Raw genomic sequence first — 56,589 nt, 5'->3', positions numbered from 1 at the left:
TTAATGAGAGAAAAGCGGGGCATGGACGAATTTGGGAGATCAAAGCTCAAATGAATAGTTATTGTCTTTTCGTCCTCCTGTATATCGATCTCAAGAGGACAAATCAGTCGCTTATACCGAGCAAATCGGTGAAATCCCTCCAATGCATTTTTTGCACACAGAGCAACAAAAATGGGTGGCATAAAGGTTTGGATATTTTTCACTTCACTGAAGGCCAAGATTTGCTCATCTGTAATTTCACTATCCAGTTCAAACAAAAATTTACTATAATCTGTTGGAGAGAGTTCAACTTCCTCTTTCCATAGAAGATTAGGAATTTCGGCTCTCTGCAAAATATCATCCAAGGAAAGGCCGATACCTTTAACAAATTCTTGAAATTGCTTTGTAAGCGTAATCTTCATTTTATCAACCCTTCTTTAGTCTATAACGATGGATACTTCACGCCAGCCATCTTTTCACTCTGTTCCCAAAGCGAACGGGCTGTCTTTTCATCATAAGCCAATTTATGTGCTTTAGCGATCTTTCGCTTGTAGTAATATTCTCCTGGCTGCCAATCTTTTCCCGGTGTAGTAGTTGCAAGCCATACCGCTGTATCCGCTCCTTGTTCCGGTGGAATCATTGCCAATATTTTTTGTGCAAACTTATGTCGCTGTGCAAAACGATACATTCCACGCATCAAACCATTGGCTTCCTTCGCAAAACTTGTAAGAACGTTGCCCGGATAAAAGGCAACCATAGACATTCCCGTTTTACCATAACGCCTGTTAAATTCTTTGGTAAAGAGTATATTTTCTAGCTTCGCATTTCCGTAAGCACTGGAATTGCTGTACCTTTTCTCCATATTAAGGTCCTCAATGTCAAGTCGGCTGAGACCGCTATTGCCAACACTTGAGGTATTCACGATAGTTGCTTTGCTTGCAGCAAGCGTATCAAAAAGTATGTTCGTTAATAGAAAGTGTGCCAGATGATTGATTTGAAAAGTTTTTTCATATCCGTCCACCGTTACAACCCGGTCACCATAAACGCCACCAGCGTTGTTAAATAACACATCAATTTGTGGAAAATCAGTACGTAGCTTCTTGCCCAGTTCCCGCACCTCATCAAGTTTTGTAAAATCTGCGACATAATACGGTGCTTTTAGTTCTGTACCGACCGCTTTTGTTTTTTCAGGAGAGCGTCCAATGATGACAACATTGGCGCCTTTTTCTTTTAACTGGCGAGCCAATGCCTTACCGATTCCATCACTTGCCCCCGTAATAATGACTGTTTTATTTTTCATCATACAGTTTCCTCTCTTTCAATTACTATTTAAAGTTTACCAAACAACAGATACAATATGAATGATAATACGCGTCGTTATTTTAGCATTTCGTGCCATTTTGCAAATTTATTTGTGTGTCACCTTCAACTTCAGCTGCTCCTTTATTCCCATCTCAACTCTACTCAGCTTATCACTAGCTGTCCTATCATCAGGTTCAAGAAGATCTTCCCGAATGAAACAAATTTATTAAAAAAAAGAAAACTTTGTAAACTTTTTCAATTGTTACTTGAAGAAAGAGACGTTTGATTGTAAACTTTGAATAGCAATGATAAAAAAGGGTGGATCGTATGAACGAAAAAAAATCAACCAGCACGTTTTCCAAAGTTACAAAAGTCGTTATCTGGACTATGTTGATTCTAACAGTAGGTTCCGTATTTTTAACAGCCATTTTCAGCATTATGTAAAAAAATAGACAAAGAGAGTAGAACAAATTTTTTGTTCTACTCTCTTTCTTTTTATGGATTAACCAGCTGCTCTAGCCATCTCCAATAATTCTTTGGCATGTTGAATCGTTAATTCAGTGATTTCAGCACCTGCCAACATCCGCGCAATTTCATCCACACGTTCCTGCTCATTTAACTGTTTGACTTGCGTGATTGTACGTCCCTTTTGGATTTTTTTTACAATGTAGTATTGATAATCCGCACTTGCAGCGACCTGCGGTAAATGAGTGATACACAAAACCTGTGAATTGCGAGCAATTTTAGAGATTTTTTGTGCGATTGCTTGCGCTACTCGCCCACTTACCCCTGTATCTACTTCGTCAAAAATAATACTGGTAATTCCTTGTGATTTTGAAAAAATCGTTTTCAATGCCAACAAAATCCGTGAGAGTTCTCCTCCTGAAGCAACTTTTACCAAGGGTTTTAGCGGTTCTCCAGGATTTGTCGTCAAGAAAAATTCTACGTCATCAAAGCCGTCCTCTTTCAGCACTTTCTTTCCAGAATTAAAAACAACCTCAAATTGGCTGTTTTCCATGTAAAGATCTCTCAACTCTTGTAGAATTTCTTTCTCCAAGCGATGGGCAATCATTTTTCGCTGTGTATGGACTTTTTCAGCCAACTGCCAGACAAACGCTTCTTTTTGTTGCAATTCTTGCGCCATTTTATCCAAGGCTTCTTCAGAAAAATCCGCTTCTGTTAATTCTTCCGTAATTTTCTCTGCGTAAGCCAATATTGCGGGAATCGTCTCCCCATATTTTCTTTTTAACTGACGAATCAAATCCAATCGCTGTTCGACACTTTCCAAACGTTCTTCATCAAGCTCTAGACTATCCACCTGCCGTGAGATTTCGCCAGCGGCATCCTGCAAAAGATAATAGGCTGTTTGAATATTTTCACTAATTGCTTCATAGTCCGAGTCCAAATGAGCGATGCCTTGCATCTCACTCAGAGCAACACCGACACCATCTAAACTAGGTGCGCCTTCCGCTGCCAAGGCTTCATAGCCATGAGCCAATGCATCCACGATTTTTTGGTAATTGCTTAATTTGTCCCGTTCATCCGTCAACTGCTCTTCTTCCTCCGGTTGCAGTTGTGCCTGCTGAATCTCTTCTTGCTGAAACCGCAGCATATCCATCCGCTGCACAAACGATTGTTCATTCATTTGTATTTTGCGAATTTGCTGTTCCAACTTGCGATAGCTCAAGTAGTTTTCCCGATAGTCAGCCAACAATTCTTTGTACTTTCCATCTCCAAATTCATCGATCAAAGAAAGATGTTGTTCCGGCTGTAATAATTCTTGGTGTTCATTTTGCCCTTGGATATCCACAAGATAGGCACCGACCCGGCGTAAATTTGCCAGAGTAATCGTTCGACCATTGACTCGACAAATATTTTTCCCCGTGATTGCCATGTCTCGTTGAATTATCAATAGGTTTTCTTCCGTTTCGATTCCTAATTCCTCCATTAATGCAGAAAAATCGGGACGAATGGGCATTTCAAACAAGCCCTCCAACAGACATTTGTCGCTGCCCTGCCGAATATAATCACTAGACCCGCGGCCACCTGCCAATAATCCCAACGCATCAATAATGATTGATTTACCAGCACCAGTTTCCCCAGTCAAGGCAGTCATTCCTTTATAGAAACTCAGTTGCAATTCCGAAATAATTGCAAAATTCTTGATCGTTAGCTCCAGTAACATCTGCTGCCTCCTAGATTATAAATAATGCAAAAAATCACGGCGAATCATTGCAGCGTCTTCTTCTGTGCGGGTGATCATCAACACATTATCATCATCATTCAACGTAGCGAACAACTGCTCTTTAAACCGGCGATCAATCAAATTTGCCGCTGCCGATGCATTGCCGGGCAAGGTTCTCAGAATAACGAATTTTTCCATCTGATCCACGGCAACAAAAGCATCTTTTAAAATTTTGGCCAGTTTGGCACCCACGTCTTCCACCGTTTCTGCCGGCAAACTGTAACGGTAGCCACCATCTGGAGAAGGCACTTTAATCAGTTTCAATTCCTTGATATCCCGGGAAATCGTTGCTTGAGTGACGATGACATCCCGCTCTTTAAGCAGTTCAACAAATTCTTCTTGCTTTTGAATATTTTTTTCACTTAATAAGCGGGTAAGCAAACGGTGTCGGTCTTTTTTTCTCATCCTTATGTACTCCTCTCATTTTTTTCGACTATTTATCTAACTGCTGATGGGCTTCTTTTACTAGCTGGGAAATATCGATAGATTCCGCGATAGTTCCCAATTCATCGCTTTTTCTTAAGTGGATGATAAACTCGATGTTTCCTTCTCCACCCGTAATCGGCGAAAAGCTGAGACCTTTGACATCATAGTTTTCATTTCTTGCAAAAGCCACAATCTCTTCGACTACTTGTTGATGGGTTTTTGGATCACGAACAATCCCGTGTTTTCCAACGGCTCCTTTTCCGGCCTCAAATTGTGGTTTGATCAAGGCCATAACATCCCCATTTTCAGCTAAAATTTCATGCAACGGCGGCAGCATTAATCGTAAAGAAATAAAGGAAACATCGATTGTTGCGGCTTCCGGTCTGCCTTCACTGAAATCTTCCGGTTTTGCATACCGAAAATTGGTTCGTTCCATCACGACTACCCGTTCATCCTGCCGGATCTTCCAAGCTAGTTGATTGTAGCCGACATCTAGCGCATAGCTCATTTTAGCCCCGTTTTGCAAAGCAACATCGGTAAATCCACCCGTTGATGCTCCAATATCCAAGACAATTTTATCTCGCAATGTAAAATCAAAAATCTTCAACGCCTTCTCCAACTTCAATCCACCACGGGAGACATACGGCAACTTCCGGCCTTTAACTTGCAGCTGTGTACTCTCTGCAATTTTTTCTCCTGGTTTATCCAGACGTTCATTTTTTTCAGTATACACTTGACCAGCCATGATGCCTCGTTTTGCCTGTTCACGTGTTTCAAACAGACCTTGCTGATGTGCCAAAACATCTACCCGTTCTTTTTTCATTTGGTTCCTCTTTCTTATAGTCGAAATTGCTCAATCAGTTCCGCAAATAGTTGCGGCTGAAAATCGGCTGAATTTTGTAATTCTTTTATTTCTTCTTGCCCATACATTAACGTTTCTGATAATGCTTGCCGGGCCCCGTCGATTCCTAATAAAGAAGGATAGGTGCTTTTTTCTAAAATCGTGTCACGATTAGGATTTTTCCCAAGAACTTCGGCTGTTGCAGTCGCATCCAACAAATCATCTCGAATCTGAAAAGCTAACCCCAAATGTTTAGCAAAGCGTTGAATAGACAGAATCATGGATTCCGGTTGCTCAGCTAAGATTCCGCCGCTAATCATTGCAAAAGTCATTAAATCACCGGTTTTATGTTGATGAATCTTTGCAATCTCAGCCAACGGCAGATGCTGACCCTCTGCTTGAACATCCGCTGCTTGTCCGGCGACCATTCCTTGCGTTCCAGCCGCTTTTGCCAATTGCTGAATCAGCAAAAGCTTCGGACTTGCTTTGATATTTGCCAGACTCAGCAAATGAAAAGCCTCTGTCAGCAAACCGTCACCCGCCAACACAGCCGTTGCTTCATCAAATTTCACATGATTTGTAGGCATGCCTCGGCGTAAATCATCATTATCCATTGCCGGCAAATCGTCATGAATCAGCGAATATGTGTGCAGCATTTCCAATGCGGCCGCAGCTTGATACGCACCTTGTTCGATTTCTTTCCCAAAAGAAGCAATCGTAGCCAGAAGTATCAGCGGGCGCAAACGCTTGCCCCCAGCCTGAACGGAATACATCATGCTTGCTTTCAAGCGGTCATTGATGACATGTTCATCGATAAATCGTAGAATCTCGGCTTCGACCGCCGGCAAATGCTCACGGCGAATGGCTTCTAGATTTTTCATTCTGCCGCCTCTTCAAATGGTTTTTCTTCGTTGTTTTCTGACATCATTTTTGTTAATGTTTTTTCAGCCTTCGTCAAAGTATCCTGGCACTGCTTACTTAATACCATTCCTTTTTGAAATGCTTGTAACGCTTCTTCAAGGGGAACATCTCCTTGCTCCAAGCGGGTAACGATTTGTTCTAATTCTTGTAATGACTCTTCAAATGTTGGATTCGCCATGATTCTCCTCCTCGTTCCATCTACTGAAAATTTCTACGCGTGTTCATTTTTTGCTGTCTTTTAATTCGATTACTTGAACTTTTGCCTGTCCATCTTGATAATGGATCAGCAATTCATCTTTTGGCCGCAATCCGGCAACCGACTTTACAACTGTTTCGTCTTTCGTGGTGTAGCTGTAACCTCGACCCATGATTTTTAATGGACTCAATAAATCCAAAGACTGGATGGCTTGTTGCATTTGTTGTTGTTTTTCTTCTATTAATTGTCGACTTTGCTTAATCAGCCGTTCATTCAAATAGTTCGTTTGCTGTTGCGCAGCTTGAACTCTCGCTAAAGGAATTAGTTGCTGCAGGCGGTGAATCGACTGGGTGGCTTGTCGCTCTTTTTCAAATAGCAGCTGCTGCATTTGCTGTCTCATCCGTTGATTCAGTTGGTCCAAACGAATCGATTGTGCTTCATACAACCGCTCTGGCTGACGAAAGACATAAGAATTCAGGGCTCGTTGATAGCGTTCATTTTTTTTCTGCAATTGGAAAATAAATGCCTGTTCCAAACGTGCTTTTCGTTCTCGAATTTTTACCACTTCTTCATTTAAGACCGGTACGGCCAATTCTGCCGCCGCAGTTGGGGTCGCAGCACGAACATCAGCAACCAAATCAGCAATGGTTGTATCTGTTTCATGCCCAACAGAAGAAATAATCGGTGTTTTTGCGGCAAAAATTGCCCGTGCTACCCGTTCTTCATTGAAGGGCCACAAATCTTCGATGGAACCTCCGCCTCGCCCAATGATCATTGTATCAAAATCACCGGCTGCTTCCACCCGCTGAATATTTTTTACAACATCATCCGCAGCTTTATCCCCTTGAACAACGGTCGGAAATAAAACAATTTGGGCAATTGGATACCGACGGCGAACCGTTGTAATGATGTCTCGAATAACTGCACCGCTTGGACTGGTCAACACGGCGATTCGCTTAGGAAATCGCACCAGATTTTTTTTCGGTGCTGCAAACAATCCTTCATTCCCCAGTTTTTCTTTTAATTGTTCGTAGGCTTGATATAACGCACCGATTCCGTCCGGTTCCATGTGTTCGACATACATTTGATAATTTCCACTGGCCTCATAAAGAGAAATTCGGCCAACCACCAGAACCTTCATTCCTTCTTCTGGTTTAAATTTCACTTTATCAAAGGCACCCTTGAACATCACTGCAGAGATTTTTGCACCGTCGTCTTTTAAACTGAAATATTGATGATTGGGGCGTAAACGAAAATTGGAGATTTCTCCCGTCAGATATACCCGTTCCAAATAGGGATCTGCATCAAATTTTCGTTTCAAATATTTGGTCAGTGCTGTAACGGTTAAATAGTCTTGTGCCATTTACTCACCTGATTTCTGTCCTTTTGCTGCTTTAATCGTTTGGTACATCAGCATGGTGATTGTCATTGGACCAACACCTCTTGGCACGGGCGTGATATAAGAAGCGATTGGTTCCACTTCATCAAATTTCACATCTCCGATTAGTTTGCCTTCCTCATTACGATTCATTCCGACATCAATAACAACAGCGCCTTCTTTGACAAATTCTTTGGTGACAAAATGCCCTCTGCCGATTGCAACGACTAAAATATCGGCTTGTTTGGCTAATTCAGCCAAGTGTTTCGTTTGAGAGTGGGCAATCGTAACTGTGGCATTTTCCGCCAACAAAAGATGTGCCATTGGTTTGCCTACGATATTGCTGCGCCCGATGACTAACGCTTGTTTGCCTTTTAACGAAATATTGTACGCCTCAAACATTTTCATGATACCAAAAGGAGTGCAGGGAATCATTTCCGGTTTGCCGGCAAATAATTTTCCTAAATTCATTGGATGAAACCCATCGACATCCTTCTTGGGGTCGATTGCCAGCAATACCTTTTCTTCACTGATTTGTTTTGGTAAAGGTAATTGAACCAAAATACCGTGATATGCGGGATCCTGATTGTATCTTTCAATTTCTGCCAATAGTGCGGCTTCAGAAATATCACTGGGATAACGTTCAACTTTTGAACGAATGCCGATACGTTGTGCAGCTAATTCTTTATTTTTAACATACGTCTGGCTGGCGGGATTCTCCCCCACCAAAAGAACGACCAAACCAGGACGAATGTGTGCTTCTTCAAGTTCTTTTACTTCTTCGGCAAGGCGTTGCTGCATGGTTTCTGCCAACTCTTTGCCTCTGATCAATTCTGCCATGGAATCCGCTCCTTTTTAACCCATTTGCCTTTATTCTAGCATAGCACTTATTTTTTGCGAAAGCTTTCTTCACGAAAAAAGGAAACTTTTTCTTTCCTATAAGAAAAGCCAGAACGGGGGACCCCATTCTGACTTCGTTGATCAAACGATGGTCTATTGAACTGTTTCATCGTTGATGGTGGAAAGTACACCATTGACGAATTTTCGTGACTGATCATCGCTAAATGTTTTGGCTAATTCGATGGCTTCGTTCAACGCCACTTTGTTGGGTACTTCGGGAACATGCAGCATTTCATAGATTGCGATTCGTAAAATCGTGACATCCATTTTTGGAAGCCGCTTAATGCTCCACCCTTTTTTTAAATGGCTTTGAATAATTTCATCCAATTCTGCCTTTCGTTCACAAACACCGCCAACAAGCTGGTCTAAATAGCCTGGTACAAAGTTCTCTTGTTCTTCATCAATGATTTCATGATGCTCCAATTCAATCGCATGCATGATAGCATCCTGCTTTGATAAATCCTGATTGAAATCAAGAGGAAACAAGGCTTGGAGTGCCATTTTACGAATCTCGTGACGGGATACTTCTTTACTCATGTTCTTCCTCTTCGCTTTCAAATAATTCATCTAAATCAGGTAATTCTAGTTTTTCCGGCACAACAGCTACAACATGTACATTGACTTCAGCCAACGCAACATCTGTCATGAACAAGACTTGTTGTTTGACCCGTTCTTGAATTGCCATTGCTGCTTTAGGAACAGACACACCGTATTTGATGTAGCAATAAAGATCCACTTTGATTCCTGATTCGTCGATAGTCAGATAAACTCCTTTGCCGTGAGCAGAGCGCCCCAGCAATTCTGTTACATTATTTGCAAATGTGCCTCGCATGCCATAAACACCATCGACTTTCGATGCAGCGATACCGATAATCACTTCAATCACTTCTGGTGCAATGACGATTTCACCTAATTCTTGGTTTGCGTTCAGCACAAAATTCTTTTCATCAGCCATGTTGCGTTCCTCCATTCTTATGCCCGTGATACGTAAGTACCGTCACTGGTATTGACGATTAATTTATCGCCTTGATTGACAAAAAACGGTACATTGACCATTACGCCAGTCTCCATCTTCGCCGGTTTAGAACCCCCAGAAGAGGTATCTCCTTTGATATTTGGATCGGTCTCCGCTACTTCTAGCGTCACCGTATTCGGCAGATCAACACCTAATACTTCCGAGCCATACATGATGATATTGACTTCCATATTTTCCAACATGTATTTCAATTCATCAACAATTTGTTCTTGCGGGATTTCGATTTGTTCATAATTCCCCAAATCCATAAACACATGATTTCCGCCACTTTCGTAGAGATACTGCATCTTACGATTATCGATTTGTGCTTTAGCAACTTTTTCCCCTGCACGAAATGTTTTTTCCTGAACGGCACCTGTCCGCAAGTTCTTTAATTTTGAACGAACAAAGGCTGCCCCTTTTCCAGGTTTCACGTGTTGGAAATCCACTACGCGCCAAATGTCACCATCCACTTCAATCGTCAGACCAGTTTTAAAGTCGTTTACTGAAATCATTCGAATCCTCCTTGTCCTTAGTCTATTCCGGATAAAATTTTCACAAAGTTTTTATCGCCGTTCTAGCTTGTCTCCAGGCAACTTTTGCAGCAGAAGAGACATCCTTCACTTTTAAGAGTTCTAGTCGTTAATAGTTTATCATTAATTTGAAGGATACGCTATATAAAACGTTACGGGACAAGGGAACATTTCGTTGGAATTCAGCGATTTTTTTGCTGGCTCTTTTCCACGTGGGCTTCAAAGACTTCCATCAAATGCAGGTAATCATCCATTTTTAATTCTTGCGTAATCAACAGCGTTTCCAATCCAGATTCCAACGGCCACAAAAGATAGCTGGTAGTCAAACACAAGTCACAGTCTTCTTCTGCTGGCTGTCGGAAAAAGATCAGCTGATAATTTCGCTTAAAAAAATGACGAAGATCACGAATCAGCACATCTTCTTCAAATAAAGGCAGATCCGTCAATAATAAAATACGCAGTTGCGGCAGATCCGGCATAAATTCCGACAACTCTTTTAAGACGGTCAGATAGCGACGAAAAAGCATCTTATTCATAGAAAAAATGGGGTCATTTGTTTCTTTTTTTACCAATTCAAATTTATTTTTTACCCATTGGATCAATTCTGGATGCTTATGAACGGAAGCCGTCCAAAACGCCGTTGCATTGATTCCCAATTCCAATGTCGGAAATAATTCTGCAAATAAATGGCCACTTAAAAGATAGCCTTGTGCCTGCTGCAATAATTTTTTCCCTTGAACTGGATCTTCTCCTAAATCAGCCAGAATCAAATCCGTCAACCGCTGATGATGGAGATGGACACGGGTTTCACGACGTTGATGATCCTTTATCAATTCCGCTAAAATTGCCGGCTGTTGATAATACTCCTCTCGTGTCAAAAGAGCGAGGTAAAGATAACCCACTGCTTTTTTGGAGCGATGATACAAAGGCAAATGTGTTGTAATTTTAGCAGAAAACTCAGCAAAGAATTGATTGTCTTTCAGATAATGGGTCAGTACCTCATCGTTGGGCAGATGGTGTTGCTGGGCTTCCCGCATCAAACTTGCCGCAATCAAATATTCCAACCGTCTTTTTTTCATGTCATGAAAAGCAACGCCAAAAAATGCCATAACGGCTTTAGCTGCTTCGGCTACTTTTTTTCTGTCAATTTGTGGAAAAGGCCAGATTTTTCCGCGAAAAAGTCGCCAATAATAAATCGACAGATACATCCGTACCGCTTTTTCATCACCAATCAATTGGTAACTGCCCCGTTGAAGAGCCAGACCATACCTTGCCAGATTTTTTTTCAATTCAGTCACTTTTCGATGAGCAGTCGTTTCACTGATGTAGAAATTCTCGCTAAAATCCTGCAACGAATGTAGTTTTTCTGCTAAAATTTCCTCCAACAATTGAAAAGATAATGTTTTGCGGATCATAAAAATCAAAAACTGTTCCTGCTCCAATTCATTATCCGCAAAAAGCAGACGATAGCCCAGACGCTTGTCACGGGCAAACAAAGCCAAATCCGATCCAGTGAAAAGATGGTATTCTTTGGTCAACTCATGGATTAACCGCCCCACACTACGGGTATCTATCGATAAAATCCGGGATAAACCAGTAACAGTCAACCATTGTCCATCTGCCAGTATCTCTAGGATTGACACTTTTCGAAAAAGTTCGTGATCGACTTCCTGCAACTCTTCTGCTGTTAAATACATAAAAAAATCCCTCCGCCAAACTCTGCATTATTGTAGCAAAAGATGGGCGAAAAGGGAAATTCAATTTAGTAGAGTATTGCTTCAACAAAACGATAGAAGACCGGCAGCAATAATACCGTGACAATACCATTCACACAAATACAAAGTCCTGACAAAATTCCTTCTACCTCACCCAACTCAATGGCACGTCCTGTACCGATAGCATGGGAGGTACTGCCTAAAGCGATTCCTCGTGCAACAGGGCTGTTTATTTTAAAAATTTTAAATACTTGACTGCCGATCAACGCCCCTAAAATCCCCGTGGAAACGACGATAGCTAACGTGACCGCCGATAAACCGCCCATTTGTTTTGAAATATCCAAAGAAATAGCTGTCGTAACTGATTTCGGCAACAAAGAAAGAATCATCGAATCCTTCAAAGAAAAAAGATGACCAATCAAAATACTCAAGGTACAATTCGTCACAATTCCAACAACTGTCGCTGCTAAAACGGGCAGGATATTTTCCTTAAGCTTATCCAAATTACGATACAAGGGCAGTGCCAGAGCAACGGTTGCCGGAGTGATCATCATAGTCAAAAAGTTTGCACCAATATTGTAATCGTCATAGCTGACACCCGTAAGTTTCAAAAAAAGGATAATCAACACAATCGTTACGATCAACGGATTAACAAATGGAATACGAACATTTCGCAACAATCGTTCCATCAAACAAAATGTTGCTACGGTCAATGCCAATCCAAACAATGGGCTTTGCACCAGCTCAGAGGTCATTGACTTCTCCCCCTTTGACCTGCAATTTTTCTTCCAACTTGACGATTTCTTCTACTACCGCACCCCGACGCCGTGCCAGCATTTTTTCAACAAATTCAGTGGTTTTTCCTACGGTTACCAAGGTAGCCATCACACATAGTGCCACGATTCCTAATAAAATTGGCCAAGTAAATTTAATGGCATCATAATATTTCATCAAGCCCACACCTGCGGGAACGAATAAAATCGTTAAATTATTTAACAAAAACTCACAAGTTGGTTCAATTTTTTTTGCATCGACCACTTTAAACTCAAAGGCCAAAAATAATAACACGATTCCAATGATACTTCCTGGAACCGGTAGATCCAAAACCACACGAAGCCCTTCACCTAAAATAGAAAATAATAACACAATCGCAAACTGACTGAATAATTTCATTGCTTTCCCTCTTATCTTTTTAGCATGGTTTTATTATAAGCTTTTTTTATTTCTGAAAATTTCATATCATCCTTTCTTCTGCCTGCATTATTTGAAATAATAAGAGAAATTTTCAGAAAAAAACAGCAGCTCTCCAAAGGAAAGCCGCTGTTTTCTAATCTAAAATTACAGGATAATTAATTCTTTTGGTGCGTGAGTTAGCACTTGATTGCCCTCTGGGGTAATCAATAAGTCATCTTCGATTCGGACACCGCCAATTCCTGGCAAATAAATTCCGGGTTCATCTGTGATGACATTTCCCACGACAAATTGTTTGTCCGCACGGAAGGAGACATTTGGTCCTTCATGAATTTCCAAACCAATGCCATGTCCAGTAGAGTGACCAAAGGCTTCGCCATACCCTGCTGCAGCAATGTGATCGCGAGCTACGGCATCCAATTGAATACCAGTTAAGCCTGGTTTTGCAGCTTCAATAACTTTCAATTGAGCTTCTAAAACGACTTGATAGATTTCTTTTAATTTTTCTCCGGGATCACCGACAGCAAAGGTCCGTGTCATATCTGAAACGTAGCCTTGATAATAGCATCCAAAATCTAATGTAATCAAATCCCCTTGTTCAATGACTTTATCACTGGCAACGCCATGCGGCATCGCAGAACGCAGGCCGCTAGCAACGATAGTATCGAAAGAAACACTGGTTGCACCAAGAGAACGCATGAAGAAGTCCAATTGATTGGCAACTTCAATCTCAGTCATTCCCGGACGAATCATTTTTAAAATATGATCAAATCCTTGATCGGCAATATGACAAGCTTGTTGAATGATTGCCACTTCTTCGTCATCTTTGATTTCCCGCAGATTTTCAATCATGCCTGCCACAGGAATCAAATCGGTTTCGGCAATAATTTCTTCTAGTACCGAATATTCTGCAAAGCTGATTTGTGTTTCTTCAAATGCCAAGGCTTGGATTTCTTCTGAGTCACAGATTTTTGCTACTTCATCAAAAATCGGTCCAACATTTTTGACGATTTCAAAGCCTTGCGCTTGTGCCGCAGCTTGTTCCGTATACCGAAAATCAGTGACAAAAAAAGCTTTATTTAACGTAATAACCGCTAAACCTGTCGTCCCCGTGAAATTCGTCAAGTAACGAAGATTGTACGGACTCGTTACCAAAAAGCCGTCAATTTGTTCTTTTTTCATTGCTTCTCGCAATTTTTCTACGCGTAACATCATAGGATGATTCCCTCTTTCTTTTTTGCTTCCTGTTCATTATAACAAAATTTTCAGAAAAGCGAAAAAATTGTCCGCTTTTACAAAAAAAAGAAGTTTCCGCAGAAACTCCTTGTATTCTATCGATAACGATTCATTTTATTTTTTTGAATGACCGAAAAAGAAAGAAATTACCGCCACAAAAATCACTGCCCCGAGAATTGATGGAATGATCGCCATTCCGGCAACTTGCGGTCCCCATTCACTGAATAATGATTGCCCAATCATTGAACCTACCAGTCCGGCAATGATATCAAAAAGACAACCTCGTTTTTCTCCGGTAATTGCACCAGCAATCGTGCCGATTACTGCACCTACGATTAACGTCCACAAAAAATGCATAGGTTTCCCTCCTAAAAATGTTTCCTACTTCAATTCAAGCTTACCACAATTTAGAAAATTTGAAAAAAAGCAGCTGCTCAAAAACTGAGTCAACTGCTTACTTTTTTTGTTTTGATTGAATCGCTCGTTTTAAAACATCCAGTACACCCAATGATTGAACCATATGATCTGGGTCAACGTATTCTCGGATCGCCCGTAATACTTTTTTTGGTTCTTTAGAAGCAAAGGTGAAGGTCCCACCTTTTTTGGTTTTGATGGCATAGCGAGGAATCCATTTGCCCTTGAACATGACCGAAGCAATGACAAATTCGACCTCTTCCCACGGAACTTGGATGTATTTACGGGTATCTCTTGAATTATAAAATTCAAAAGCTTGATCACCAATCATAATTTGACCGTATTCATTGATTCCCATAAAAGAAGTGGCATTGATTGTTAAATCGACTTTTTTATTCAGTGATTGAACCATACATTCGACTCCCTTTCTTGTCGCTTTATTTATTATACGTTTTCCTGGCTGGATATGCTAGGCTTGTCCTGATTATGTAAGACTATTCTTTAAGAAACAAGCTGGAACACCGTTCACGAATGAACAATATTCCAGCCTATTTTGCATTTAATTTATCAGATTATAACAATCCGATTAAATGTCCAACTACACCAACCACGAATAATCCGAGGATGATAACAATTGGAGAAACTTTTTTCTTAAGCAACCACATACACAACAATGTTAACAATAAAGCAGCCAAACCTGGAATCAATTGATCCAAGTTATCTTGTAAAGACGTTACTTTTACATCAGACAAAGCTTTACCAGAAGCAACTTCTTGGAATGCTTGTTGTAACCCTTTGCCGCCTTCTGGAATTTTATCCCATTCAACATAAGCGCCTTTATCAAGTTGTACTTCAGAAACCGTTGGGGCAAACTTAATGGATACCCATCGTTGTACTAGCGATCCAAGCACGAACATCCCTAGAATGGATGCTCCTTTTGTTACGTCTTGCAAAAGTCCACCTGAAAGGTCATCCGTGATTTTAGAACCGGCTTTGTAACCAAATTCTTGTGTGTACCACATGAAAGCCCAACGAATAATATTCCAAGCTACGAAGAAAATAATTGGTCCCATGATATTGCCGGATAATGCTAGTGATGCACCTAATGCACCAAGCATTGGACGAACAGTAAACCAGAAAACTGGATCGCCGACCCCTGCCAACGGTCCCATCATACCAACTTTAACCCCTTGGATTGCTACGTCATCAACAGGTGCACCATTGGCACGTTCTTCTTCCAATGCCAAAGTAACGCCTAAAATTGGTGATGCGATATATGGGTGCGTGTTAAAGAATTCCAAATGACGTTTTAACGCTGCGGAACGATCTTCTTTTGTTTTATATAATTTTTTGATTGCTGGGATTAATGAAAATGCCCAACCACCATTTTGCATCCGTTCATAGTTCCATGATCCTTGAATGAAGGTAGAACGCCATGCAACGGCTAAACGATCTTTTTTAGATAATGTGATTTTTTCTGCCATTTCTTTCTCCTCCTTCAAGTTTAATAATCATTCAAAATGTCGCCTAATGGGTCGCCGGTGTTTCCGCCGCCGCCATTAGATGATCCGCCCATTTTAGTAATGTTCAGGTAGATCAAAGCGATTGCGACTGCCAATGCACCCAATGCGATCAATGTCAATTGTGAGATTGCTGCTACAACAAAACCGATAACAAAGAATGGCCATACTTCTTTGGTTGCCATCATGTTGATAACCATTGCATAACCAACAGCAACAACCATACCACCACCGATTGCCATACCATCTGTCAACCAAGCTGGCATTGATTCCAATGCAGAACGAACGGTTTCTGCTGGGATGAATAATAGAGCTGCAGCAGGAACTGCGATACGAACACCTTGTAAAGCAACAGCGATCATATGCCATAATTCTACTTTACGATAATTTCCTTCTTCTGCAGCACCATCCATAATATGAACGATTGGCACAGCAATTGTACGAACGATCATAGTCAAGAACAATCCAGCAACTGCCAATGGGATTGCAAGAGCAATAGCAGATGTTACGCCTTCTTTACCTTGTCCACCTAAAACTAAAATAATTGCTGATGCAACAGATGCCAATGCAGCATCTGGTGCTACGGCTGCTCCAATATTTGCCCAACCTAGAGCGATCATTTGTAGTGATCCTCCAAGAATGATACCTGCTTCTAAGTTACCGGTCACTAACCCGATTAGTGTACATGCCACAAGTGGTTGGTGGAATTGGAATTCATCTAAAATCCCTTCCATACCAGCCATAAATGCCACGATAACGACTAATATCACCTGAATGAAATTCAAATCCATGATTATTAATCCTCCGTTTTCTTCTAATTTTTTTATGCATTTATTTCGCTTTTGCTAATTCATCTTTTGCTTTTTTAAGAATTTCGTTCATATTGTCGCGAGAGTCATTTGGTACTTTACGTACATCAAATGAAATGCCTTTGTCTTTCATTGTTTCAAAAGCTTTAACATCTTCGTCACCCATTGACAATACTTTACTTACAACTACTTTTCCGACTGAGTGAGCCATAGAGCCGACGTTTACTTCTTTGATATCAACGCCACCTTCAATTGCTCGCAACATGTCTTCTGGATTTTCAAATAATAACAATGCCTTAGTGTTACCAAAACGAGGATCTTTTGCGATTTCAATCATTTTATTAATTGGAATGACATTCGCTTTAACACCTGGAGGAGCAGCTTGCTCAATCAGTTTTTTGCGAAGATCATCTTTTGCTACGGCATCAGATACAACGATAATACGACTTGGTAAAACAGATTTTGTCCATGCTGTGGCTACTTGACCATGTAATAGACGAGAATCAATCCGTGCTAAAACAATTTTTAATTTACCATCACCTAAGACTGTTCCCACAGGAATCGCGCCTTTAGGTTGTGTAGCATCCGCTGTTGCTGCAGGTGCAGCTGTTTTTGGTTCAAGTTCTTCGGGTTTGATTCGTACCCCTTCTTTTGCTGTTTCAAGGATATGTGCGGCAATTTCTTGCGCAGATTCCATTGAGAAGCGGGATGCGTACGCTTCAATAACCATTGGCAAATTCATGCCGGCAACAATTGCCCAAGTGTCTTTGTGTTGTTCGAACAAATTGTTTGCTTGGTTAAATGGTGTTCCGCCCCATAGGTCGACTAAGATTAATACTTCGTCTTGATTATCGAAAGAGGCGACTGCTTCTTCCATTTTGGCCTTCAAATCATCTGGTCCTTCGCTTGGCATCAGCGTAACAGCTTTTACGTTTTCTTGTTCTCCAAAGATCATTGCTCCGGATTGCAAGATGCCTTCAGCGAATTGTCCATGACTTGCTAGGATAATTCCTACCATCTTTATACCTCCTATTTGACTTTTTTGGTTTCAATAGCTTGTGCGTGAATAACATCGAATAAATGCGGTTTGCGACAATTGCTATTTTCCAACTACAACAACTTTTCCTTTTCTAACAGTTCCATCAAGTAGACTTTGCGGTCAGCAGGTACTTTGCGAATCTCTAGTTCGATAGCGAGTGCTGCGAGATACTTGAATGACTGAATGTCCTGATCATTCATCGAAACAAAATTGGTAATCATGCGTTTGCCAGAAGAAAAGCTCATTCCACCAATGTTTACCGAAGAAAGAACGATACCGCCTTTTATTAAGCGGACAACATCTTGTGGGTTTGTAAACAACAGCATCACCTTTTGTCCATTAAACAAATCATTCGTGTAAATCTCAATCATTTTATCGACTGTAATGACATTTGATTTGATCCCCGGCGGCGCCGCTTCACTTAATAAAAACCTCCGTAATTGATCCTTAGCTACTTCATCACTGATAACTAAAATTCGATCGACTTTCGTTTGTTTCGACCAAGCTGTTGCCACTTGTCCGTGAATCAAGCGATCATCAATACGCGCCAAACGTATATCGATGCCCATCACCATACCTCCTACTTACCAACACTGTCTCTAAATGACAAATTCATGCCACTTATTCTTGTCTTCACCTCCTGTATCCTCTTATATATATGCAAGATATGTGCCAACTTTCTAAGCGATACACTATTTAATAAATCCTTAACTTATAAGAAATTTAAAAAATACACTAGAAAGGTACACTGTTCTAAAGTGTATCATTCTAGTGTATTTATTTACTCTTGTTCCAATAAAAGCTGTTTTTCTTGATGGGTATGAATAATCTCCATCAAAAAGTATTCTTCCGCTTCCGGTACCTCCAAGCGCAGAAAACGTTCCAAGGATTGTACATGCAGATGCAACCGTTGATAAAAAGAATCTTGGAGTAGCTTTTCAATCGTTGCTTGATCGACAGTCAACGGCTGACGGACTAGAATCCGCTCGATCATTCCCGCGGTATGCAGCGCAAGATTGATTTCCAAACCGTATTCTTGTTGGGAAAAGCCAGCGTCCTTGACCGTTTCAACAACAAAATTCCAAATGGGTTGAAACAATTTTTGTGGATTGATGTAGGTGAAACTTTCTTCCATAAAGCGAATAGCAGTTTCTGTTGCTTTTTCCTCGTTCAACTGGAAGTCGCCTTCAATAAACGTCGGTTCCTTATCCACTAAAATCCGATCCAATAAAGCACCGACATCCTGATCGATAAAACGATCCAAAGGGATAAAAGGAGCACTAATTTTCGGATCAACGATGCCAGTTGCCGCAATCAAATGATACGTCTCCTGAATTTTCGGCAATTCACTTTTTAAATTCACCACAGATAGAGGTACAACAGTCAATTCCTGCTCTTGTTTTTTCGAAAGCGATCGCTGAATGATTTCTTTGATTCGTTGGGCAGTACCTTCACCAGAAGCACAAATTGCTAGAATTGCTTGTTTCGCTCGATGGTTGTCTCGTTCAACGAGTACTCGTCCATACCCCTGAAATTTTTCCAATGATTCATATAAGCTCTCAAGGTCAGTGCCTAAAACAGAAGCTTTACGTACGGTTTCCAATACAACAGCCGTGGTTACCATATCAACCGTACGGACTTCGATGCCAGTTTCTCGGATAATTTCTTCATTAAACGTTGCTAATGAACCCATATCTACCAATAGCATGACACCACTTTTATCATTTACTTGCACCACTGCGTTTTTGATCTTTTCTAACGCCACTTTCGGCGACATATCTAGTGGCATATCCACCGCAGCAACTTGATCGACTTCCAACAGTTGCTGAACAACCTGCACCATGCTGCTGGCGGTGCTGTGTCCATGAGCAGCGACCACTACGCCGATTTTACCTTCTGTTTGATGTGCCCGCAGTGAAATCAAAAGAACTGCTAAATAATAATCTTCACTTTCAGGAATAATGACTTGAAACGTTTTGCCGATAAAGCGACGGATCTTTTTCGCCATAGCAAATTCTTCTGGGAATCCGGCGACCATTTGTCGAATGTTGTCATTCGTATGCCGTTCTTCTCCATCGTTGATTTTTTTCAAAAAAGAGCTAATGTGCAAACTCATGGCATAAACGAAATTTTGTTGAAACTCATACCCCAACTCTCGGCGAACATCTTCATAGATTCGGTTTGTTGCATCAATAATTTTTTGATCCACAAATTCCGACAACTTATTTTCTGCGTTAAAGGAAAAGCCATGATCTTTATAAAAAGATTTCAAATGAATATTGATATCCGTTGAAATAAAATGATTGATTGCTTCCTGATCCAGCCCATCCGCCTTCAGCAAAGCTGCCTTATCCCCAATAATATCGTAGAGATTGTAAGGTAGCTCGTAGGAATCCGTGCGAATTTCCACTAAACTTTCATTAGGCGAAATAACAATTTTAGGCTCTAAAATTTTAGATAATTCAGCTAAATTCTCCCTCCGATTGGCTAAAGAGGATAACCCTGAGCGAATTCCTTCCGGCAAATCAGTCATTGTAATCGTAATTTCTTCGTGCTGCATATGATTTAAGAATCCACGGGCACAAACCAGTTGGATATTTGATTTTAATTGTCCGATATTTCCGTAGCTGACGCTGCCAATCAATACTTTGATTACGTCCTCGGTCAAGGAGATTTTCCGCTGAATTCGGTTAGCTTCTTGCGCTACCATAATTTTAACCAAATCAACTTTTTCCGAAGCAGGCCGCTGTTCAAAGGAAGGCAGCTGGATATTGATCGGTATCCGACGGACAAAAGTATCCAGCAAGGAAGAATTTGGATCTTCTGTCGTAGCTCCTACGATCCGAACATCTGCCTGATGATTTTTCCCTGTTTCCCCCAATCGGCTATAGGTTCCATGATCCATGAAATAAAAAATCATTTCCTGTCCCTCAGGTGGTAATCGATGAATCTCATCAAGAAAGAGCATCCCGCCGTTTGCTTGATCAATAATACCGATTTTTTCTTGTTCCGCTCCCGTAAAAGCACCCTTTACGTAACCGAATAAGTGGCTCATCAATAATTCTGGGTTGTTGGCGTAGTCCGCACAGTTAAAAACAATCAATTCTTTTTCTTCATCAATCACATGATTGCTTTTCGCAAATTGGAACATGACGTGAGCAAAATAGGTTTTCCCAGACCCAGTAGGTCCGGTGATTAGACAATTTAATCCTTTTGGCGGATATAAAATCGCCGCCTTTGCTTGCTCTACGGCATTTTTCATGCTGTTATTTGCCCCAACAATCCGTGTAAAAATATCTTGGACGGCTATTGGAGCGCTGACAAATTGTGGTTGAGCCAATTCTCGCGGTATCTGCTCTTCTTTGTAGCTAACGACATGCTTTTTTGCAGGAGGTTGAATAGCTGGGTATGCGGCGTACCGAACTGGACGACCATCGATTTTTTTCAACCGATTTTGTCTAACGAGTTCATTTAAATCTTTGCTGGCATTGGTACGTTGAATCGCCAAAACTTCCGCCACTTCCTGCGTTGTTATACCGAAGTTTCCTTCCTCCGATCCGGAAAAACGGGCCATCTGCTGCAAAACATACTGATAAATGCGATCAATTCTCTTTGACATAGGGGACTCCTTTCTCCAACTATTTTCAGGCAATTTGACTATTATGTAGTGTATCGTTTTTTTATTATAGCTTTTTTTCATCAAAACAAAAGATATTTGCCTTTTTTGACGTATCTTTTATTTATGTATACTTAAATAAAGAGTATCATACCTGTTAAGTATACCATTTATCCCAATTCTCTAATACTATTCGCTTCGAGACAAAAAATCAGGTCTCAGCCAGCGACCTGATTTTTCTCAATATTTTGATAAAACTTTTTATTTTTCTTCAACAAATCGCAGATGACGTATTCCTTGGATTGCTTTGACAAACACGGGGGTCAGAATGACCGCTGCAATAATTTCCGACACACCATTAGTTACTGCGATTGTTCCTAGAACAATCACCAAGTGAGAGGTAGTCGTTTGGTACATCGCTGCCGCAAATTCTGTATACAATGTTCCCATGAAAAATAAAACTAGAAGGGTATTAGTTAAAGTGCCTAGTACGGCAGCAACCATCGAAGAAAAAACCAGTCGCCGCCCCCTTTGGTAAAGCCAGGAAAAACTCCATCCTGCAACCAACCCCACTAACACCCGAGGTAAAACCGCAATGATCGGATTTGTAAACACCGTCGTATCAAATAGAGTCGTTGGAAAAGTCCAAACACGAATCATTGTGAAAAGTCCCCACATCAATCCGACAAACATCCCATCTTTCGTTCCCAAAACAATCGCTGCTACAATAACTGTAATGTGGATAATTGTCAGATTCGTTAACCCAAGGGGAATATATCCCAAAAAGGGGATCATCGTCTGTAGAATGATTAAGGCTGTCAGTATTGCTCGAATCGCGATACGATACGCTTTGCTTTTTTTCATTATCTTCTCCCTTTTTCATTTATCCTTCTTATTTTTCAATAATAACATAACGTTTAATATTTTGTGTCAATTTATCGGAAAATTCCGCATAATTCTGGTCTTTTGGTTTCATCTCTAAAATGTGTTATAATTAGAGAACACGAGAAATATTTTTAAGCGACAAATTTAATTCATTTTTATGAAATTTATTCAAACTGGCGTAACTACAGGGTTACAAGGATGTACTAGTGGTTAGGGAGTACATCGTTTAAATGAGAAATAGTTAATTTTTAGTAATAGTCACCACCAACTTTAAACTAATAAATATTGATTCGTCAGATAGCCTTCTCTTAATCGAGAGGGCTATCGTTCATTTTAGGCAAAATTTAATTTTTAAAAAGAAAATCTCTGCCCCATTCTCTGCCCCACAGCCGATTTTTCGTAAAAAAAAAGAGACCTGATAATCACCAACAAACGTTGATGTACCAGCTCTCTTTCACTTATAGCCTGTGCCGGATTCGAACCGGCGCCTCCGCACTGAGAATGCGGCGTCTTAAACCCCTTGACTAACAGGTCAAAATGAGTACGTGTTTATTCTAGCACTTTTCAAAAAAATGTAAACCGCCAACTTTTTTCATAACTTTTCGAAAATAGCTTTCACATACTCTGTCTTAGACACATACTGTTTTCAATAAAAATAAATGACAAATTTTTTCTATTCTCTGTTATTCCTCAAATTTTGAAAAGGGAACAAACGACACTTGTTGTTTTTGAGGTGCATTCAATGTTTTCTGCAGCCAAACAATATCGTACCATTGATCAAACTTGTAACCAACCTTTGGAAAAGTAGCCACCAGCTGATACCCGCGTTTTTCATGAAAAGCAATGCTCTGCTCATTACCCCCGGTCACACACGCAGTTGCCTGTACCACTCCTTGCCGCTCCAATTGTGTTTCTAGAGCTTGGTATAAGGCAGAACCAATTCCCTTGGCACGGATAGTTTGGCAAACATAGACGGTCACTTCAACTGTCCAATCATAAGCCGCCCGCGATTTATAGGTTCCTGCATAAGCATAACCGACAATTTTACCCATTTCATCTTCTGCAACCAAATACGGATAACGAATCAGCGTATCTGCAATCCGTTGTTGAAATTCTGCAAGTGTTGGCAGTGTATATTCAAAAGTTATGGCTGTTTCAGTTACATAGGGAGCGTAAATGGCCAGCAGCTCTGCGGCATCGGCTGGTTTTGCTACTCGAATCTTTTCCATCGTGATTCCTTCTTTTTTCATTTTTTCTTATTTTACGAAAAGAATCGACAAAAGACTAGCTTTTTTATCTTCTATCAACAATAGACTTCCAACTGTTTAGGCAAAACCTTTAAATGAATCGGCAAAGAACAGCCTTCATCCCCATCAACATTTGTTTTGATTGACAACTTATTTTCTAATGCAATTCTTCCTTCACGAAACGTTCGATACGCGACATTGTCATTGGTCGCATCAATTCCCTTTAACAAATCAGGAACAGATCTGACTGTTTCCAGCCAATTTTTATCCTTCAAATAAATCAGATGCAGCAAGCCATCATCCACTTTCGCCTCCGGAAACAACTGCTCAAATCCCCCAACAGAATTTGTCAGGCTGACAATCACCGTGCTGCTTTCAATTTGTTCCTTTTCATCATCAAGACATAGCTGAAAAGGATAGCTCTGATTCCCCGAGAGTTGCTTTAACCCTGAAATAAAATACGCCAATTTTCCAAATCTCGTTTTTTCTTCTGCACTCACGTGATTGATTGCTTCTGGAATCAAACCGATTGCAACAACGTTCATAAAATACTGGTCGTTGATTTTCCCAAGATCAATTTTTTTCGTCTGAGAAAGATTCAATTCGTCGATTGCTTTCTTCGGATCGAGGGAAATGTGTAAAGCACGAGCAAGATCGTTCACCGTTCCTAAAGGAAAGAAACCAAACTTCGGCGGTGATTTCTGCTCTGCCAACCCATTAATCACCTCATTGACCGTTCCATCTCCTCCAATTGCAAATACACTATCGTAGTTTTCAATTGCTGCCTGCCGGGCAAAATTTGTGGCATCACCAGCTTTTTCGGTAGCTAAAATCACGACATCTGTAAAAAGCTGGGATAACTTTTCAACAACCAATTTTTCAAACTCTTTTGCTTTTTCCCCACCCGAACTTGGATTTACAATCAGCATGGCGTTTTTCACGGCGTTTCCTCCTAGCATTCCTTAGTCTCTTTAGTATAGCAAGGAAGACGGAAAAAACGGAAATAAATGGGTTTCGCGTATAAAAAAAGCCCAAACCCTTGATAAGGGGTTGGACTATGATTTCTTATGCTTCTTGCGCTACAGGATAAACAGATACTTGTTTTTTGTCGCGGCCTTTACGTTCGAAACGAACAACGCCATCAACTTTAGCAAACAATGTATCGTCACCGCCGATACCTACATTTACACCTGGGTAAATTTTTGTACCACGTTGGCGGTAAAGGATTGATCCACCAGTAACAGTTTGACCGTCAGCACGTTTAGCACCTAAACGTTTTGATTCTGAGTCACGTCCGTTAGAAGTAGAACCCCCACCTTTTTTATGAGCGAAGAATTGCAAATTCATTTTCATCAACATGAGATGCACCTCCTATTTTTCTATAATCGTAGAGATTTGGATATATTCGCTTTGTTCTTTTTCAATTGATTGAAGACCCAACAGCAAATTTTCTAATAAGATTTGCTCAATGTTGGTTTGTTCCTGAGTCAAACCGGAAACCAATGACATACGAAGGTAACCACCCTCGTCTTCATTTGCTTCAACACTTGGCTCTGTCCCTGCTAAAGCATTGATTCCATTGATTGTGCTGATTGCTAATGCAGAAACTCCTGCACAGACAATATCACTGCCATATGGTCCTGCTTCGGCATGTCCAGTCAATGTAAAAGAAACAATTTGACCAGAGTCATTTCTTTTGAATGTCCCTTTGATCATAAGTTGCAACCTTCTTTTTCGCAAAAATTATGCGTTGATTGCATCGATAACCACTTTAGTATAAGGTTGACGATGACCTTGTTTACGGTGAGAATGTTTTTTAGGTTTGTATTTGAACGTTACGACTTTCTTTTGTTTGCCGTGTTTTTCTACAGTTCCTACAACAGTTGCACCGGCAACAGTTGGGGCTCCAACCTTCGTTGATTCTCCACCAACAAGAACGACTTCGTCAAAAGTCACTTTTTCGCCTGCTTCAACGTCTAATTTTTCAACGTAGATTGCTTGGCCAACTTCGACTTTCAATTGTTTTCCACCAGTTTTGATAATTGCGTACATGCTTAACAGCACCTCCTTATAATATACTTAGACTCGCCATCCCAAGTGACTCTCGTACTTACAAACTTGTTCTGAGCGGTTGTAGCTGTGGAGTCCACAATTACAACAAGAACACTTTATCAGAAAAAAACAGCAGCGTCAATTGATTTCTGCCGTTTTCCATATTATTTTCATTTTTTCAGCAAACAATTTATACTGATGATCAGAAAGTGAGGCATCCATAATGAACTATCCTGATTCTTTAGTAGCGGACGTTTTCCAACGCTCGGTTGGCTTTAAACTAGAAGGATTCGTTCCTGGTCAAGGACCACTCCAGCCAAAATTGATGATTGTCGGTGAAGCACCGGGAAGAAAAGAAATCACCAATTTTATTCCCTTCAGTGGCCAAGCAGGAGTTGAATTAATGAAATGCTTTGACAGTGTTGGATTGACGCGAGAGGAAGTATATATTACTAGTGCAGTTCGCAGTCGTCCGTTTTCTGTTAAAGAGCGAAAAAATAAACGCACTGGTGAAGAAGAAATCGTTACACCAAATCGGACGCCAAACAAAAAGGAAGTACTTGCCCATGCACCTATTTTAGATTATGAAATAAAAAAAGTTGCCCCCCGATTGATTGCCACTGTCGGAAACATCGGCTTACAACGATTATTGGGACCAAAATATGTGATTACATCCGCCCACGGGAAAATTATTCAGCATCCGATTTTACAGTTGGATGCCGGACAGGAGAAATATAGTTGGACAAAAAACAGTTACACGATTGTTCCATTATTTCATCCCGCTGCCGTTTTCTATAATCGAAAGCTTCAACCCTTGATTGAGGAAGATTGGCGGGTAATCGGAACGCTATTGCAATAAATTGAAAGAAACATCTTTTAAAAATCTGGCTGAGAAAAAAGATTGCGGCGCTTCCCTACTCTCAGCTATAATGAACAACGAGGTGGAGCTTGTGCAAAATGAAATGATGCATCGTCCAATTGTAAAAGAAGACTTAGTGGACTTCATGCGAACAAAACAGAAACCATTAACAGACGAACTCGGAAAAATCGAAGCAGAGGCAAATCAGCAAGGCGTACCGATCATTCCCCATGAAACAGTCGTCTTTCTTCAATTTTTACTTGGTCAAATAAAACCAAAAAACATTCTGGAAATCGGTGCAGCCATCGGGTTTTCTTCCAGTTTAATGGCACAAACGATCGGCAAAGACGGTCACGTGACAACTATTGATCGCTTTGATGTGATGATTGAAAAAGCAAAAAAGACGTATCAAAGATTACATCTCGAACAAAGTGTCACGTTGTTGGAAGGACAAGCCGCAACAATTTTACCCACATTGTCTGGTCCTTATGATTTTATTTTTATGGATAGTGCCAAAGCAAAATATATTGAATTTTTACCAGAATGCTTACGACTTCTAAAAAAAGGCGGCGTTTTAATGGTAGATGATATTTTTCAAGGAGGAACGATTTTATTGCCTGATGAAGAAATTCCTCGCAAAAATCGATCCATCCATCGGAAACTGAATCAATTTCTCAACGTAGTCATGACACATCCTGATTTGACCTCTAGCCTTGTACCATTAGGTGATGGCATCATTTTGATCACCAAAGAACAAGAGCAGGTGACAATTGATTGATTGCAAACGGACTTTCCTAAAAAATAGAACGTCTAAGGAGATTTTCGAAAAGACCTTTCTTAGGAAAATGCACAGGAATTAGCGAAAATGGATTGACTTTACCGGTTCGGTTTTCTATAATTAGCTTTGTTGCTGAAATGTCATAGTAGCTCAGCCGGATAGAGCATCCGCCTTCTAAGCGGACGGTCGGGGGTTCGAATCCCTCCTGTGACGTTAATAAACCGTTAAGAATGGTGATTCTTAGCGGTTTTTTTGTCTTAACACAAGTTTATGCCAATAATTTTTTATCTTTATAAAACCCAAACAAAAACACGCCCTTGTAAGCGTGTTTTTGACTTTATTCAGGTGTGCCAATAATTTTGATGTACTCGTCAATATTTTTGATAGACATCGTTTTGATTACTAACTGCTCGCGTTTGTTCCATTTTCCGCTTACTTCAAGAATATATTTATTCAAAGGAAGCCGTAGCACGTATTTAGCAAGGTAACGATCTTTAATGATACAATTAACGATTTTTCCCTCTACCTTCAACTGTACTCCCGTCAGCATCATCGGTTTTTCTTGAAAAACATGGGTGTTGACTAGCAGACCACAATATGTCTCCATTCTGCTAACATCCTTTCCATCTTAGAAAGATTTCTTTTACGAAGGGTAAAACCTCACCGCAATAAATGACGCGGCTTATTTACCGTCCTTCTTTTATTGTATACGTACAAAAAAGATAGTCAAATAAGAATGTGTTTTTTCAAAAAATATTTTTAAAAACGACTATTGGATTGTTTCCTTTTAGGTTTCGCAGCTAATTGTTCCACCATCAATCCCAGCGTTGTAACCGTCAAAAATCCTGCAATCATCCAGAAAATAATTATGGCTATTTGGATCACCCGTCGAGAAACAAAGTGCCCCACATATGGCAGGTGCCAAACCGGCTGTCCAATCAAATTGCGGCTACTGACTAGCCCCACCTCCATCTGATCGGCGCCATCGCCTTTTGTATAAAAGGCAAATTCTTCTTCCTTTGCCACCACCCGCCGTGTTTTGATGTTTTCCCCTTGATTGACATAGTAAGTGATGATTTCTCCTACCAAAATATTTTCCGGTTTTTCTTTCTTAACAAAAATTAAACTGCCTTCTGGATATGTCGGTGCCATTTTATGGTCCTTAGCAATGGTAAAAGACATTCCTAATAAGTGAGGGAGTAAAACAACCAGCAGTGAAATTGCCATTAAAAAAATCAGACCGATAGATGTGACGACCCCGATTCGCCCTCTTCGTTTCACTTGACCACCTCACTAATCATTTTCTTTCCTATTTCTAATAATATAGTTTTAGTTATGTTTTTTCAATCATTTTAACTGTTATTTTATAACTTTAACCGCTTTAGCTCACATCTTATATATTTAGGTTGACTAACAGATGTTCTTCTAATAATCTGATATTAGAAAACGAAAGGATATTATTTTATGAATTCGTTAAATAATGAGAGTATTAAAAAAAATTATTGGCATTGGTTGCCTTATCTTCTGATTCTTCTTACCTTCTTTCTGATCATTGGTTTTTATATCAAATCGATTGTTGCCCCTTTTTCTAATTCGCAGATGGCAGAGATTACCGATACATGGACTTATTTTTCACAAGATGATCCTGAAACGGTTTTTCAAAGCCAACATTTACAAAAATTGCCCAACATTGATCCAGATGAAGTAATGGTGATGGAACGACAGATGGTCCGCAAATCGGCCCACCCGGAGATCTTAATTCAAGGAAATCATCAATGGATGAAAGTATTCTTAGACAACGAGCAATTCTTTGAATATTCTCCCGCGGATACTCACTTAATAGATGGAAAAAATCCAGGAAAATTATTAACGGAGATTCAAATGCCAAAAGAATATGTGGGTAAAACCTTACGTATTGAGATTGCTACTCCCTATCAAAAATATGCTGGATTACCTCCGCGAGTTTTTCTTGGCGAGGCAAATTCGTTGATGTCTTACGTGTTTTCCGTCTCCCTGACACAAATTCTAATTTTTATTTTAGCAGTCTCTATCGGTGTCACAGTCCTTGGTTTTGTTGGTCGTAAACTTTGGCAAGGAGAAAAATTGCATCTTCGATTGATCTTATTTGGTTGTTTTGCAATTACTGTCGGCATGGAAGCAGCAGCCGGGGATATTGTCAGTGGCCTTTTATTTAGTCCATCCGTCAATTCTACCCTTGCCAACGTATTGGCAACTTTAGTTCCGTTACTTCTTACAGCGTATTATTGCAGTCGGATGGAAGCCGTTCAGCGTCCTTATCGAATGTGGGTCTCCATGCACATTTCTATCAGCCTGTTGATTTTAGGTATCGCTGTCTTCACAAAGCGGGATTTACCGGAACTAATGTCCTTTATCGATGCCATGAACGTTTTTTCAACTCTGGCTGCCTCTCTTGCCTGTATTGCGGAAGTCATTCATAAAACCCGTTTTTTTGTCATCTGTACCCCATGGATCATTCTCATTGCGATTGCACACTGTTTTCTATATATTAGTGACATTGTTGGTGCCAATAATCACACCATCAATTGGTCAGGATTATTTTTTGTGATTATTCTATTGGTTATCACTGTATATACCGTCCTTGAATTTATCGGCGGCAACGAAGAAAATAAACGACAGATACATTTCTTAGAAATAAAAACCGCCCTGCTGGAAGAAAACCGCACCACCTTGATTCAGCACTTGAAAGAAGTCGAACATTTGCGTTTGGAATTCAAGAAAAACCTGCTGGCACTAAAACAGCTTGGTGGTGAAGGACAAACTGAAGCTGTTACCGAATATATTCAACAGCTTTTAGAAGACGCAAAAGATTTTGAAGGACTACAAACTTTTTCCGAGCACTCGCTGACGAATCTTTTACTGGCTCGTTTTCAAAAATTAGCCGATCAAAAAAGTATCACCACTCATTTTCAAGTGGCACTTCCTGAAACCTTGGCGATTCCAGATGAAGATCTGACACAGTTATTTGCGCATCTTTTCGAACATGCTTTGCGGGAAACCTATGCCATCAACGATCCAAAAAAACGACAAATCAATCTAAATATCAGCTATGAACAGGAAGTACTACAAATTTCCTGTGAGCATACAGCACATTATCACAAAAATATTTTTGACACAGGTATCACCACTGATTTGCCAGAAAAAGAAACCTTCGATCTTTGGATGATTGAATCTGTTCTCCGCAAATATGCCGGTACATTGGATAAGAAACAAACTGAGAAAACAGATCGTTTGGATATCCTGCTTTCTGCCTGATGAACAGCTTTATCTTTATCTTATGTTTTCATCAACAAAGAAATAAAAAATTGTTCTTGCAATTTTTGTCTTTGCCTTTTACTATGTAAAGTAGTTGGATTAGTAGTAGTAAGATGGTCACAGAAAGTCAAACCACGGCTGTAAGTTTGATACCCGCTCTTTTTACGAACCTGCCACCTGCATGATTGACTTGTGATGAAGTCGGGGGAAAGCCCTTATCCTTTTTTGAGCAGGACTGTAAAAAAACAGTCAACAAAGGTGGTACCGCGAAGTCCAAGCATTTCGTCCTTTTATTAGGATGAAATGCTTTTTTATTTTTAAAGGAGGAAACAACATGAGTAACGAACAAAAAAATGATTTTACAGAATGGTATCTACAAACGATCCAAAAGGCGGAACTGATGGCCTACTCACCCGTAAAAGGTTCGATTATTTTCCGTCCCGACGGCTATGAGCTTTGGGAACATATTCAAGAAGAATTCAATAAATTTTTACGCAGTGAAGGTATTCGCAATGCATACTTCCCAATGCTGATTCCTCAAAGCTTCTTCATGAAGGAAGCTGATCATATCGAAGGCTTCGCCCCAGAACTCCCTTGGGTGACCAAAGTCGGCAATGAGGACTTAGAAGAACCTTTGGCTTTGCGACCAACCTCGGAAACGATGATTGGCTCTGCCTTTTCTGATTGGATCAATTCCTACCGCGATCTGCCTTATGAAATTAACCAATGGGCCAATGTTTTTCGTTGGGAAAAGAAGACTCTCCCATTTTTACGGACTTCAGAATTTTTATGGCAAGAAGGACACACTGCCCATGAAAATGAAGAAGACGCTCGAACTCGAACAATGAAAATTTTGGATGAGTATGCGCGACTGTGCGAAGAATTTTTAGCAATTCCTGTCTACAAAGGACAAAAGACCCCTTCTGAACGTTTTGCTGGTGCAGTAGATACTTACTCTATTGAAGCCATGATGAAAGATGGCAAGGCTGTTCAAGCCGGAACCTCCCATTATTTGGGAACAAAATTTGCGGATGCCTTTGACATCACCTATCTGACAAAAGAAAACAAACACACTTTTGTTCACACCACTTCTTGGGGAATCTCTACTCGTTTGTTAGGCTCTTTGATTATGACCCATGGTGATGACAACGGGTTGGTTTTCCCTCCAACGATTGCGCCAACTCAAATCGTTTTGATGCCAGTAGGACCTTGGAAAAAGAATCCCGCTATTTTGGAAAAATTAGAAGCTTTGTTTGCTACCTTTAAAGCGGCTGGTTATCGTGTACGTCTAGATGATACCGATAATTCACCCGGCTATAAATTCCACGAGTGGGAATTAAAAGGTGCCTGCCTGCGAATTGAATGCGGTCCACGGGATCTAGAAAACAATCATGTCATGGTTAAAGTTCGCGACTTTTCAGAAAAAACGGCGGTTTCCTTTGATGATCTGAATGAGTACGTCAAAGAACAATTAACCGTCATGCCAAAACGGTTATTGGAAGCAGCCCGCGATCGCAACAAAGAAAATGAACATTTCGACATCGATACCTTGGAAGATCTAAAAGCCCATATCGAACGATGCAAGGAAGCAGATCAAGTTCCTGGATTTGTTCTGATTGGTTGGGACGGTACCGAAGAAACAGAAGCAAAAATCAAAGAAGAAACTGGTTTTACTACACGAAACATTCCTTTTGCACCACCAATGGAAAAAACTGTCGATATCGTCAGCGGCAAACCTGCTAAACATACTGTTTGGATTGCTCGTGCGTATTAATAAAAAAAGTGACCTGAAACTGCAACAGCAGTCAAGGTCGCTTTTTACTATCAATAAATCAATTCCAACAGGTCAGTCGGCTCAATATTGCCAAAATATTTTTTCACATCAATCGACCCAACAGCCGTCGTCAACGCATCCTTTTCATATTTGACACCCAGCAGTGCATCTTCAACATCTTTGATATCACCTAACCCAAAGAAGTCACCGAAAATTTTTGCTTCAGAAATTTTGCCATTTTCCACATTAAGACGGATATCAATGGACCCGATTGGGAATCGTTTCCGGCGTTCAATTTCAAACTCTGGAGACTTGCCGTAGTTCCAATCCCAGTTGCGATAGTATTGATCAGAAATTTCATTAACCTTTTTCCAATCTTCCTCAGTCAGTTCATAGGTTTTTATTTCATCCGTTGAAGAAACACCAAAAATTTTCAGCAGAATCTCTTGACGAAATTCTTCGGTTGTCATTCCTTGATTTTCTTTTGGTAAAAACGGTTTGATATTCGTTACTCGAGAACGGATTGATTTGATTCCTTTTGATTCAATCTTATCTTTACGTACCTTCAAGGCTTTGACTACCTCATTGATGTCACTATCAAACATAATCGTCCCGTGGGCAAACATCCGTCCGTTGGTTGCATACATTGCATTACCGGAAAACTTCATGTCATCAATGACTAAATCGTTACGCCCTTTTAATTCTGCTCCTTCAACCCCCATTTCATGTAAGGCTTGAATAATCGGTTTCGTCAATTTTTCAAAGTCTCGGAAGGAATTGCCATCATCTGGCATAATAAAACTAAAATTCAAATTCCCAAAATCATGATAAACGGCACCACCACCACTGAAGCGACGGATAACATGGATTCCTTGTTCGTCGACATACTCTTTATTGATTTCTTCAATGGTATTTTGATTCCGTCCGATGATAATCGATGGTTCATTGATATAAAAAAGCAGAATTGGTTCATCGACTTTCATTTCTTGAAGCAAAAAAACTTCGATTGCAAGATTGATTCTAGGGTCATTGTTTTCATTTGGTACAAAAATCACACTCTCGTCCTCCTAAATGTCGAATGTTTTTCCCACTTCTGCCAGCTCCACCGATACTTGAAAATCCGCAGCTTCTTCTGCCTGCGCTTTTAACTGTTTCAACTCTCCTTGTTGTGGCAAATGGGTCAACACCAGTTTTTTTACACGTGCCTGTTTGGCGATTTCTCCAGATTCTTTGGAAGTGAAATGGGCTTTGTGTTTTTCATTTCCGGCAAACAAATACGTATCTGCCAAAAACAGGTCCGCATCCTTTGCAAATTCCTGAAAAGTTTCCAAATAACCTGAGTCACCAGTGAATACAAAAACTTTCCCTGTACTAGTTTCAACAAAACGCATTGCATAGCAAGTGACTGGATGTATCGTCTTCATAAATGTAACAGAAAACGGTCCCAATTCCAACTGTTTCGTCTCAAAATAGGGACGACCCTCTGTCACTCCCGGCAACGTCAATTCGTTGTAATGAAACTCATCCAACGTATGGCCATAGATGGGTAAAAGTGGTTTGGGTTCCAACGTCGGGTACAACTGCCAATAATATTGCAATACACCCAGATCAGCAATATGGTCATAATGATAGTGGGATAAAATCACTGCATCCAGTGCCAGAGGATCTAGAATTTTTTCTAATTCAAGTAAGGTCCCGCTCCCTGCATCCAGCAACAAATGAAAATCACCTGATTCCAGTAAATATCCGGTTGTGCCCTTTCCTTGGTAAGGATAGGCACCTAAGCAGCCTAAAACCGTTAATTTCATTTTATACACGCTCCTTTTTTCTCTATGCTAGCACAAAAAAAGTGTCTCCTCAAAAAGGAAACACTTCAACCGTTTAGATTGGATCACCGATCTGTTTGCGAGAATCGTCGTAAAAAGCGGCGATGCTGACATTGGCGTAAGTCACCGCCCATAACGTACCGATAACAAAAGCCAACATTCCCAAAATATACCAGCCGATAAAGGACAGTTGCAGCAAAATGTATTGTCCGATTCGCCCTTTTAATAATTTCCAACCGTAGCTCAAGCTGGCCCCAACTTTCAAATCCGGAAAGTCCATTTTTGCCCAAGCAGCAAACTGAAAGACACCGGTAACGATGCTTGATGCCACCAACAAGACAAGAACCAACAAAAAGAAAAGTAAGACTAACAGTAAATTATCGCCAAAAATGTGTTGAAAAATTGCATCAGTATTTGTCCCGTTACTAACCACTAACGCAGCATAGACACTGGCACCGAACATTACCAATAAAGGTAAAAATACGATTAAGCCCACCAGATAACCCGCCACACTATTTAGAAAATTAATGATCATCATCGGCACATAATATTTTTTGTTAAAGATGACAAAAATCTGTCCCGCTTCTGCCTTCCCACCACGAACAACGTACAATGCTACAAAATAAGTCGCATAAGTAAAGGCAAACAACACAAGATTGCTGACCAAAAAGTCAAGAACAGTTGCCTGTGTACTTTCTGCTTTAAAGTTCGTGATGCCGCTAAAAATATTTTGGACGATTCCGCTAGCAAAAATCGATAGAAAAACGATTAAGACATTCATCCCCCATTGACCGGCCAATCTTTCTCTTGCCTGTTTTCTTAATTCTGGATTTGTTTTTTGCATGGAAAGCCTCCTAATTTTTTAATAACTTCTCAATTCATTTACTGTTTGATCGTCCAAACGACGAATTACTTCTGTTACTAATTTTACCGTATTCAAATAATCATCTTCATGGATGACTGATGTGTGAGAGTGCAGATAGCGAACAGGCACCGTGATTGCCAAAGAAGGAACACCATCACGAGTCAAGTGCATTTGACCGGCATCGGTTCCACCACCGGTAATTACTGTATATTGGAAGGGAATCTCTAATTCTTCCGCCACATTGATGACAAAATTCAATAATTTTTTGTGAGGAATCATAGAAGCGTCAAAAATCAAAATTTGCGGTCCTTTGCCCAACTCAGAATCTGCTTCCTTCGGTGTCATTCCCGGCGTATCTCCTGCAGTTCCGGTATCAAGAGCAATTGCGATATCTGGATTGACTAAGTGGGTGCTGGTTCTGGCTCCTCGCAAGCCAACTTCTTCCATCACATCACTACCGGCAAATAAACAATTAGGATGATTTTCTTTTGACAGAATTTCTAATACTCGCAGTGAAACGGCGGTCCCAATCCGATTATCCCATGCCTTTGCCAATAAAAATTTTCCATCATTCAAGCGTTGATAGTGAATATAAGGGGTAATCATATCTCCGGGACGAATGCCCCATCCTTTTGCTTCTTTGTCACTTGATGCGCCAATATCGATAAACATTTCCTTCACATCGTAAGGTTGTTTTCGTGCCTCAGGACTTAAAACGTGAGGCGGTTTTGAACCAATCACACCATGGATGATCTTACCAGCTTGGGTTTTGATTTCGACTTGTTGTGCCAACATAACTTGTCCCCACCAGCCGCCAAGGGTTTGAAATTCGATGAACCCTTTTTCTGTGATTTTGGTCACCATAAATCCTACTTCATCCATATGACCAGAAATAAAGATTTTCGGACCGCCACCTTCTCCTGTGTGTTTTGCAACAACACTGCCTAGGCCATCAAAAAAAATATCTTCAGCAAACGGTTTGGCGTACGCTTTAAATACCTCTCTTACTTCTTCTTCATTTCCCGGAACTCCCCGAGCAGAAGTAAGATCGATCAATAATTGTTCTTCTTTTCCATCTAACATTTCTGTCTCTCCTCATAAAATATTTCTACTGATAAATTATACCATTCTTCTTTCTTTTTTGTACCCACATTCCCTACTAATGGTACTCTCTCACTAAAAACCTGCGATACTTAGACCTCCATTGTTCAGCTTTCGATAATTCGTGAGTAAATTTGGGCTGTGATTATATAGAAAATCAAATAAGCACCAGCCATAATGCCACAAAACAGATAGGCAAGCCAATAATTGTCACTAGTAATAAATTGATTCAATACATAAATAGCAAACATTGCATGGCCGGTTCCTAATAAAATCGGCGGCACGAAAATCCAAGCATTTTGCTGGTAAATCAAATGGCGAATCTCTTTTTGTGACACACCTAGCTTTTTCAAAAGTTGGTAGGCATTTTTTTCGTTCTCGGCTTCTGAAAACTGTCGCAGCATCAAAATACTTGCGGTCGTAATCATCACAATTACCCCAATAAATAAAGCAACATAAATAGAGATTCCCGCCTGACGACGAGCACGTCGGATGGCCGGAAAACGACTGGTTTGGTTCATTCGAACATTGCTACCGGAAAAATCTCCGGCGGCTCCACTGATTTCTTTTTTCTGGATACTGCCAGTAAAAGAAGTTCCCTGCCGGTCGTAATCAAAATAAATTTCATCCGACCAAGTCAGAGGCAACACTGTGTTGAGCTGCTGATTTAATTTTTCCTGATCAGCAACATCCGCAACATCCACCATTGCCACCGTGTAATCAATCCCTTCAACAGTGTCAAACACCTGCTGGCTGACGACTAAAACCGACCCGCTATACCTTAAAAAGCTCTCACCTAAATAATCGGGATACATTTTCTGTAAATCCAAAGTCACTTGATCTTCTAGATAAATCTGCCGCTCCACACTAGTAATTCCTCGAAAACTATTGTAGGAGTAATCAAAGAGGACCGCAGCATTGGCGGTTTTCAACTGAATTTTTGGCAAGCTAGACTGAACGTTTCGAAATTCATTATAATTATCAATCGTCAGTAAATTAATGAGCTGTTGCTGCTGGGTTTGTTGGGTGTTCAAGACCTTCAAGCTCAAATAACTGCCGGTAGCCTTATACTGTAACAACGTCTCGTTCGTGATTTTTCCGTTATTTCCCTGAATCACCTGTTGCAAGGTTGGCAAACTTTCTTGTCGAACCTGAAAATCTGTCGGATTGCTGTTTCGAACCACTTGAGAATTTAATGCAATTAATGAAATCGTGGCACCAATGATCGCAATAGCAATCGCAGCAACAATCGTCGTTAACGAAAGGCTTCGCCAACTACGAAGCACGTGAACCCGACTGTTATTCAGCATGAACAAGGTCAATCCTTGGTAGCTTTTTTTTCGTTTTCGCAACAGATGAATCAGGCTTTTGATTGTAAAACGATAAAATAAATACGTTCCCACGACGCATAGCGTAAGAATCAGTAAAGGCAGCCAAAAAACGATCCACAAATCATGGGTTTTACCAATATAATCAAATAAAAGGTCATGAATAAAAAAGGCAAGAAAATAACCGCTGCCGATAAAAATCAGCCCCATACTGCCAAAAAGAATCGACCAGAAGGAAACCTTTGTTTGGGAGGAAGGAAAAGCCATCCCCTTTGAAAAAAGTTCTGCCAATTGTTTTTTTGATAAAATCCAAATATTTTGCAACGCCAGTACAAGATAAACAAATAGGAACACATTTGCTGTGAAAAGAATCGACGGAAAAGAGATAAAAAACTCACTGTCGATTTCTAAAGCCATGGCTTTGATTAAAATCATTGAGAAAAACTTTGACAAAATCACACCTAAAAGAATACCGATAACAAAGGAAACACTATTCAGTACAAACGTTTCCAATAGAAATTGCCCGACGATTCGCAACCGTTTCAACCCAAAAAGTTGATACAAGGCGATTTCTTTTCGTCGTTTCACGATAAAAAAGCGATTGGCACTTAGCATAAAGACTAATACAATCAGTAGCACTAAAAAATTTCCAAGATTCAGTATGCCTTCAATTTGAACGTCTTGACTGGTTCGTTTGATCAGGGCTGAATCATAGGTGATTGCCGAAAAAGAGTAAAAACTCATGACAGCCATTGTCATGCAAAGAAACGGAACCGCATAATTGCGGAATTGTTTCAAAAAACTGCGCCACGCCAATTTATAAAGCATGTCGCCGCCCTCCTCCACCAATAGTTGCCTGCATATCGATTACTTTGTCAAAAAATTCCTTTCGAGAACCACGGCGCACGACTTCCGCAAAAAATACACCGTCTTTGATGAATAAAATACGATTGCAATAACTGGCAGTGTACGGATCATGAGTCACCATCAAAATAGTTGCATCTTCTTTTAAATTGATCTCACTTAAATAGTTTAATAATTCACCTGCAGATTTTGAATCCAAGGCACCCGTCGGCTCATCGGCAAAAATTACTTCTGGATGGGTTGCCAAGGCTCGCGCCGCCGCTACCCGTTGCCTCTGCCCCACAGACAATTCTTCAGGGTATCGTTTCAAAAGCATTTGAATCCCCAATAATTCCGTCACATGCGCCACCCGCTGCTCCATTTCAGTCAGTGGCAAACGATCAATGGCTAAAGGCAGGAGAATATTGTCCCGCACATTTAATGTTTCTAATAAATTAAATTCCTGAAAAATAAAACCGATTTTTTTTCGGCGGAAATCACTTAATTCTGTTTCACTCATTTTTGTTACATCTTGCCCCGCGATATGAACCGTTCCAAATGTCGGCAGTGCAATCGAAGACAAAATATTCATTAGCGTGGTTTTTCCCGCACCGCTAGGACCCATAATCCCCACGAATTCCCCTTTATCCACTGTAAAGGACAAATTATCCAGCACTTTCGTCTGATTAAAACGATTCCCATAGGTCTTGCTTAAATGTTTGACATCAATAATCGTTTTCATCCGCGTCACTCCCTTCATAATTCATGGTAGCATAATTTCTAGTAGTTTCACGACTTTAGGTTACGAAATTTGATAGAAAATTTTTTATTCATTTTACCGTAAATTTATAAATCCTAAAAGCCTATGTTCATCAGCTTTCATACTTTTTCAACGAAAATTATACACTATATATTGTGTTGGTTTTTCTTATGAAACATTTTTACCCACTATATCTAGTTGCAGGATTTGTTCAATTCCATTATGATAATTAGTGAACAATCGTTTTAAAGGAGTGGAGCCCAATGATGAAAATCAGCAAAACCGTGGAGACGACACAACGTCATCCGCAATTAAGCAGTATGAAAATCGTAAAGCGCGACGGCCGCCTCGTTGATTTTGATGACCAAAAAATTTATGATGCACTGGTAAAAGCCAAAACACAGGTCAGCGGCGAACTATCTCCGTTAGATCATGAACGAATTTTAGAAATCGTTGAACGCGTGGACCAAGAAATTGCCGAACGTTTCACAAACAATGTTAAAATCTATGAAATCCAAAATATCGTTGAACACACACTTTTAGAAAAGAACGAATATGCTTTGGCGGAACACTACATCAATTATCGAACTCGCCGCGATTTTTCCCGCAGTAAAGCGACAGATATTAATTTTACTATCGGTAAGCTAATCAACAAAGATCAGTCAGTAGTCAATGAAAACGCCAATAAGGACAGCGATGTCTTCAATACACAACGAGACCTGACTGCCGGGATCGTCGGGAAATCCATCGGGTTAAAGATGCTTCCTCCTCATGTGGCAAATGCACACCAAAAAGGGGACATCCATTACCATGATCTGGATTACCATCCTTATACCCCAATGACCAATTGCTGTTTAATCGATTTTAAAGGCATGCTGAACAATGGGTTTAAAATCGGTAACGCCGAGGTGGAATCACCAAAATCTATTCAAACGGCAACTGCACAGATTTCTCAAATCATCGCAAATGTTGCTTCCAGTCAATACGGCGGCTGTTCCTGTGACCGTACCGATGAATTGTTGGCTCCTTTTGCTGAATTAAATTATCAAAAGCATTTGCAAGATGCCAAAGACTGGATTGAAGACACCTCTCGTCAAGAAGAATTTGCCAAAACAAAGACTCGCAAAGATATTTTTGATGCCATGCAAAGTTTAGAGTATGAAATCAATACCCTGTTTACCTCTAACGGACAAACACCCTTTACCTCCCTAGGTTTTGGGTTAGGAACTTCTTGGTTTGAACGAGAAATTCAAAAAGCAATTCTGCAAAACCGGATTAATGGATTAGGCAGCGAAAAACGGACTGCCATCTTTCCAAAATTGATTTTTTCAATGAAGCGGGGCGTCAATGCTAATCCAAACGATCCAAATTACGATATCAAGCAACTAGCTTTGGAATGTGCCACCAAACGGATGTATCCGGATATTTTGAATTACGAAAAGCTGATCGAACTGACCGGCAGCTTTAAAGTACCAATGGGGTGTCGTTCTTTCTTGCAGGGCTGGAAAGATGAAAACGGCGAAGAAATTAATGTAGGGCGAATGAATTTAGGCGTTGTCACTTTGAACCTGCCGCGAATTGCAATGGAAGCCCAAGGCGATCAAGACAAATTCTGGCAAATTCTGGAAGAACGTTTAGGTATCGTAAAAGATGCCTTGGTTTATCGTGTGGAGCGCTGTAAAGAAGCAGCCCCGGCGAACGCTCCCATCCTATATATGTATGGTGCTTTTGGCAAACGTTTAGGTCGAAAAGATTCCGTCAACGAATTATTCAAAAATAAACGTGCCACGGTTTCTTTGGGCTATATCGGTCTTTATGAAGTGGCTTCTGCCTTCTTTGGCGGCGAATGGGAAAATAATCCTGAAGCAAAAGAATTCACTCTTTCAATTCTTAAAGAATTAAAAGCCCATGCAGATAACTGGGGAAATGAATATGGCTATCACTTCAGCGTATATTCCACCCCAAGTGAAAGCCTAACGGATCGTTTTTGCCGTTTGGATACAGAAAAATTTGGATTGGTTGAAAATATTACCGACAAAGAATATTACACAAATAGTTTTCATTATGATGTCCGTAAAAATCCAACTCCCTTTGAAAAACTTGATTTCGAAAAAGATTACACGAAATATTGTTCCGGCGGCTTTATTCATTATTGTGAATATCCTGTCCTGCAACAAAATCCGAAAGCATTGGAAGCAGTTTGGGATTATTCCTACGATCGCATCGGCTATCTTGGAACAAATACGCCAATCGATCATTGTTACGAATGCGGCTTCGAAGGAGATTTTACACCAACTGAACGAGGCTTTGAATGCCCACAATGCGGCAACCATGATCCCAAAACCTGTGATGTGGTCAAACGTACTTGTGGCTATCTAGGAAACCCCCAAGCCCGTCCTATGGTTCATGGTCGTCACAAAGAAATTTCCTCACGGGTCAAACACATGAAATAATCAATCAAGCAAAAAAAGGAAGTTTTTCATGAATAATCCGAAACCTAAAGAGTGGCAAGCAGCCGATTATAGTCAAAATTATGTGGCAGACTATAAGGCCTTTAATTTTGTTGACGGAGAAGGTGTTCGCAACAGTTTGTACGTCAGCGGCTGTTTGTTTGCCTGTGAAGGCTGTTTTAACAAAGCCGTGCAAAATTTCCGTTACGGCGTCCCTTTCTCCCAAGAATTGGAAGAGCGGATCATTACCGATCTAGGGCATGATTACGTACAGGGATTGACCTTGTTAGGGGGAGAACCCTTTTTAAATACTGCTGTCTGTTTACAAGTAGTCAAACGGGTGCGGAAAGAATTTGGTTCAACAAAAGATATTTGGAGCTGGTCAGGCTATACCTTTGAAGAACTGCTGGCAGAGACCGACGACAAGTTGGAATTGCTAGGAGCCATCGATATCTTGGTAGACGGCCGTTTTGAACTGGCCAAACGGGATTTGAATCTTCAATTTCGCGGTAGCAGTAATCAACGGATTATTGACGTGCAAAAATCGTTAGCTGCCGGAAAAGCCATCATCTGGGATAAATGTACCGACGCTGAAAAAAGCTACGAGCAGGTCAAGCGTCGCAAGTTGATCTAACAAAAAAGTATCGTCAAACATGGATTTATGATCCATTGTTTGGCGATACTTTATTCTTTTTCTCCCCAGAGAGGCAATCGGATATTTTCATAGGTTAAAGGATCAAGATTGGTGACGGTGATTCCTAAGAGACGAATTCCTTTTTCCAATCCAAGAATTTCTTCCCAAATCAAACTTGCTTGTGAAAAAATGGCTTCTTTTTTATTAACGTAAGTTGGCAGCGTTACACGTTTTGTAATCGTGGTGTAATCCGCATAGCGGACTTTTAAAACAACTGTCTTTCCATGTTTTTGAACCCGTTTAAGAGAAAACTCCACCTTCTCTGCTAACTGTCGCAATTGTGTCAAGACAGCTTCTTCAGTGGTCAACGGATTGCCATATGTGTGCTCTTTTCCTACAGATTTTCGTTCACGGGTGACATTGACAGTAGACTCATGAACCCCACGAACCTTTCGATACAGGGAATACCCCATTTTACCAAAATGCTGAATCAAGTCCATTTCACTGCGTTCATAAAGATCCGCTCCGGTAAAAATATTCAATTCGTGCATTTTAGGCACTGTCTTTTTTCCGACACCGTGAAATTTCTCGATGGGTAATGCTTGTAAAAATTCAAGGGCATCTTCTGGCATGACAGCAGTCAAGCCCCGAGGTTTTTTAAAATCCGACGCAAGTTTCGCTAGAAATTTATTGTAGCTGACACCTGCTGAACAGGTTAACTGAGTTTCCTGCCAAATATCTCGTTGGATCATGCGAGCGATTTTGATCGCAGAACGACTATTGATTTTATTTTCTGTCACGTCCAGATACGCTTCATCAATCGACATCGGTTCGATTACATCAGTATAGCGTTGAAAAATTCCGCGAATTTGTCGGGAAATCTCTCCATATTTCTCATGGTTTCCCGGTACAAAAACTGCCTGTGGACACAATTCATAGGCTTTTTGTGCGCTCATTGCAGAATGAATACCATACTGCCGTGCCAAATAATTAGCAGTTGTAACGACACCGCGACCACCGGTATCACTAGGATGACGCGCAATAACTAATGGGTGTTTGGCTAATTCGGGGTTATCTCGTTCCTCAACAGATGCAAAAAAAGCATCCATATCGATATGAATAATTTTTCGCGACGTATCATTTTTTAACGGAAAGCGTAATTCAGCCATTTTCCCACCCCACTTCCTCTCTATTATACCCAAACGAACGTTCCCATACAATTTTTGCTTTTGATTTTTAATAAAAAGAAACGTTTATTCAAAAAAAAGAAGACTTCCGCCTTCTTCTCGTTACTCTTCAAGTTCATGGTATTCTTTGTACACCACTTGCTTTTTGACTTGATTTCGTTGTGCGACCTCTTTGATTGCCGCATTGGGTTTAGCACCTTCTGCTACTAAATTTTCGACCTGTTCTTTTAAGGAACGGGTTTCTGTAATCGTCACTTCAGATTGTCCATCATGACCGGCGACCAACAAGCAGCATTCCCCTTTAAGTTCATTTTCTCCTAAGTAAGCAGACAGTTCCTCCAGGCTTCCTCGCAAATATTCTTCATGAATTTTTGTCAGCTCCCGACAAATCACCGCTTGCCGATTTTTGCCAAAAACGGCTGCTATTTGCTGAATAGTTGCTGCAATTCGGTAAGGTGACTCATAAAAAATCAAGGTACTGGTTTGTTGCTTTAATTTTTCCAACGCTTCTACTTGTTCTTTTTTCTTGCGGGGTAAAAACCCATAAAATAAATTAGGTTGTGGAGATAATCCCGATGCAATCAGTGCCGTCAATCCCGCCGTCGGTCCCGGTAAAGAAACCACGGGAATCTCAGCTTCAACACAGGCAACCACCAACTCATGCCCCGGATCACTGATAGAAGGCATCCCGGCATCACTCACCTGTGCGATGGAGGCACCCTGTGTTAATAATTGTAGTAATTGTGGGATACGTTCTTTATAGTTATGCTCGTGTAAACTTTTCTGAGGGGTTTCGATGGCAAAATGATTGAGCAATTTTTGCGTATTGCGTGTATCTTCACTGGCAATCCAGTCAACTTCTTTTAGCAGACGAACACTGCGAAAGGTCATATCCTCCAAGTTACCGATTGGCGTAGGAATCAAATACAGTATTCCTGATCCTTGATCTTTAAAACTCCGCTGTTTTTTCATAAACAACTCCTCTCTGAAAAAAGGATTGATCGTCCTCAGACATCAATCCTCCACTCTTTTTATTTTCCGCTTTCTCGATAGATAACTTCCAAACAAAAGGCACAGGGTTCATCATGCTCCCGACGAGAACCGTAAAGATCATAACAAACATGAAAGCCTTCTTCATAGATTTTTTCTAAATTCATGCGGGATTTCGACAACTCTTGTTTGATTTTTTCTGCTGGTGCTTCGGCCACTTGATTCAGCTCGCGAACATGATCCCGCAGTTTTTGATTCTCCAACTCAAGGGTCGTATTTTTTTCAACAATTTCTTGCAGCGCCAGCTTCATTTCTCCTAACTGCTGCAAAGAATTTTCCAATTCCAGTTCAAGCTTGTTCAGCCCATCATACAAGGATCGCTTATCCATAGTCATCGTGAATCACCTGCTTTAACAAGTTCTAATTCTTCGTAGTCATATTCCACAGGCGTTTCCCGACCAATCAACCGTACTTTGACCACACGATTTAAAAGATTGAGTCCTACGACCTTCCCTTTGCCATCTGGAGTCACGATTTCTTTGCCGTAATCCGGCATTTCTTTTTTCGCTGCTTCATAAGATTCGTTTTCATATTTCAAACAGCACATCAACCGCCCGCAAAGACCGGAAATTTTCGTGGGGTTTAAGGAAAGTCCTTGATCTTTTGCCATTTTGATTGAGACTGGAATAAAGTCGCCTAAAAAAGTTGAACAACATAACGGCCGCCCACAAGGACCGATGCCCCCTAAAACTTTGGCTTCATCCCTCACACCGATTTGTCGCAGCTCGATTCGGGTGCGAAACTCGCTGGCCAAGTCCTTGACCAATTCCCGAAAATCCACCCGTCCATCTGCTGTAAAATAAAAAATCATTTTACTGCGGTCAAAAGTATATTCAACTTGCACCAATTTCATTTCCAGATGATGGTCGCGAATTTTTCGTTTGCCGATTTGCAGCGCTCTTTGGGCATCCTCACGATTGTGTTCGGCTTTTTCAATATCTTTGGTGGTTGCTTTTGCCAAAATCGGTTTTAATTCATCCGGCAAATCAGCAGTGTTCATTTCTTTTTTAGGAACCGCAATCGTTGCCAGTTGTTTGGCTTGTTGAGATTCCACTAAAACTTTTTCATTATATGTGTAATCAGATTTTCCAGGAGAAAAATAATAGATATGACCCGCTTCTCGATAACGGACGCCTACCACTTCTACCATTTTCATCCTCCTTTCTTCTGGAACTCTTGATAAATGATCCGCAAAGCAAGCTGTTCCGCAACATTTTGGAAGGAAACGTTGGCTGTCAGTTTCTGTTCTGCCTGTAAAAGCAGCTCCAGCATCCTATTAATACTGACGGTCATTTGCGTTTCACGATCCCGCATCCGGCGAAAATAAAATAACAACATTTGCAAAATCATCGTCTGTTGCTCTTTTTCTTTTGCTAAGGGTAAAATACGCTTTTGGACATAAATAAATGCTTGTGGATCACGTTTTTCTAAATAAGAAAACCATTGTCCAACGGCATCCTTAGCACCATTAAACCATTCATCATGGTAGATTTCAACTGCTTTTTGATAACCATTCGTCAAACTAGCCAGAAGTTGTGCGGATTCTTTGCCGATTCCTTCTTCTTGCAGTTTTTCAATCAAATGATCCGGAGCCAAAGGCAGAAAATGGATCACTTGACAGCGAGATTGGATCGTGGGCAAAATTCTGCCCAACGCATCGGTTTCTAAAATTGCTAAAAAGCTGCCCGGCGGCTCTTCTAAAAATTTCAACAAACTATTGGCAGCGCTGGCATTCATTTTATCGGCAGCTTTGATAATAAAAATTTGACGACGGCTTTCAAAGCCGCTTTTTGAAAATTCCGTCTGCAATTGACGAATCTGGTCCACTTTAATCGTTTGTCCATCTGGTTGGATTACTTGAACATCGGGATGTTCCCCATTTGTGATCCGTTGGCAGTTGTTACACTGATTACAAGGCTCTTCTCCTTGTAAATCAGTACAAAATAAACGTTTAGCCAGCCATTGACTCATGGTTCCTTTGCCGGTTCCCTGATCGCCTTCAAAAAGATAAGCATGGGCCAGACGCCCATGCTTCACACTTTTCTTTAATTGCGAGAAAACAAGCGGCTGATATTCAGCTAAAAAAATGCGTTCTTCCATCATTTTCTCCTATTAATATTGATGAAACCCTTCGACTGGTAAAACAAATACCGTCGCTCCGCCGACTTCCACTTCCACGGGATAAGGAACTTGTCCATCCAATGAAATATCTAAGGACATCGGTGTAGAAACATATTGTTTCCGTGACTGACAGGTTTTCTTGATCAATTCAAGTGCTTCTTCGACACGATCGTCATCGATCCCGATAATAAATGTACTGTTGCCGGCTTTTAAAAATCCACCGGTGGAAGAAAGCTTTGTCGCACGAATATTCGCGTCGATAAATTCATTTGCTAAACGGTTGCTGTCCTTGTCTTGTACGATAGCCATAATTAGTTTCATCATTTTGTCCTCCTATAATTAGAAATATTCGGGGTAGGTCTCAGTAATTGCCATAAAACTTGCATCAACAACTTCCTGCAGGCTCATACGGGCATCAACTTTATGGATACGAACAGGATCTTCCTCCGCCAATTTCAAATAGGCATGACGAACACGTTGGTGAAATTCCAAGCTTTCGGTTTCTAAGCGATCTGCTTTTTCATAACGTGTGCGGGCAATCCGTTGCAGTCCGGTATCTGAGTCTACATCTAAGTATAACGTAAAATCCGGTTTTGTGCCTTCAATTGCAAAATTATTGATTTTTTCAATCTCAGGAATTCCAATTCGACGTCCAGCTCCTTGATACGCCAATGAACTATCAACAAAACGGTCACAAATGACGATCTTTCCTTCATTTAATGCGGGGATAATAACCTCCACTAAATGTTGACGGCGAGCAGCAGCATACAACAGTGCTTCTGTCCGTTCATCCATCTCTTCATTTGCAGGATCTAAAATAATTTTGCGGATCTTTTCTGAAATGCGTACACCACCCGGTTCTCTCGTTTTAACGATTGGTCTTTTCGCCAATAATTGCAACCGAGGATATAATTCGTTCAATACGCTGGTTTTTCCCGCGCCGTCTGGTCCTTCAATCGTGATAAACAATCCGTTCACTTTTTTCCTCCATACTATCCAGTTTCCCCTGGAAAATTACTGATTTTCTAAATTTCTCTGCGTCCTTCAACCGCTTTAAGCAAAGTGATTTCATCTGCATATTCGATATCACTACCGACAGACAATCCATGAGCCAAGCGTGTCACTTTGATACCCGCAGGTTTAATCAACCGCGATAGATACATCGCCGTTGCTTCTCCTTCGGTTGTGGCGTTGGTAGCAATGATTACTTCCTTCACCGTATCGTCATGCAGCCGCTGGATCAAAGACGCAATATTAATATCGTCTGGACCAGTCCCTTCCATTGGGGACAAGACGCCATGCAACACATGATAAAGCCCATGGTATTCCCGCATTTTTTCCATCGCCATCACGTCTTTTGGTTCTTCAACAACTAAGATCGTGCTACGGTCGCGGGTGGTATCCTTGCAGATTTCACAGGGATCTTCTTCTGTGATGTTTCCGCAGATACTGCAAAAATGCAGATCCCGTTTGACACTTAATAATGACTTAGCGAATTCATTGACGACTTCATCTTTCATATCAATCGTATAAAAAGCTAATCGTGTCGCGGTTTTTTGACCGATTCCCGGTAATTTCATGTAACTGTCGATCAATTTTGCAATTGGTTCTGGATAATGCATTCGTTCTTACTCCTAACGAAAGGATTAAAATCCGGGCAGACCTTTCGTGTATTTACCCATTGTTTTTTCTGTTTCTTTTTCCACTTTAGCCAATCCGTCATTCACTGCCATAACAATTAAATCCTGCAGCATTTCTGGATCTTCTGGATCAATAACATCTGGAGTAACCATCAGTTCTTTCATTTTGCGATCCCCAGTAAAGGTTGCTTTAACGTAGCCGTTCGTGGATTCACCAACGAACTCTTGCATATTTAATGCTTCCTGCGCTTTTCCCATTTCTTTTTGCATTTTTTGTACTTGCTTCATCATGCCTTGCATATTTCCCATGCCTCGCATCATTTTTCTTCACTCCTAATTAATCATTTTGTATTTGTGCGAAATCACCAAATAATTCCTTGGCCTTCACAACAATTTCTTCTGGTTCCGGTTCCTTTTTCTCCGTTGGTTCAATCGTACCACCAATTTCGGTCGTGTGGGAAACAAAATCTCTTCGCAAAACCGGCCAACTGTCTTCAGTAATATAGATTGGTTTTGGTGCATAATCAGGAATCATACGACTGATATTATTGTGAATCGCCAATTCCAGCTCCTGATCACTTGCTGCCTTTTGGCAAACAATCTCATAATCAAAAGCGATCACTAAGCTATTAGGTCCGGCTGCTTTCGGTTCGCTGGAGCGCAAAACTGCCCGTTGTGTCACAGACAAGCTCATCAGCAAATCTTCCCAAACATTTTTCACATTGATCAAATCAGCCTTCGTTGCTTCCCGCAAGACACCAAAGACTTGCTCTTTTGGTACTCGATAGGTCGTTGTTTTCCCCCGATGAGGTTTGTTATTTGCAGCAACGGGTTCTGCGTTAGAGGTAGCAGACTGTCCTTGTTTCAATTGCCGGATTTCATTTTGCAATTGATTCAGTTGTTGCTTCAATTCTTGGAGCTCTGCGGAATTGGTTGGTGAATCTTCTCCACTTGTTGGAGCCGCTATTTTTTCTTGTGTTTCGCTATTTGCCAGCTTGACGGTTGCTACTTCCAGATAAATCGTTGGGCTGTTCGTAAAACGAACTTCATTTTGCGTTTCGTTTAAGACGTTGATCCAATGATAAATAACCGTTGCAGCAACTTCTTGCGCCAGTCTCGTAAAGGCTTCGGTCAAATGCCCTGATTTTTCCTCTAATAATTTAGGCGCTTTTTGATAAATCAGCAAATCCCGACAATAAACCAATAAATTTTCTAGCAAACGACGGGCTTCTTTGCCGGCTGCCAACATTTCTTGCAAATCTGTCAGCGCTTGGGTCACATCCTGCTCATAGCAGGCTTGAATAAAATGGTCCATCATTTCGTAAGTAAGACTGCCGGTGACCTCCATCGCATCCTTCAGTGTCACCTTTTCATCACTAAAAGAAATGGCTTGATCCAAAATACTCAGCGCATCCCGCATCCCGCCTTCTGCCGCTCGAGCGATCACATAAAGCGCTTCTTCTTCGTACTCGATTTGACTCGTTTGCAGCACATGAGCTAAATGAGCAGCGATATCTTGGGTATCGATTCGTTTAAAATCAAAGCGTTGTGTTCGAGAAATAATCGTTGCCGGAATTTTATGAGGTTCAGTCGTTGCCAAAATAAAGACGACATTTTTTCGCGGTTCTTCCAAAGTTTTCAATAAAGCATTAAAGGCTCCTGTCGAAAGCATATGGACTTCATCAATAATATAAACTTTATATTTCGCTTTTGTTGGAGCGTAATTGGCACGCTCTCGAATAAAACGAATTTCTTCCACGCCATTGTTGCTGGCAGCATCGATCTCAATAACATCTTCTTGCGTTCCCGTAGTAATGGAACGACACATGTCACATTCATTGCAGGGCTCCCCGTTTTGACTGTTGGGGCAATTGATGGCTTTGGCGAAAATTTTGGCAGCACTGGTTTTCCCGGTACCTCTTGGCCCTGTAAATAGGTAGGCATGTGAGATTTGATCTTGAAGGATCGCATTTTTTAACGTTTGGGTGATTGCTTTTTGACCGACGACATCGTCAAATCTTTGAGAACGCCAAACGCGGTAAAGTGCTTGATAGGCCATACTTTTTCTCCCCTTTTTCAAAAAATTCGCTAGTTACTATTATACGGAATTTTTAACTAAAAAACTAGGTTTCCTACGTTCTTTTAATAAATTCTCTGAAGCTTTTGCGTCATAAGTTTTAGAAATCAGCGCCTATGGTATAATGAATTAACACTTTGTAACTTTTTTAAAGGAGGAAGACAATCATGGGAATCATTAAAGCAGCGACAAGTATGGTGGGCGGCGGACTTGCCGATCAGTGGCTAGAGGTCATTGAACCAGAAGAGATGAGCGACACGACAGTAATGACAAAGGGTGTCAAAGTTCGGCAAGATGACAAACGAGGCTCAAACCGTAAAGGAACGACAGATGTTATCACAGACGGTTCAGTGATTCATGTTTATCCAAACATGATGATGTTGTTAGTCGACGGTGGGAAAATTATCGACTTTACTGCTGAAGAAGGCTATTATACGGTAAAAAATGATCTTGCACCTTCCATGTTCAATGGCTCTTTAAAAGATGCAATCAAAGAAACCTTCGATCGATTTAAATTCGGCGGCGTGACTCCGCAAAAGCAACAAGTTTTTTATATCAATTTGCAAGAAATCAAAGGAATCAAATTTGGTACCGCCTCACCGATCAACTATTTTGACAATTTTTACAACGCAGAACTTTTCTTGCGGGCTCATGGTTCCTATTCGATGAAAGTCACCGACCCGATTTTATTTTATACCAATGCAATTCCTAAAAATAAAACGCAGGTGGAAATCGACGACATCAATGAACAATACCTTAATGAATTTTTGACCGCTTTGCAGGCATCCATTAATCAAATGTCCGCTGACGGTCAGCGAATTTCTTATGTTCCGTCAAAAAGTATGGAACTAAGCAAATATATGGGAGATGTCTTAGACAGCAGCTGGACGGAGCTACGAGGAATGGAAATCGTTTCAGTGGCGGTGGCCAGCATTTCTTACACGGATGATTCTGTGAAATTAATCAACATGCGCAACCAAGGAGCCATGTTGGGAGATCCTGGCGTACGGGAAGGCTATGTACAGGGTTCCGTTGCCCGAGGAATGGAAGCTGCCGGTAAAAATGAAGGCGGCGCAACCACCGGATTTTTCGGAATGGGCATGGGTATGAACGCAGGCGGCGGCTTTTTAAATCAAGCTTCCCAAGCAAATAATGAACAAATCCAGCAATCCCAACAAGCGCAACAATCAGGAAACAAAGACACATGGACCTGTCCACAGTGTGGTACAGAAAATACAGGGAAATTCTGCAGTAATTGCGGGACACCGAAACCAGAAACCCAAGCTGCAGCAAATCTCAAAATGAAATGCAGCGAATGCGGAGAAATCATTGATCTTTCTAAAGGAATTCCTAAGTTCTGCCCAAATTGCGGCAAACCATTCAAAGGCGTGCCTTTGGACAGCTGATGGTTAGAAGAGGAGAATGATTATGGATGTCCTAACACACAAATGTCCCAATTGCGGCGGGGCATTGACTTTTGACCCTGACGACCAGAAATTTCACTGTCCCTATTGTTTGAGTATTTTTACAGTTGATGAAGTCAGCGCCTTTGAGGAAAAACAAAAACAAGCGCAAATGGTGGATGAAACAACAGCCGCTAGTGATCCAAAAACCGAAACAACTGAAACGACGGAAGCCGATGATGGATTAGCGGAGCCGATGGATTTATTTCTCTGCCCCAGCTGCGGCGCAGAAATCGTAACTGATGCAACCACCGCTGCCACCTACTGCTACTACTGTCATAACCCGGTGGTCTTGCAGGGGCGCTTAAGCGGGAAATTTCTGCCTAGCAAAGTTTTACCTTTTTCAGTCGGCAAAAAAGCGGCAACCGAAAAATTTTTAGCTTGGGCACAGAAGAAATGGTTTGTGCCGAAAGACTTTTTCAGTCAACCTCAAGTAGAAAAACTTACCGGCGTTTACTTTCCTTATTGGAATGTCGATGCCGAAACCAAAGGCGAAATCACCGGAACCGGTACTTCTTTGCGGGTTTGGCTCGTGGGAGATATTGAATACACCGAGACCAAGCAATATGAGATTGAGCGAGCCGGTACCATCAAATTTAAGAACTTGGTTAAAAATGCACTTTCAAAAAATGTCCAACAAAAAATGGTTAGTGGGGTACAACCTTTTCCCATGGATAAAGCGGTGGCATTTAAAAACCAATACCTTGCTGGCTTTCAAGCAGAAAAACGTGACATTGAGTATTTGGAAATGAAGCCTGCAATTGAAAAAGAATTATCTTCCTACAGCGAAGATTTGCTAAAGGAAACTGTCGGCAGCTTCTCCACTTTTGTGACGAAACAAAAGCAGGTTGAACTGACCGCAGAAAAGGAAGATTATTTGCTGTTACCGGTTTGGCTTGTCACTTACCGCAGCAATGAAGCGGATAAAAAAATCTACTATTATGCAATGAATGGTCAGACCGGAAAAGTCAGCGGTATTTTACCCATTAGTTATAAAAAATTGGGCGCTACCGCATTTGGAATTTTTCTGATCGTCTTACTGCTCTTCTTAGTTGGGGGGTATTTCATTTGAAAAAGCTTGGGCTTCTTTTATTCGGTATCGTCGCCAGTCTTCTTTTTGCCCATCCGGCTATTGCAGCCAGCGATTTAGTAGAAGATGATGCACAGTTATTTACCGACTCACAAATCACCCAGCTCAACGAAACCGCAACAAAAATCGGTGAAACCATCAAAGGCAATGTTTTTATCGTAACCACCTATGACAATCAGGAGGAGCCTCGTGATTTTGCTGATGATTATTTGCGGGAAAAAGTCGGCAACAATCAAAATGGTGCTGTGTTGTTGCTGGATATGAATCAACGACAAATTTATATCTCGACATCTGGAAACATGATCGATTATTTAACCGATCGGCGGATCGACACTATTTTAGATGCGTTAGAAACAGAGATGGGTGATGAAAATTATTTTGAAGCGGCAAAAACGTACCTAGAAAAAACAGAAACCTTTGTTGCAGAAGGAGTTCCCGGCGGTCATTACCGGGTTGATGAAGAAACTGGAAAAATCACTCGTTATAAAGTGATTACTCCTCTTGAGATTGGTATTGCTGTAGCAGCGGCGCTCGTTGCAAGTATCGCCTTCTTCTTGGTTACAAAATCAACGTATCAGCTAAAACGAGGGGGCTACACCTACGCATATCATGAAAATGCAGATGTCCAGTTAACAAAAAAAGAAAATCGGCTGGTTCACTCCTTTGTTACAACTCGCCGAATTCCGAAAAACAACAATTCCGGCGGTGGATTTGGCGGCGGCAGCACCACCCACTCCAGCGGCGGCGGAACGTTTGGCGGCGGTGGCCGAGGATTTTAAGAAAATAAAAAAAAGCGGGATACAATCATGTAGTAACCTCCAAAAGTTAGATTTTTTGGTCTAACTTTTGGGGATTGCTTCATCATACCCCGCTTTTTTCTATGCCAGTAATTGTTGAAACCATGCAACGACTTGATTGAATTTTTCAACGATAAAATCAGCCGCTTGTTTCAAAAAACTGCCAAGATCGTCGCTATCAAAATTGGAGACCCACTGATTAACCTGAGAAAAAATATCCTCTCGAAAGATCCAGAGCAAAAATACAATGGCTAAAAAGCCAATCAGTCGCCAGATAAATGAGCCGATTTTAAAAATAAAGTAGATAAGTAGTGCAATAGCTAACCAAACAAAAATTTGGGTCATTGGATTTTCCTCCTATCCTTACTTTCATTATCCTCAAAACTCGTCGAAATAACATGCGGCTTGCGACGGATTTTTCCTTCTTCTATAAAAGTGTACCTGATTTCTTTCCGTGAAGAAAATAAAAAATCCCAACGATTGAAAAATCGCTGAGATCATTTCTCACTCTTTGCCGTCTAGAATATTCAAGCGGACTTTCTTGGGTCCTTCTGTACGCACGCCGTAAACAATCGTGCGAATCGCTTTAGCGACCCGACCTTGTTTGCCGATGATACGACCGATATCTTCTGGAGCAACAGATAAGTTGTATTCATAGAAATCATCTGATTCAACTACATCAAGCGTAATTTGATCAGGATGCGTAACCAATGGTCGGACGATTGTTAAGACTAAATCTTTCAAATCTGTCATAATTGGTCCCCTTATTTCTTAGTGAATTTTGCTTCGTGATGTTTTTTCATAACGCCTTCTTTTGAAAGGATGTTACGAACTGTATCAGAAGGTTGAGCTCCTTTTGATAACCAATCTAAAACTAGATCTTCTTTTAAAGTTACTTCTGCAGGGTCTTTCAAAGGATTGTAAGTACCTACTGTTTCGATGAAACGTCCGTCACGAGGAGAACGTGAATCTGCTACTACGATACGATAAAAAGGACTCTTTTTAGAACCCATGCGTTTTAAACGAATTTTTACTGCCATTACGATTACACCTCCATTAGTCTTAATCACAAAAGATAGTTTACCAGTTTTTTGATAAGGTGTAAAGAGTTTTTTCTTTACAGTCCAAATTATTTTGGCGTATCTTTTGTCATTTCAGACTTTTCTCGCTAAGATAGAGATAGAACCAAGAAATGGAGGAAGGAACATGACAAAAAAAATTGGTATTTTAGTAGGTAGTTTACGAGAAGGCTCCTACAATAAAATCGTTGCAAAAAAACTTGCTGCGCTTTTACCCGAGGGCTATGAAGCAGTATTCATCGACTTCAGCACACTCCCATTTTATAATGAAGATTTGGAAGTTGAAGGAAAGGTTCCGGAAAGCTGGCAAGCCTTTCGTCATGAATTGCAACAAGTGGACGGCATTTATTTCTTTACACCAGAATACAATCGTTCCGTGCCTGGCGCATTGAAAAATGCGTTGGATGTAGGCTCTCGTCCTTATGGGCAAAGTTCTTGGGATGGCAAACCTGCTTTGGTGGTCAGCGTTTCTCCTGGAGCAGTTTCCGGCTTTGGTGCAAACCATCACCTGCGTCAGTCCTTAGTTTTCTTGAACATGCCAACGTTGCAACAGCCTGAAGCTTATATCGGCAATATTTTAAATCTTTTAGATGAAAACGGGGAGATTGTACCTGATACGGTTAGCTACTTCCAATTGATTACCGATAAATATATCGAGTTTTTTGAAAAATTAAAAGGCTGAGAACTTTCTCTCAACCTTTTCCTAGCACGCACTCTTCGGATGGCGTGCTTTTTTATTTGTGAATTTTGCGGTAATGCAGTTCATAAAGTTGTTCCATTTGTGTTGTATCAACCAATTCAAGGCGTTGGTGATAATTTCCATCTTCAAACAACCGCTTGCCTTTTCCTAATAGGACAGGGGCGATTTGAATCCACCATTCATCAATCATATCTGCCTCCAACAATGGCTTTAAAAGATTGCCGCCGCCTACAAACCAGATCATTTTCCCTTCTTGCTGCTGCAATTGTTTCAAATACGCAACAGGATTTTCCGAAACGACCGTAGCATCTGGAAGTTCTTTCAATTTACGGGAAAACACAATGACTTCCTTGTCTTGATAAAAAGGCGTGCCTTCCGTCAGTTTTTTTGATTCTTCATAGGTTTTTCGTCCCATGACCAATGTATCTGTCAATTGATCAAAAGCAGCATACGTTGTTTCTCCTGTGGGGGTATCAAAAAGCCACTGCAAATTATCTTCGGTATCTGCTAAATAACCATCCAAACTAATGGCTCCATAAAAAACAAGTTTACGCATCATTTTCCTCCTAATGTTTATTTTTCGTCAAACTGACTTCTTTTACGGTTTCATGACAGGGACAAGTGAGTAAATGGTCATTGACCATACCGATCGCCTCCATAAACGCATAAATGATGGTTGTCCCAACAAATTTGAATCCTCTTTTTTTCAAATCCTTGGAAATCTCATCTGACAAAGGCGTTTTTGTTGGGACTTCTTCTGCTGTTGCAAACTGATTTTCGATGGGATGAAAATCAACAAATTTCCAAAGATAATCAGAAAAACTGCCAAATTCCTTTTGAATCGCTAAAACACATTGGGCATTGGTGATCGCTGCTGCAATTTTTAATCGATTCCGGATGATGCCACTATTTTGCATCAACGAGTCGAATTTCTCCTGATCAAAACCAGCGACGGTTTCAATATCGAAACCTTCAAATGCTTCGTCAAAAGTTTCGGTCTTGTTTAAAATCGTGTTCCAGCTTAATCCGGCTTGATTGAGATCAAGGACTAATTTTCGAAAAAGCTGTTGGTCGCGAAATTCCGGTACACCCCACACTTTATCGTGATACACCTGCATTTTTTCATTGGCTTGTGACCAAGGACATCGTTGCATTTTATCCCTCCTTTTCTATTGATTTTGCTACAGTCAGTTTACCAAATAATTACAAAAAAAGATTGCATTTCAAACTGTACTATGTATACTAGTACACATAGAAACACTTTGAGGGAAAGGAGTTTTTCAGATGGTTTTAATTAATAAAGGCAGCAGCAAACCCTATTATGAACAACTAGTGCTGGGGATCAAAGAAGATATTTTGCATGGCGTATTGAATGCTGGCGATCAGTTGCCTTCTGTCCGTGAGATGGCAAAA

The 56,589-nt window shown here is 40.7% G+C and carries 64 protein-coding genes, 2 tRNA genes and 1 other annotated feature (2 of these 67 only partly in view); of the genes, 13 read left to right on the top strand and 53 right to left on the bottom strand.

Translation table 11 applies throughout. The annotated features are described in order from the left end of the window. Both BAU16_RS10165 and BAU16_RS10160 read right to left on the bottom strand, forming a co-directional pair. Positions 1-401: the 5' portion of an AraC family transcriptional regulator gene (locus BAU16_RS10165; protein WP_137605025.1), read on the bottom strand. The gene continues 574 nt to the left of window position 1, outside the view; only the first 401 of its 975 coding nucleotides appear in the window; its start codon is at positions 399-401; its stop codon lies off the left edge, out of view. Between the two features lie 20 nt (positions 402-421). Beyond that, positions 422-1,282 carry an SDR family NAD(P)-dependent oxidoreductase gene (locus BAU16_RS10160; protein ID WP_202621261.1) on the bottom strand — a complete coding sequence of 287 codons (861 nt, stop codon included), beginning with the start codon at positions 1,280-1,282 and terminating at the stop codon, positions 422-424. A gap of 326 nt (positions 1,283-1,608) precedes the next feature. Here BAU16_RS10160 and BAU16_RS10155 point away from each other — a divergent pair, with 326 nt between their 5' ends. Next, the gene (locus tag BAU16_RS10155; RefSeq protein ID WP_069959644.1) at positions 1,609-1,725 is read left to right on the top strand and encodes a DUF4044 domain-containing protein; all 117 of its coding nucleotides are present in this window, start codon (positions 1,609-1,611) and stop codon (positions 1,723-1,725) included. Positions 1,726-1,783: 58 nt separating this feature from the next. Here BAU16_RS10155 and recN read toward each other — a convergent pair whose 3' ends face one another. From recN to rplU, 28 genes are all read right to left on the bottom strand, one after another. Further along, positions 1,784-3,466, bottom strand: a complete 1,683-nt coding sequence (gene recN / locus BAU16_RS10150) for a DNA repair protein RecN (protein ID WP_048604871.1) — start codon at positions 3,464-3,466, stop codon at positions 1,784-1,786. Positions 3,467-3,481: 15 nt separating this feature from the next. Beyond that, positions 3,482-3,931: an arginine repressor gene (locus tag BAU16_RS10145; RefSeq protein WP_137605024.1), complete on the bottom strand. Its 450-nt coding sequence runs from the start codon at positions 3,929-3,931 to the stop codon at positions 3,482-3,484. 28 nt (positions 3,932-3,959) lie between these two features. Next, positions 3,960-4,775 (bottom strand): TlyA family RNA methyltransferase, encoded by an 816-nt coding sequence (locus BAU16_RS10140; protein WP_137605023.1) that lies wholly within the window; start codon positions 4,773-4,775, stop codon positions 3,960-3,962. Between the two features lie 14 nt (positions 4,776-4,789). Next, positions 4,790-5,674 carry a polyprenyl synthetase family protein gene (locus BAU16_RS10135; RefSeq protein WP_137605022.1) on the bottom strand — a complete coding sequence of 295 codons (885 nt, stop codon included), beginning with the start codon at positions 5,672-5,674 and terminating at the stop codon, positions 4,790-4,792. Then, the gene (locus tag BAU16_RS10130; RefSeq protein ID WP_048604867.1) at positions 5,671-5,892 is read right to left on the bottom strand and encodes an exodeoxyribonuclease VII small subunit; all 222 of its coding nucleotides are present in this window, start codon (positions 5,890-5,892) and stop codon (positions 5,671-5,673) included. The genes BAU16_RS10135 and BAU16_RS10130 overlap by 4 nt, the downstream gene beginning before the upstream one ends. Positions 5,893-5,935: 43 nt before the next feature. Further along, the gene (gene xseA, locus BAU16_RS10125; RefSeq protein ID WP_137605021.1) at positions 5,936-7,273 is read right to left on the bottom strand and encodes an exodeoxyribonuclease VII large subunit; all 1,338 of its coding nucleotides are present in this window, start codon (positions 7,271-7,273) and stop codon (positions 5,936-5,938) included. Continuing rightward, the gene (locus BAU16_RS10120) at positions 7,274-8,128 is read right to left on the bottom strand and encodes a bifunctional methylenetetrahydrofolate dehydrogenase/methenyltetrahydrofolate cyclohydrolase (RefSeq protein WP_048604865.1); all 855 of its coding nucleotides are present in this window, start codon (positions 8,126-8,128) and stop codon (positions 7,274-7,276) included. A gap of 153 nt (positions 8,129-8,281) precedes the next feature. Continuing rightward, positions 8,282-8,725: a transcription antitermination factor NusB gene (gene nusB / locus BAU16_RS10115; RefSeq protein ID WP_048604864.1), complete on the bottom strand. Its 444-nt coding sequence runs from the start codon at positions 8,723-8,725 to the stop codon at positions 8,282-8,284. After that, on the bottom strand, positions 8,718-9,143 hold the full coding sequence (locus BAU16_RS10110) for an Asp23/Gls24 family envelope stress response protein (protein ID WP_048604863.1): 426 nt from the start codon (positions 9,141-9,143) through the stop codon (positions 8,718-8,720). Before BAU16_RS10110 ends, nusB begins: the two co-directional genes overlap by 8 nt. 17 nt (positions 9,144-9,160) lie before the next feature. Next, the gene (efp, locus tag BAU16_RS10105; protein WP_048604862.1) at positions 9,161-9,718 is read right to left on the bottom strand and encodes an elongation factor P; all 558 of its coding nucleotides are present in this window, start codon (positions 9,716-9,718) and stop codon (positions 9,161-9,163) included. A gap of 200 nt (positions 9,719-9,918) precedes the next feature. Further along, complete coding sequence (locus BAU16_RS10100) at positions 9,919-11,433, bottom strand: helix-turn-helix domain-containing protein (RefSeq protein WP_137605020.1); 1,515 nt, start codon at positions 11,431-11,433, stop codon at positions 9,919-9,921. A 65-nt stretch (positions 11,434-11,498) separates the two neighbouring features. Further along, positions 11,499-12,206, bottom strand: a complete 708-nt coding sequence (locus BAU16_RS10095) for an LrgB family protein (protein ID WP_048604860.1) — start codon at positions 12,204-12,206, stop codon at positions 11,499-11,501. Next, positions 12,196-12,624 (bottom strand): CidA/LrgA family protein, encoded by a 429-nt coding sequence (locus BAU16_RS10090; RefSeq protein ID WP_048604859.1) that lies wholly within the window; start codon positions 12,622-12,624, stop codon positions 12,196-12,198. Before BAU16_RS10090 ends, BAU16_RS10095 begins: the two co-directional genes overlap by 11 nt. Positions 12,625-12,789: 165 nt before the next feature. Beyond that, on the bottom strand, positions 12,790-13,857 hold the full coding sequence (locus BAU16_RS10085; RefSeq protein WP_048604858.1) for a M24 family metallopeptidase: 1,068 nt from the start codon (positions 13,855-13,857) through the stop codon (positions 12,790-12,792). Positions 13,858-13,992: 135 nt separating this feature from the next. After that, positions 13,993-14,235 (bottom strand): GlsB/YeaQ/YmgE family stress response membrane protein, encoded by a 243-nt coding sequence (locus BAU16_RS10080; protein WP_048604857.1) that lies wholly within the window; start codon positions 14,233-14,235, stop codon positions 13,993-13,995. A 97-nt stretch (positions 14,236-14,332) separates the two neighbouring features. Next, a complete protein-coding gene (locus BAU16_RS10075; RefSeq protein ID WP_048604856.1) occupies positions 14,333-14,704 on the bottom strand; it encodes a DUF956 family protein in 372 nt (123 codons plus the stop codon). Positions 14,705-14,864: 160 nt separating this feature from the next. Then, positions 14,865-15,776, bottom strand: a complete 912-nt coding sequence (locus tag BAU16_RS10070) for a PTS system mannose/fructose/sorbose family transporter subunit IID (RefSeq protein ID WP_048604855.1) — start codon at positions 15,774-15,776, stop codon at positions 14,865-14,867. A gap of 20 nt (positions 15,777-15,796) precedes the next feature. Continuing rightward, entirely contained in the window at positions 15,797-16,603 is an 807-nt protein-coding gene (locus BAU16_RS10065; protein ID WP_371851510.1) for a PTS mannose/fructose/sorbose transporter subunit IIC, read from the bottom strand. A 40-nt stretch (positions 16,604-16,643) separates the two neighbouring features. Beyond that, positions 16,644-17,639 carry a mannose/fructose/sorbose PTS transporter subunit IIA gene (locus BAU16_RS10060; RefSeq protein ID WP_048604854.1) on the bottom strand — a complete coding sequence of 332 codons (996 nt, stop codon included), beginning with the start codon at positions 17,637-17,639 and terminating at the stop codon, positions 16,644-16,646. A 92-nt stretch (positions 17,640-17,731) separates the two neighbouring features. Continuing rightward, positions 17,732-18,223, bottom strand: coding sequence for a mannose/fructose/sorbose PTS transporter subunit IIB (locus BAU16_RS10055; RefSeq protein ID WP_171000789.1), 492 nt, complete (start codon positions 18,221-18,223; stop codon positions 17,732-17,734). A 218-nt stretch (positions 18,224-18,441) separates the two neighbouring features. Further along, positions 18,442-21,279: a sigma-54-dependent transcriptional regulator gene (locus tag BAU16_RS10050; RefSeq protein WP_161527014.1), complete on the bottom strand. Its 2,838-nt coding sequence runs from the start codon at positions 21,277-21,279 to the stop codon at positions 18,442-18,444. A 258-nt stretch (positions 21,280-21,537) separates the two neighbouring features. Then, positions 21,538-22,143 carry an ECF transporter S component gene (locus tag BAU16_RS10045; RefSeq protein ID WP_147570597.1) on the bottom strand — a complete coding sequence of 202 codons (606 nt, stop codon included), beginning with the start codon at positions 22,141-22,143 and terminating at the stop codon, positions 21,538-21,540. 479 nt (positions 22,144-22,622) lie between these two features. After that, positions 22,623-22,695 (bottom strand) — tRNA-Glu (locus tag BAU16_RS10040). A 149-nt stretch (positions 22,696-22,844) separates the two neighbouring features. After that, positions 22,845-23,390, bottom strand: coding sequence for a GNAT family N-acetyltransferase (locus tag BAU16_RS10035; RefSeq protein ID WP_048604850.1), 546 nt, complete (start codon positions 23,388-23,390; stop codon positions 22,845-22,847). Between the two features lie 74 nt (positions 23,391-23,464). After that, the gene (locus BAU16_RS10030; RefSeq protein ID WP_161527013.1) at positions 23,465-24,349 is read right to left on the bottom strand and encodes a diacylglycerol/lipid kinase family protein; all 885 of its coding nucleotides are present in this window, start codon (positions 24,347-24,349) and stop codon (positions 23,465-23,467) included. 124 nt (positions 24,350-24,473) lie between these two features. Then, a complete protein-coding gene (gene rpmA / locus BAU16_RS10025; RefSeq protein WP_048604848.1) occupies positions 24,474-24,767 on the bottom strand; it encodes a 50S ribosomal protein L27 in 294 nt (97 codons plus the stop codon). 12 nt (positions 24,768-24,779) lie between these two features. Next, complete coding sequence (locus BAU16_RS10020; protein WP_048604847.1) at positions 24,780-25,124, bottom strand: ribosomal-processing cysteine protease Prp; 345 nt, start codon at positions 25,122-25,124, stop codon at positions 24,780-24,782. Between the two features lie 27 nt (positions 25,125-25,151). Further along, positions 25,152-25,460 (bottom strand): 50S ribosomal protein L21, encoded by a 309-nt coding sequence (rplU, locus tag BAU16_RS10015; RefSeq protein ID WP_048604846.1) that lies wholly within the window; start codon positions 25,458-25,460, stop codon positions 25,152-25,154. Between the two features lie 19 nt (positions 25,461-25,479). Beyond that, positions 25,480-25,551, bottom strand: a sequence feature (ribosomal protein L21 leader region). 132 nt (positions 25,552-25,683) lie between these two features. On the opposite strand from rplU, the gene BAU16_RS10010 reads away from it, so the two are divergent. The 3 genes from BAU16_RS10010 to BAU16_RS10000 all read left to right on the top strand — a co-directional run bounded on the left by BAU16_RS10010 (position 25,684) and on the right by BAU16_RS10000 (position 27,310). Then, positions 25,684-26,319: a uracil-DNA glycosylase gene (locus BAU16_RS10010; RefSeq protein WP_161527012.1), complete on the top strand. Its 636-nt coding sequence runs from the start codon at positions 25,684-25,686 to the stop codon at positions 26,317-26,319. Between the two features lie 91 nt (positions 26,320-26,410). Next, positions 26,411-27,097, top strand: a complete 687-nt coding sequence (locus tag BAU16_RS10005) for an O-methyltransferase (protein WP_137605013.1) — start codon at positions 26,411-26,413, stop codon at positions 27,095-27,097. A gap of 139 nt (positions 27,098-27,236) precedes the next feature. After that, a tRNA-Arg gene (locus BAU16_RS10000) sits at positions 27,237-27,310 on the top strand. A gap of 124 nt (positions 27,311-27,434) precedes the next feature. Here BAU16_RS10000 and BAU16_RS09995 read toward each other — a convergent pair. Together BAU16_RS09995 and BAU16_RS09990 are read right to left on the bottom strand one after the other, a co-directional pair. Further along, positions 27,435-27,704 (bottom strand): hypothetical protein, encoded by a 270-nt coding sequence (locus BAU16_RS09995; RefSeq protein ID WP_048604843.1) that lies wholly within the window; start codon positions 27,702-27,704, stop codon positions 27,435-27,437. A gap of 152 nt (positions 27,705-27,856) precedes the next feature. Continuing rightward, a complete protein-coding gene (locus tag BAU16_RS09990) occupies positions 27,857-28,378 on the bottom strand; it encodes a signal peptidase I (protein ID WP_231586083.1) in 522 nt (173 codons plus the stop codon). A gap of 183 nt (positions 28,379-28,561) precedes the next feature. On the opposite strand from BAU16_RS09990, the gene BAU16_RS09985 reads away from it, so the two are divergent. Together BAU16_RS09985 and proS are read left to right on the top strand one after the other, a co-directional pair. Then, positions 28,562-30,391, top strand: a complete 1,830-nt coding sequence (locus BAU16_RS09985; RefSeq protein ID WP_137605012.1) for a GHKL domain-containing protein — start codon at positions 28,562-28,564, stop codon at positions 30,389-30,391. Between the two features lie 334 nt (positions 30,392-30,725). Next, on the top strand, positions 30,726-32,165 hold the full coding sequence (gene proS, locus BAU16_RS09980; RefSeq protein WP_161527011.1) for a proline--tRNA ligase: 1,440 nt from the start codon (positions 30,726-30,728) through the stop codon (positions 32,163-32,165). 50 nt (positions 32,166-32,215) lie between these two features. On the opposite strand, the gene BAU16_RS09975 is transcribed toward proS, so the two are convergent. The 6 genes from BAU16_RS09975 to BAU16_RS09950 form a co-directional block, all read right to left on the bottom strand. Beyond that, positions 32,216-33,220: a lipoate--protein ligase gene (locus tag BAU16_RS09975; RefSeq protein ID WP_161527010.1), complete on the bottom strand. Its 1,005-nt coding sequence runs from the start codon at positions 33,218-33,220 to the stop codon at positions 32,216-32,218. Between the two features lie 12 nt (positions 33,221-33,232). After that, positions 33,233-33,973, bottom strand: a complete 741-nt coding sequence (locus BAU16_RS09970) for an MBL fold metallo-hydrolase (protein ID WP_048604839.1) — start codon at positions 33,971-33,973, stop codon at positions 33,233-33,235. Positions 33,974-34,046: 73 nt separating this feature from the next. Further along, complete coding sequence (locus tag BAU16_RS09965; protein ID WP_048604838.1) at positions 34,047-34,835, bottom strand: DUF975 family protein; 789 nt, start codon at positions 34,833-34,835, stop codon at positions 34,047-34,049. Positions 34,836-34,853: 18 nt separating this feature from the next. Further along, positions 34,854-35,939, bottom strand: coding sequence for a M42 family metallopeptidase (locus BAU16_RS09960; RefSeq protein WP_048604837.1), 1,086 nt, complete (start codon positions 35,937-35,939; stop codon positions 34,854-34,856). A gap of 125 nt (positions 35,940-36,064) precedes the next feature. Then, on the bottom strand, positions 36,065-38,113 hold the full coding sequence (locus BAU16_RS09955) for an FtsX-like permease family protein (RefSeq protein ID WP_137605009.1): 2,049 nt from the start codon (positions 38,111-38,113) through the stop codon (positions 36,065-36,067). After that, positions 38,103-38,870, bottom strand: a complete 768-nt coding sequence (locus BAU16_RS09950) for an ABC transporter ATP-binding protein (RefSeq protein WP_137605008.1) — start codon at positions 38,868-38,870, stop codon at positions 38,103-38,105. Before BAU16_RS09950 ends, BAU16_RS09955 begins: the two co-directional genes overlap by 11 nt. Before the next feature lie 281 nt (positions 38,871-39,151). Between BAU16_RS09950 and nrdD the strand changes: the two genes are divergently transcribed. Next, complete coding sequence (gene nrdD, locus BAU16_RS09945; protein ID WP_048604834.1) at positions 39,152-41,341, top strand: anaerobic ribonucleoside-triphosphate reductase; 2,190 nt, start codon at positions 39,152-39,154, stop codon at positions 41,339-41,341. A gap of 28 nt (positions 41,342-41,369) precedes the next feature. Further along, positions 41,370-41,972, top strand: a complete 603-nt coding sequence (gene nrdG / locus BAU16_RS09940; protein WP_048604833.1) for an anaerobic ribonucleoside-triphosphate reductase activating protein — start codon at positions 41,370-41,372, stop codon at positions 41,970-41,972. 50 nt (positions 41,973-42,022) lie between these two features. Here the strand turns inward: nrdG and dinB are convergent, their stop codons facing one another. The 10 genes from dinB to dnaX form a co-directional block, all read right to left on the bottom strand. After that, the gene (gene dinB / locus BAU16_RS09935) at positions 42,023-43,141 is read right to left on the bottom strand and encodes a DNA polymerase IV (RefSeq protein ID WP_137605007.1); all 1,119 of its coding nucleotides are present in this window, start codon (positions 43,139-43,141) and stop codon (positions 42,023-42,025) included. A 120-nt stretch (positions 43,142-43,261) separates the two neighbouring features. Next, on the bottom strand, positions 43,262-44,131 hold the full coding sequence (gene rsmI / locus BAU16_RS09930) for a 16S rRNA (cytidine(1402)-2'-O)-methyltransferase (protein ID WP_048604831.1): 870 nt from the start codon (positions 44,129-44,131) through the stop codon (positions 43,262-43,264). A gap of 59 nt (positions 44,132-44,190) precedes the next feature. Beyond that, on the bottom strand, positions 44,191-44,538 hold the full coding sequence (locus tag BAU16_RS09925) for a DNA replication initiation control protein YabA (RefSeq protein WP_171000788.1): 348 nt from the start codon (positions 44,536-44,538) through the stop codon (positions 44,191-44,193). A 2-nt stretch (positions 44,539-44,540) separates the two neighbouring features. Further along, positions 44,541-45,359: a PSP1 domain-containing protein gene (locus tag BAU16_RS09920; RefSeq protein WP_048604829.1), complete on the bottom strand. Its 819-nt coding sequence runs from the start codon at positions 45,357-45,359 to the stop codon at positions 44,541-44,543. A 2-nt stretch (positions 45,360-45,361) separates the two neighbouring features. Next, positions 45,362-46,309, bottom strand: a complete 948-nt coding sequence (gene holB, locus BAU16_RS09915) for a DNA polymerase III subunit delta' (protein WP_048604828.1) — start codon at positions 46,307-46,309, stop codon at positions 45,362-45,364. Between the two features lie 12 nt (positions 46,310-46,321). Beyond that, positions 46,322-46,651 carry a cyclic-di-AMP receptor gene (locus BAU16_RS09910; RefSeq protein ID WP_048604827.1) on the bottom strand — a complete coding sequence of 110 codons (330 nt, stop codon included), beginning with the start codon at positions 46,649-46,651 and terminating at the stop codon, positions 46,322-46,324. Positions 46,652-46,669: 18 nt separating this feature from the next. Next, the gene (tmk, locus tag BAU16_RS09905) at positions 46,670-47,308 is read right to left on the bottom strand and encodes a dTMP kinase (protein ID WP_048604826.1); all 639 of its coding nucleotides are present in this window, start codon (positions 47,306-47,308) and stop codon (positions 46,670-46,672) included. Between the two features lie 47 nt (positions 47,309-47,355). After that, positions 47,356-47,952 (bottom strand): recombination mediator RecR, encoded by a 597-nt coding sequence (recR, locus tag BAU16_RS09900; RefSeq protein ID WP_048604825.1) that lies wholly within the window; start codon positions 47,950-47,952, stop codon positions 47,356-47,358. 24 nt (positions 47,953-47,976) lie between these two features. Next, complete coding sequence (locus BAU16_RS09895; protein WP_048604824.1) at positions 47,977-48,291, bottom strand: YbaB/EbfC family nucleoid-associated protein; 315 nt, start codon at positions 48,289-48,291, stop codon at positions 47,977-47,979. A gap of 16 nt (positions 48,292-48,307) precedes the next feature. Continuing rightward, positions 48,308-50,029: a DNA polymerase III subunit gamma/tau gene (gene dnaX / locus BAU16_RS09890; protein WP_137605006.1), complete on the bottom strand. Its 1,722-nt coding sequence runs from the start codon at positions 50,027-50,029 to the stop codon at positions 48,308-48,310. 185 nt (positions 50,030-50,214) lie between these two features. Between dnaX and BAU16_RS09885 the strand changes: the two genes are divergently transcribed. The 3 genes from BAU16_RS09885 to BAU16_RS09875 are packed head-to-tail and all read left to right on the top strand — an operon-like array spanning position 50,215 to position 53,379. Beyond that, entirely contained in the window at positions 50,215-51,453 is a 1,239-nt protein-coding gene (locus BAU16_RS09885; protein WP_137605005.1) for a DUF7130 family rubredoxin-like protein, read from the top strand. Positions 51,454-51,475: 22 nt separating this feature from the next. Then, a complete protein-coding gene (locus BAU16_RS09880; protein WP_161527009.1) occupies positions 51,476-52,582 on the top strand; it encodes a TFIIB-type zinc ribbon-containing protein in 1,107 nt (368 codons plus the stop codon). Further along, a complete protein-coding gene (locus BAU16_RS09875; protein WP_048604820.1) occupies positions 52,579-53,379 on the top strand; it encodes a TPM domain-containing protein in 801 nt (266 codons plus the stop codon). The genes BAU16_RS09880 and BAU16_RS09875 overlap by 4 nt, the downstream gene beginning before the upstream one ends. Before the next feature lie 99 nt (positions 53,380-53,478). Here BAU16_RS09875 and BAU16_RS09870 read toward each other — a convergent pair whose 3' ends face one another. The 3 genes from BAU16_RS09870 to rpsP form a co-directional block, all read right to left on the bottom strand. Further along, complete coding sequence (locus tag BAU16_RS09870; protein WP_048604819.1) at positions 53,479-53,742, bottom strand: hypothetical protein; 264 nt, start codon at positions 53,740-53,742, stop codon at positions 53,479-53,481. A 159-nt stretch (positions 53,743-53,901) separates the two neighbouring features. Next, the gene (locus BAU16_RS09865) at positions 53,902-54,150 is read right to left on the bottom strand and encodes a KH domain-containing protein (protein WP_048604818.1); all 249 of its coding nucleotides are present in this window, start codon (positions 54,148-54,150) and stop codon (positions 53,902-53,904) included. Between the two features lie 11 nt (positions 54,151-54,161). Continuing rightward, the gene (gene rpsP / locus BAU16_RS09860; protein ID WP_048604817.1) at positions 54,162-54,437 is read right to left on the bottom strand and encodes a 30S ribosomal protein S16; all 276 of its coding nucleotides are present in this window, start codon (positions 54,435-54,437) and stop codon (positions 54,162-54,164) included. Positions 54,438-54,603: 166 nt separating this feature from the next. Between rpsP and BAU16_RS09855 the strand changes: the two genes are divergently transcribed. After that, the gene (locus tag BAU16_RS09855; protein WP_137605003.1) at positions 54,604-55,158 is read left to right on the top strand and encodes an NADPH-dependent FMN reductase; all 555 of its coding nucleotides are present in this window, start codon (positions 54,604-54,606) and stop codon (positions 55,156-55,158) included. A 52-nt stretch (positions 55,159-55,210) separates the two neighbouring features. Here the strand turns inward: BAU16_RS09855 and BAU16_RS09850 are convergent, their stop codons facing one another. Together BAU16_RS09850 and BAU16_RS09845 are read right to left on the bottom strand one after the other, a co-directional pair. Beyond that, positions 55,211-55,732, bottom strand: a complete 522-nt coding sequence (locus BAU16_RS09850) for a dihydrofolate reductase family protein (protein ID WP_137605002.1) — start codon at positions 55,730-55,732, stop codon at positions 55,211-55,213. A 10-nt stretch (positions 55,733-55,742) separates the two neighbouring features. After that, complete coding sequence (locus tag BAU16_RS09845) at positions 55,743-56,330, bottom strand: DNA-3-methyladenine glycosylase I (protein ID WP_048604814.1); 588 nt, start codon at positions 56,328-56,330, stop codon at positions 55,743-55,745. A 130-nt stretch (positions 56,331-56,460) separates the two neighbouring features. Here BAU16_RS09845 and BAU16_RS09840 point away from each other — a divergent pair, with 130 nt between their 5' ends. Next, positions 56,461-56,589: the 5' portion of a GntR family transcriptional regulator gene (locus tag BAU16_RS09840; RefSeq protein WP_137605001.1), read on the top strand. Its footprint extends 252 nt past the window's final position; the window shows 129 of its 381 coding nt (coding positions 1-129); its start codon is at positions 56,461-56,463; the stop codon falls past the right edge of the window.

This window comes from Enterococcus sp. JM9B (assembly GCF_009933265.1).
Taxonomy (GTDB): domain Bacteria; phylum Bacillota; class Bacilli; order Lactobacillales; family Enterococcaceae; genus Enterococcus_C; species Enterococcus_C songbeiensis.
The sequence above is the reverse complement of the archived record's forward strand: the minus strand, read 5'-3'. Positions and strand labels throughout refer to the sequence as shown.

Excerpts from the sequence above, each read along its gene's own strand:
- BAU16_RS10160 (WP_202621261.1), bottom strand. The coding sequence starts at position 1,282 with ATGATGAAAAATAAAACAGTCATTATTACGGGGGCAAGTGATGGAATC.
- BAU16_RS10155 (WP_069959644.1), top strand. The coding sequence starts at position 1,609 with ATGAACGAAAAAAAATCAACCAGCACGTTTTCCAAAGTTACAAAAGTC.
- recN (WP_048604871.1), bottom strand. The coding sequence starts at position 3,466 with ATGTTACTGGAGCTAACGATCAAGAATTTTGCAATTATTTCGGAATTG.
- BAU16_RS10145 (WP_137605024.1), bottom strand. The coding sequence starts at position 3,931 with ATGAGAAAAAAAGACCGACACCGTTTGCTTACCCGCTTATTAAGTGAA.
- BAU16_RS10140 (WP_137605023.1), bottom strand. The coding sequence starts at position 4,775 with ATGAAAAAAGAACGGGTAGATGTTTTGGCACATCAGCAAGGTCTGTTT.
- BAU16_RS10135 (WP_137605022.1), bottom strand. The coding sequence starts at position 5,674 with ATGAAAAATCTAGAAGCCATTCGCCGTGAGCATTTGCCGGCGGTCGAA.
- BAU16_RS10130 (WP_048604867.1), bottom strand. The coding sequence starts at position 5,892 with ATGGCGAATCCAACATTTGAAGAGTCATTACAAGAATTAGAACAAATC.
- xseA (WP_137605021.1), bottom strand. The coding sequence starts at position 7,273 with ATGGCACAAGACTATTTAACCGTTACAGCACTGACCAAATATTTGAAA.
- BAU16_RS10120 (WP_048604865.1), bottom strand. The coding sequence starts at position 8,128 with ATGGCAGAATTGATCAGAGGCAAAGAGTTGGCAGAAACCATGCAGCAA.
- nusB (WP_048604864.1), bottom strand. The coding sequence starts at position 8,725 with ATGAGTAAAGAAGTATCCCGTCACGAGATTCGTAAAATGGCACTCCAA.
- BAU16_RS10110 (WP_048604863.1), bottom strand. The coding sequence starts at position 9,143 with ATGGCTGATGAAAAGAATTTTGTGCTGAACGCAAACCAAGAATTAGGT.
- efp (WP_048604862.1), bottom strand. The coding sequence starts at position 9,718 with ATGATTTCAGTAAACGACTTTAAAACTGGTCTGACGATTGAAGTGGAT.
- BAU16_RS10100 (WP_137605020.1), bottom strand. The coding sequence starts at position 11,433 with ATGTATTTAACAGCAGAAGAGTTGCAGGAAGTCGATCACGAACTTTTT.
- BAU16_RS10095 (WP_048604860.1), bottom strand. The coding sequence starts at position 12,206 with ATGACCTCTGAGCTGGTGCAAAGCCCATTGTTTGGATTGGCATTGACC.
- BAU16_RS10090 (WP_048604859.1), bottom strand. The coding sequence starts at position 12,624 with ATGAAATTATTCAGTCAGTTTGCGATTGTGTTATTATTTTCTATTTTA.
- BAU16_RS10085 (WP_048604858.1), bottom strand. The coding sequence starts at position 13,857 with ATGATGTTACGCGTAGAAAAATTGCGAGAAGCAATGAAAAAAGAACAA.
- BAU16_RS10080 (WP_048604857.1), bottom strand. The coding sequence starts at position 14,235 with ATGCATTTTTTGTGGACGTTAATCGTAGGTGCAGTAATCGGCACGATT.
- BAU16_RS10075 (WP_048604856.1), bottom strand. The coding sequence starts at position 14,704 with ATGGTTCAATCACTGAATAAAAAAGTCGATTTAACAATCAATGCCACT.
- BAU16_RS10070 (WP_048604855.1), bottom strand. The coding sequence starts at position 15,776 with ATGGCAGAAAAAATCACATTATCTAAAAAAGATCGTTTAGCCGTTGCA.
- BAU16_RS10065 (WP_371851510.1), bottom strand. The coding sequence starts at position 16,603 with ATGGATTTGAATTTCATTCAGGTGATATTAGTCGTTATCGTGGCATTT.
- BAU16_RS10060 (WP_048604854.1), bottom strand. The coding sequence starts at position 17,639 with ATGGTAGGAATTATCCTAGCAAGTCATGGACAATTCGCTGAAGGCATC.
- BAU16_RS10050 (WP_161527014.1), bottom strand. The coding sequence starts at position 21,279 with ATGTCAAAGAGAATTGATCGCATTTATCAGTATGTTTTGCAGCAGATG.
- BAU16_RS10035 (WP_048604850.1), bottom strand. The coding sequence starts at position 23,390 with ATGGAAAAGATTCGAGTAGCAAAACCAGCCGATGCCGCAGAGCTGCTG.
- rpmA (WP_048604848.1), bottom strand. The coding sequence starts at position 24,767 with ATGTTGATGAAAATGAATTTGCAATTCTTCGCTCATAAAAAAGGTGGG.
- BAU16_RS10020 (WP_048604847.1), bottom strand. The coding sequence starts at position 25,124 with ATGATCAAAGGGACATTCAAAAGAAATGACTCTGGTCAAATTGTTTCT.
- rplU (WP_048604846.1), bottom strand. The coding sequence starts at position 25,460 with ATGTACGCAATTATCAAAACTGGTGGAAAACAATTGAAAGTCGAAGTT.
- BAU16_RS10010 (WP_161527012.1), top strand. The coding sequence starts at position 25,684 with ATGAACTATCCTGATTCTTTAGTAGCGGACGTTTTCCAACGCTCGGTT.
- BAU16_RS09995 (WP_048604843.1), bottom strand. The coding sequence starts at position 27,704 with ATGGAGACATATTGTGGTCTGCTAGTCAACACCCATGTTTTTCAAGAA.
- BAU16_RS09985 (WP_137605012.1), top strand. The coding sequence starts at position 28,562 with ATGAATTCGTTAAATAATGAGAGTATTAAAAAAAATTATTGGCATTGG.
- proS (WP_161527011.1), top strand. The coding sequence starts at position 30,726 with ATGAGTAACGAACAAAAAAATGATTTTACAGAATGGTATCTACAAACG.
- BAU16_RS09970 (WP_048604839.1), bottom strand. The coding sequence starts at position 33,973 with ATGAAATTAACGGTTTTAGGCTGCTTAGGTGCCTATCCTTACCAAGGA.
- BAU16_RS09965 (WP_048604838.1), bottom strand. The coding sequence starts at position 34,835 with ATGCAAAAAACAAATCCAGAATTAAGAAAACAGGCAAGAGAAAGATTG.
- BAU16_RS09960 (WP_048604837.1), bottom strand. The coding sequence starts at position 35,939 with ATGTTAGATGGAAAAGAAGAACAATTATTGATCGATCTTACTTCTGCT.
- BAU16_RS09955 (WP_137605009.1), bottom strand. The coding sequence starts at position 38,113 with ATGCTTTATAAATTGGCGTGGCGCAGTTTTTTGAAACAATTCCGCAAT.
- BAU16_RS09950 (WP_137605008.1), bottom strand. The coding sequence starts at position 38,870 with ATGAAAACGATTATTGATGTCAAACATTTAAGCAAGACCTATGGGAAT.
- nrdD (WP_048604834.1), top strand. The coding sequence starts at position 39,152 with ATGATGAAAATCAGCAAAACCGTGGAGACGACACAACGTCATCCGCAA.
- nrdG (WP_048604833.1), top strand. The coding sequence starts at position 41,370 with ATGAATAATCCGAAACCTAAAGAGTGGCAAGCAGCCGATTATAGTCAA.
- dinB (WP_137605007.1), bottom strand. The coding sequence starts at position 43,141 with ATGGCTGAATTACGCTTTCCGTTAAAAAATGATACGTCGCGAAAAATT.
- rsmI (WP_048604831.1), bottom strand. The coding sequence starts at position 44,131 with ATGAAAAAACAGCGGAGTTTTAAAGATCAAGGATCAGGAATACTGTAT.
- BAU16_RS09925 (WP_171000788.1), bottom strand. The coding sequence starts at position 44,538 with ATGGATAAGCGATCCTTGTATGATGGGCTGAACAAGCTTGAACTGGAA.
- BAU16_RS09920 (WP_048604829.1), bottom strand. The coding sequence starts at position 45,359 with ATGGTAGAAGTGGTAGGCGTCCGTTATCGAGAAGCGGGTCATATCTAT.
- holB (WP_048604828.1), bottom strand. The coding sequence starts at position 46,309 with ATGGAAGAACGCATTTTTTTAGCTGAATATCAGCCGCTTGTTTTCTCG.
- BAU16_RS09910 (WP_048604827.1), bottom strand. The coding sequence starts at position 46,651 with ATGAAACTAATTATGGCTATCGTACAAGACAAGGACAGCAACCGTTTA.
- recR (WP_048604825.1), bottom strand. The coding sequence starts at position 47,952 with ATGCATTATCCAGAACCAATTGCAAAATTGATCGACAGTTACATGAAA.
- BAU16_RS09895 (WP_048604824.1), bottom strand. The coding sequence starts at position 48,291 with ATGATGCGAGGCATGGGAAATATGCAAGGCATGATGAAGCAAGTACAA.
- dnaX (WP_137605006.1), bottom strand. The coding sequence starts at position 50,029 with ATGGCCTATCAAGCACTTTACCGCGTTTGGCGTTCTCAAAGATTTGAC.
- BAU16_RS09885 (WP_137605005.1), top strand. The coding sequence starts at position 50,215 with ATGGGAATCATTAAAGCAGCGACAAGTATGGTGGGCGGCGGACTTGCC.
- BAU16_RS09880 (WP_161527009.1), top strand. The coding sequence starts at position 51,476 with ATGGATGTCCTAACACACAAATGTCCCAATTGCGGCGGGGCATTGACT.
- BAU16_RS09870 (WP_048604819.1), bottom strand. The coding sequence starts at position 53,742 with ATGACCCAAATTTTTGTTTGGTTAGCTATTGCACTACTTATCTACTTT.
- BAU16_RS09865 (WP_048604818.1), bottom strand. The coding sequence starts at position 54,150 with ATGACAGATTTGAAAGATTTAGTCTTAACAATCGTCCGACCATTGGTT.
- rpsP (WP_048604817.1), bottom strand. The coding sequence starts at position 54,437 with ATGGCAGTAAAAATTCGTTTAAAACGCATGGGTTCTAAAAAGAGTCCT.
- BAU16_RS09855 (WP_137605003.1), top strand. The coding sequence starts at position 54,604 with ATGACAAAAAAAATTGGTATTTTAGTAGGTAGTTTACGAGAAGGCTCC.
- BAU16_RS09850 (WP_137605002.1), bottom strand. The coding sequence starts at position 55,732 with ATGCGTAAACTTGTTTTTTATGGAGCCATTAGTTTGGATGGTTATTTA.
- BAU16_RS09845 (WP_048604814.1), bottom strand. The coding sequence starts at position 56,330 with ATGCAACGATGTCCTTGGTCACAAGCCAATGAAAAAATGCAGGTGTAT.